This is a genomic window from Neisseria polysaccharea (genome assembly GCF_963392925.1).
GTDB classification, from domain to species: Bacteria; Pseudomonadota; Gammaproteobacteria; order Burkholderiales; family Neisseriaceae; genus Neisseria; species Neisseria polysaccharea.
The window spans coordinates 55,784-110,841 of the sequence record NZ_CAUJNZ010000007.1 but is presented as its reverse complement, the minus strand read 5'-3'; the positions used below and the strand labels follow the sequence as shown (position 1 = coordinate 110,841).

The following is a 55,058-nucleotide window of genomic DNA, read 5'->3' as shown; positions in this document are numbered from 1 at the left end:
GGATTTCAGCTTGAAAGCGGACGGACGGATCCATCGTCTGAAAGGCGAGGCGCGCCAAGTCCATGCCGGCGATGACGCCGTTTTCGCGGCTGACGAGGAAGAGTTTGGCGGTTTTGTCAGGCGCGATGACGGCGGCGGACGTAATGTCGCCGCGCCTGCCCAAATCTTCGCTCAAGGCTTGTTCGACCATGGGGCGCAACAGGGTGTCGGGCAGGGGGAAGAGGGTGTTTTCAGACGGCATGGGGTTTCCTTTGTTGAAAAATATTGGTGTTGCACCGATGGGGCAAAACTTCATTTTATAGTGGATTAACAAAAACCAGTACGGCGTTGCCTCGCCTTAGCTCAAAGAGAACAATTCTCTCCGGCGTCATCTGATTATTTTGAAATTGCCATTTCAATGACTTGCTCAACATAGTTGTTTTCCAAATCAATCAAGTCTCCTTTTTTTTGATTTGATTTTTTTAGTTCATTATATGCATAAAAAATGACGATTTTCTTCCCTTCACAAAATAAATGTCTGTCGGATTTATTCATCATATACATACTTTCATTCCTTACGATGCCTTCACCATCTATAAAACTAAAACTATTCGGTATATTTCTTCGTTCCATTCCCGCTTCATATATTGACGATATCACTCCGGAAACGCTTCTGGTGATAATCTGTCCGGAATCAATATTACTCCACCATTCCTCTGATGCAAATAAGCCTTTGTCTTTTTTGATGCCAAAGATACTTTCGTCATTTAATGATAATAATCTTGTCTTTTCAATAAATTCTTTTTCTCTTTTCATGACTTTTTTAAAATCATAGATTAAATACATATCATCATCCAAAATCAAATAACTCATTTTACGTCTCCAATTTTTTCAAAATAAATAATCTGTTTCTCAAAAGTTTCTTTACCGCCAGCCCTACCCAGTCCTGTATTGACTACCCCTTTCCCTTTATTCACATATGGCTTCCCTTGACCTTCAAGTTTAAATTGTACTTGTGTTTTTTCAATCCATCCCTTATTTGTGCGAGGTAAATCTGGAAAAAGTTTGCCTGTGGTGCCAATCTTTTTTAAAACTTCCATAGTTCCTGGTAAGGTGTTCAAGCACCAAGTGAATCGGTTCCGTACTATCTGTACTGTCTGCGGCTTCGTCGCCTTGTCCTGATTTTTGTTAATCCACTATAGGTCGTCTGAAAACGGGCTAACGGCTGCCCAGCGGCAGTCCGATGTCCGAAATCAGCCTGTCGGGCAGGACGTCGTCGCGGAAGCGGTAAAGCTGCGCGGGGCGGCCTTTGCTGCCCGATACGCCGGTATCCGACGGCTCGATGAGGTTTTGCTGCTGAATCTGGCGGCGGAAGTTTTGCTTGTGCAGCAATCTGCCGCTGATGGCTTCGACGCTGTTTTGCAGTTGCAGCAGCGTGAATTCGGGCGGCATCAGTTCGAAAATCACGGGGCGGTATTTGATTTTGGCACGCAGGCGGGACAGGGCGGTCGCCAACACGCGGCGGTGGTCGTGGCGCATGGGCTGCCCCGTGAGCGTGAAGTCGAAGTTTGCCTGCGGCTCGGCGGCTTCCGCTATCAAGCCGCTTTCATACAGCATTTCATAGCGTTGCAAAACGTATTCTTCCGACCAGTTTTCCGGTTCGACGCCCCAACACAAATGAATGCGCTTGAGCCGCTTTTGGCGGACTTCCTCCGTGTCCGCCGAGTTTGCCCAAATGCGCAGGCGGCTGACGACGGCATCGCGCTGTCCGCCATCGGTGCGCAAGTCTTCCCACGGGAAATAGCCGTAGCAGTCCTGCCATTTCGCGTCAGGATGCAGGATGCTGTCGGCTGCCTCGCGCACCAGCCCCAAATAGCTGACGTACAAGACGGGCATGCCGTGTTCGTTGCGGCGGTGGGTATCGACAAAGGTGTAAAGCTGTTCCACATAGCCCATAGGCTGCGAAGTCTGCTTGGCGACCCAAAGCTTTACGCCCGCCTGCAGGGAATTGCGCAGGGGGGAGAGCGGGCCGTTGGGCAGGAGCGTGCCTTGGGCGACGGTTAATACCCGCAGGCCGCCGTCGGTAACGGCAATCAATACGGAAACCAGCTCGACGATGCTTTGCGGCGGGGCTTCGGCTTCGGGGTAGGCGTCCATGCTCGGCTTTCTGCGGGTGGGAAAGGCTTTATTGTATAGTGAATTAACAAAAATCAGGACAAGGCGACGAAGCCGCAGACAGTACAGATAGTACGGAACCGATTCACTTGGTGCTTGAGCACCTTAGAGAATCGTTCTCTTTGAGCTAAGGCCGAGGCAACGCCGTACTGGTTTTTGTTAATCCACTATAAACCAAAGCGGCTTGTCGGGACAAGCAGGTCGGTTTTGCAGTATCGCAAACCTGTTTTCAGACGACCTTGCTTATTATACTCAAGTTGAGCATAATATAAAAACAGTTTGAAAAGCAGACGGCAAACCTTCATGCCGTCTGAAAACCAGCTACAAGGAAACATCATGCAAACCGCCGCCCGCCGCTCGTTCGACTACGATATGCCCCTCATCCAGACACCGACTTCCGCCTGCCAAATCCGTCAGGCGTGGGCGAAGGTTGCCGACACGCCCGACCGCGAGACGGCAGGTCGTCTGAAAGACGAAATCAAGACTTTGCTGAAGGAGAAAAACGCGGTCTTGGTAGCGCATTATTACGTTGATCCGCTGATTCAGGATTTGGCTTTGGAAACGGGCGGATGCGTGGGCGATTCGTTGGAGATGGCGCGCTTCGGTGCGGAACACGAAGCCGGTACGCTGGTAGTGGCGGGCGTGCGCTTTATGGGCGAGAGTGCGAAAATCCTCTGCCCTGAAAAAACAGTGCTGATGCCTGATTTGGAAGCGGAATGTTCTTTGGATTTGGGTTGTCCCGAAGAAGCGTTTTCGGCGTTTTGCGACCAACACCCCGACCACACGGTGGTGGTGTACGCCAACACTTCCGCCGCCGTGAAAGCGCGTGCCGACTGGGTGGTAACGTCTTCGGTGGCGTTGGAAATCGTGTCGTATCTGAAATCACGCGGTGAGAAGCTGATTTGGGGACCCGACCGCCACCTCGGCGACTACATCCGCCGCGAAACAGACGCGGATATGCTGTTGTGGCAGGGTTCGTGTATCGTCCATAACGAATTCAAGGGGCAGGAACTGGCGGCGTTGAAGGTGGAACACCCCGATGCGGTGGTGCTGGTTCATCCCGAATCACCGCAAAGCGTCATCGAACTGGGCGACGTGGTCGGCTCGACCAGCAAACTGCTTAAAGCCGCCGTATCGCGCCCTGAAAAAAAATTCATCGTGGCGACCGATTTAGGCATCCTGCACGAAATGCAAAAGCAGGCACCCGACAAAGAATTTATCGCCGCCCCGACGGCGGGCAACGGCGGAAGCTGCAAAAGCTGCGCGTTCTGCCCGTGGATGGCGATGAATTCGCTGGGCGGCATCAAATACGCCCTGACAAGCGGACGCAACGAAATCCTGTTGGACAGGAAGCTGGGCGAAGCCGCCAAACTGCCTTTGCAGCGTATGCTCGACTTCGCGGCAGGGCTGAAGAAAAAAGATGTGTTCAACGGCATGGGACCCGCCTAATTTGCCGTCAATATTGCCGTTTCAGACGGCCTCTCAAACAAGGACAACACCATGCAAACCGATTGCGACGTATTGATTGCCGGAAACGGGCTGGCAGCACTGACGCTCGCCCTGTCGCTGCCTGAATCGTTCTGCATCGTCATTTTGTGCAAAAACCGGCTGGACGACACCGCCAGCCGTCATGCGCAAGGCGGGATTGCGGCGGCGTGGTCGGGAGAGGACGACATCGAAAAACACGTCGCCGATACTTTGGAAGCGGGCGCGGGTTTATGCGACGAAGCCGCCGTCCGCGCCATCCTGTCGCAGGGCAAACCGGCAATCGAATGGCTGCTGGCGCAAGGCGTGGCGTTCGATCGGAATCCTGACGACCTGCACCTGACGCGCGAAGGCGGGCATACCTGCCGCCGAATCGCCCACGTCGCCGATTACACGGGCGAAGCCGTCATGCAGAGCCTGATTGCCCAAATACGCCGCCGCCCGAACATCCGCGTTTGCGAGCGGCAGATGGCGTTGGACATCCAAACCGAATCAGGCGCGGCGTGCGGGCTGACCGTCCTCAACCGCCAAACGCAAGAAACCTACCGCATCCGCGCCCGCCATACCGTACTCGCAGGCGGTGGCTTGGGACAGATTTACGCCGCCACCACCACGCCGCCCGAATGCACGGGCGACGCCATCGCTATGGCGATACGCGCAGGCTGCGCAGTCGAAAACCTCGAATTTATCCAATTCCACCCCACAGGCTTGGCAAGGCCGTCTGAAAACGGACGCACCTTCCTGATTTCCGAAGCCGTGCGCGGCGAAGGCGGCATTCTGACCAACCAATCGGGCGAACGGTTTATGCCGCATTACGACCGCCGCGCCGAACTCGCGCCGCGCGACATCGTTGCCCGCACCATCGCTGCCGAAATCGCCAAACAAACGCAAGACTTCGTCTCACTCAATATCAGCCGCCAACCCGCAGCGTTCGTCCGCCGGCATTTCCCGTCCATCCATCGGCACTGCCTGTCCCAATGCGGCTTGGACATCACGCGCCAAGCCATCCCCGTCCGCCCCGTGCAACACTACACCTGCGGCGGCATCCAAACCGACCCCAGCGGCAGAACCTCCCTGCCGCAGCTCTACGCCTTGGGCGAAACCGCCTGCACCGGCTTGCACGGAGCCAACCGCCTCGCCAGCAACTCCCTGCTCGAATGCGTCGTTACCGCCAGACTTGCCGCCCAAACCATCGCGGACGGACAAGCGTTTCAAACCGAACCATTCCAAAGGCCGTCTGAAAGCCCCTCCGCCGAAGCAGGCATCTTTTCAGACGGCATCCAAAACGCATTCAGCCGCCCCACCCTGCAAGCCTTCAACCAACACCATCTGGGCATCCTCCGCAACGATACCGGCCTGCGCCGCGCCATCGCCCAACTGCGGCTTTGGAAGCAAAACCAAGCCGAGCCGCACACCGCGCCCGAATACGAAAACCGCAACCTGCTTGAATGCAGCCTCGCCGTCGCCCAAGCCGCATACAGGCGGAGACAGAACATCGGTGCGCATTTTAATAGTGATTGTTAAGGTTGACAGGCCAGAGGAAATCGTTCAAATAAATTTGAATAGCATGGTTAAGAAATTGGCATTTAGTTTTTAGGGTTGCGTAAGTTGGGTTATCAATCTGTTCTAAAAGCAGAAAGGCCGTCTGAAACACTGTTCAGACGGCCTTTTACTTCCTTAACACTTTATCTGACGCGTTTTACCTGCCCGACTGTGCCCACACGTTTTGCAGGTAGGCGTAGGTCAGCTCGGCGGTATCGGACACCAGCGCGATGTCGCTACCCAAGTCTTCGGCTTTGCCCACGCCGATAGGCAAGGCGCCGGCGGCTTTGATGGCGGCTACTCCTGCTGCTGCGTCTTCGATGCCGATGCAGCGGCGGATGTCCGCACCCACGCCCTCGGCTGCGGCGAGGAAGATGTCGGGGGCGGGTTTGGAATGCGCGACGGCGGCAGGGTCGGCAATGGCGTCGAAGAAGTGGGTCAGCCCCATGCGTTCGAGCAGGAACGGGCCGTTTTTACTGGCAGATGCGAGGGCGATTTTTTTGCCGTTTGCCCTCAATGCTTCCAGCAGCGGCAAAATGCCGGGGTACACGTCTTCGGGTTTGACTGCCTGAATCATCTCGACGTAGTTGTCGTTTTTGCGGCGGGTCAGTTCGGCGAACTCGGCTTCGCCGACGGTTTTGCCGCCGTGTGCGAGGATGCGTTTGAGCGAATCGTCGCGCGACACGCCTTTGAGCTGCTCGTTAAACTTGCGGTCGATGCTGATGCCCAGTTCTTCGGCGAGCTTTTTCCATGCGCGGTAGTGGTATTCGGCGGTGTCGGTGATGACGCCGTCGAGGTCAAAGAGCACTGCGGTAAACGTCATTTTTCGCCCTCCTTATTTTTCCAACGCGACAGTGTGGCTGCCGTTGAGTGTGATGTCTTTGCCGTACACCTGCAAATCGAGCGGCTCGCCTTTGAGCAGGGTGAAGACGACGTTTTCTTTGCCGACTGCGACTTTAATCAGACGGCCTCGGTAGTTGATATGGAAGGCGTAGCCTGTCCATGCGCTCGGCAGGAACGGTGCGAAGCTGAGTGTGCCGCCCCAGGTTTTCATTTGGGCGAAACCTTGGACGATGGCGAGCCACGAGCCGGTCATGGAGGTGATGTGCAGGCCGTCTTCGGTGTCGTTGTTGTAGTTGTCCAAGTCTAGGCGGGCGGTGCGCTGGTACATTTCCACGGCTTTTTCTTCTTTGCCCAGTTCGGCGGCGAGAATAGAGTGGATACACGGCGACAACGAGCTTTCATGCACGGTCATCGGTTCGTAGAAGTCGAAGTTGCGGCGTTTTTCGTCGATATTGAAACGGTCGCCGAAGAAGTAGATGCCTTGCAATACGTCCGCCTGTTTGATGAAGGGCGAACGCAGGATTTTGTCCCACGACCATTTCTGGTTGAGCGGCAAATCGTCGGGCGAAAGCGCGGACACGGGGCAGATGTCTTTGTCGAGGAAGCCGTCGTGTTGTACGAATACGCCGAGTTCTTCGTCATACGGACGGTACATATTCGCGCTGATGTCCGCCCATTTTTCCAACTCGGCGGCACGCACGTTCAAATCCGGACGCGGGTATTTCGCCAAGGCTTCGCGGGTGTAGTCCAATACCCATGCGGCGAGGGTGTTGGTGTACCAGTTGTTGTTGATGTTGTTTTCGTATTCGTTCGGACCGGTTACGCCGTGAATCATGTATTTGCCGTTGCGTTTGGAGAAGTGGACGCGGTCCGCCCAGAAGCGGGACACTTCGACCAAGACTTCCAAGCCTTCTTTGGCAAGATAGCTTTCATTGCCGGTGTAGTTGGTGTAGTTGTAGATGGCATAAGGAATCGCGCCGTTGCGGTGGATTTCCTCGAAGGTGATTTCCCATTCGTTGTGGCACTCGACGCCTGTAAACGTTACCATCGGATAGAGTGCGCCCGCCAAGCCCTGTTCGCGCGCGTTGTGTTGCGCCTGTGGCAGTTGGTTGCGGCGGTATTGCAGCAGGTTGCGGGTAACTTCGGGTTCCGCCAGCGCGAGGTAGAGCGGCACTGCGTAGGCTTCGGTGTCCCAATAGGTCGCGCCGCCGTATTTTTCGCCGGTAAAGCCTTTCGGGCCGATGTTCAGACGCGCGTCTTCGCCGTAGTAGGTGGAGAACAGTTGGAACAGGTTGAAGCGGATGCCCTGCTGTGCTTCGTCGCTGCCTTCGATGACCACGTCGGCGATTTCCCAACGGTGCAGCCAGCCTGCTTTGTGCGCCTCCAGCAAGCTTTCAAATGCAACGCCTGCGACTTTTTCCGACAAGGCGCGGCCTGCGGCTTTCACTGCTTCCAAGCCTTGATAATCGCGGCTGGTGGTAACAATAACCCGTTTTTCAAAGGTTTCGGGGGTGCTGCCGACTTCGGCCTCGAAAGAATTGGAGACCTGCCAGTCGGTTTGGCTGCCGCCGAGGGCTTTGAAGCTGCCGGCGAAAGTTTGCTCGGCGTTGACGATGAATTGTTCCACGCCGAAAGGGTTGGCGACGGTTTGGGTGGCAATGTAGGAGAGGCCGTCTGAAACGCCTTTGTCCAATACCTGCCAGAATTTTTCTTCGTAGTTGGAGTCTTCGTTTTTCACGTCGGCATCGATGATGGAATCGATACGGACTTGGTGGGTTTTACCGTCAACGGATACGGCTTCCCAGCGGATAACCGCCAGCTCTTTTTGCGCGACGGACAGGAATTTGCACACATCGAAACGCACGCCGAATACGGTGAACGAGCGGCGCAACACGCCGTGCCGCATATCGAGTTCGACGGAGAAGCCGGCAACATCGTTTTTCGCCAAGTCCACCTCTTGCCCGTCGACAAAGATTTTGACTTTGCTGAAATTGAGTGCGTTGATGGCTTTGCCGAAATATTTGGGATAGCCGTTTTTCCACCAGCCGACGCGGGTTTTGTCGGGAAACCACACACCGGCGATGTAGGTACCCAAGTGGCTGTCGGCGGAGTAGGTTTCCTCAAAGCTGCCGCGCATACCCATATAGCCGTTGCCCAAGCTGGTCAGGCTCTCTTGCAGCCGTTTGTGTTCTTTTTCCAGCTTTGCCGAACGCAGCGTCCAAGGGCTGATTTCCATAATTCTTGTGTACATCGTAAAGCTCCTGTTTTGATGGTTTTATGGCAAACCGTTTGGAAATACGGTTTGCCTTATTGAATCGGATAAAGCGTCGGCAGAAGTTTCAGACGGCCTTTCTGCCGACAAATAAAAAGATTATGCGCCGTGCGTTTCTTTAATCAGGAACACGGAAAACGCGCCCAGCAGCAGGACGACGCCCCCTACCAAGAACATATTGGCCTGCAAACCGCCCATCATCGGGAAAAGCACGAAACTCAACAGCGAAGCGACGATTTGCGGCATACAGATAGAGCCGTTAAACAGGCCCAAGTAAGTGCCCATATGCTTGCCCGACAAGGCGTTGGTCACAATCGTCAGCGGATAAGTGATAATGCCCGCCCAAGCGATGCCGATTAAGGTGTAAGACAACACCAGCGCGTATTGGTTGCCGATGAAGAAAACGGAGAAAAAGCCGAGCGCGCCTAAAGCCAAACAGCCGAAATAACCCGCCTTATGGTATTTATTCGGCACTTTCGCCAATACAAACGAACAAATCACCGCCGCAACCGACTGCACCGCCGCCAAAACGCCGTACCAGTTGCCCGCCTCCTGATAACCTACGGAAGACGCATCGGTGGTGTGCCAGACGTTTTCCGCAATCGCGCCTGCCGAGTAAGTCCACATATATTGGAAAGCGAACCAGCAGAAGAATTGCACCAAAGTAACCGTCCAAAACGCCTTAGGCGCGGTTTTCAAGAGTTCGAACCAGTTGGCTTTTTCCTGATTCGCGGCGACATCGATGCCGTGGTAGCGGGCGTAGGTTTCCGGATCGTATTCTTTGACTTTGAAGATTGTGAACGCGCCGGTAATAATCAGCAACGCCGCGCCCACATAGAATGCTACGACCACGGTTTGTGGCACAACGCCTTTCTCGGCGGTGTTCGCCAAACCGATATACGCGAACACAAACGGCAGAATCGCCGCCACGACCGCGCCCGTATTCGCTAAGAAACTTTGAATCCCGTAGGCGTAGCTTTTCTGCTCCTCGTTGACCATATCGCCGACCATCATCTTAAACGGCTGCATCGCCATATTCGACGACACATCCAACAGCGCAATCATCAGCGCGCCGAACGACAAAGCCGCCAGCGACGCATAGCCGAAACCGAAGCTGCCCGAGTTCGGCATCAAAATCATCACGATAACCGCAATCAGTGTACCGTAAAGCAGATACGGCAGGCGGCGGCCGCCTAAGCGCGGCTTCCAAGTGCGGTCGGAGTAGTAGCCCACTATCGGCTGCACCAGCATCCCCGCCAGCGGCGGCAGGATAAAGAACCAGCCCAAATTGTGCGGGTCTGCGCCTAGCGTTTGAAAAATGCGGCTCATCTGCGAGCTTTGCAGGGTAAAGGCCGTCTGAACGCCGAGATAGCCGAAGCTCAACATCCAAATCGTGCTTTTTGCCAGCGCGGGCAAACCTTGTTTTACTGTTTGAGGCGTATATTCCGACATAAGGTAAATCCTTTTTTGATTTGAAAAGTATTTGCTTTGGAAAATCCGAAATGGTTGCCGGTGCGGCGATCCCCTATCATTATTATTATTTTTTTTGTTTGTATAATTTCAAAGGGATAGGCGGATTTTATGAATCCTGCCCGATTTTGGCAATACCGGTTCGCGGATAAACTGGCTTAAATCAAATTATCGGTTAAAATGTGCCGTCTGAAATTTGTCCGACCGAAACGAGAAAACTATGTCCCAACAATACGTCTATTCTATGCTGCGCGTAAGCAAGGTTGTGCCGCCGCAGAAAACCATCATTAAAGATATTTCCCTTTCATTTTTCCCCGGCGCGAAAATCGGCCTGCTCGGTTTGAACGGTGCGGGCAAGTCCACCGTGCTGCGGATTATGGCGGGCGTGGATAAGGAATTTGATGGCGAAGCCGTGCCGATGGGCGGCATCAAAATCGGCTACCTGCCGCAAGAGCCGGAACTTGATCCTGAGAAAACCGTACGCGAGGAAGTGGAAAGCGGTTTGGGCGAAGTGGCTGCCGCGCAGAAACGTTTGGAGGAAGTGTATGCCGAGTACGCCAATCCTGATGCGGATTTTGACGCGCTGGCTGAAGAACAAGGCCGTTTGGAAGCGATTATTGCAGCAGGTTCGTCCACGGGCGGCGGTGCGGAACACGAATTGGAAATCGCCGCCGATGCGCTGCGCCTGCCGGAATGGGATGCCAAAATCGGCAATCTTTCGGGCGGTGAAAAACGCCGTGTGGCTTTGTGCAAACTCTTGTTGAGCAAACCCGATATGCTTTTGCTGGACGAGCCGACCAACCACTTGGACGCGGAATCGGTCGAATGGCTGGAGCAATTTCTCGTGCGCTTCCCCGGTACAGTCGTTGCGGTAACACACGACCGCTACTTCCTCGACAACGCCGCCGAATGGATTTTGGAACTCGACCGCGGCCATGGTATTCCGTGGAAAGGCAATTACTCGTCTTGGCTGGAGCAGAAAGAAAAACGTTTGGAAAACGAGGCGAAATCCGAAGCCGCGCGCGTGAAGGCGATGAAGCAGGAATTGGAATGGGTGCGCCAAAATGCCAAAGGCCGCCAAGCCAAGTCCAAAGCGCGTTTGGCGCGTTTTGAAGAAATGAGCAACTATGAATACCAAAAACGCAATGAAACGCAGGAAATCTTCATTCCCGTTGCCGAGCGTTTGGGTAACGAAGTAATTGAATTTGTGAATGTTTCCAAATCGTTCGGCGATAAAGTGCTGATTGACGATTTGAGCTTCAAAGTGCCTGCTGGCGCGATTGTCGGCATCATCGGCCCGAACGGCGCGGGTAAATCGACGCTGTTCAAAATGATTTCGGGCAAAGAGCAGCCTGATTCCGGCGAAGTGAAAATCGGCCAAACCGTGAAAATGAGCTTGATTGACCAAAGCCGCGAAGGTTTGCAAAACGACAAAACCGTGTTCGACAACATCGCCGAAGGCCGCGACATTTTGCAGGTTGGTCAGTTTGAAATTCCCGCCCGCCAATATTTGGGTCGTTTCAACTTTAAAGGCAGCGACCAAAGCAAAATCGCAGGTCAATTGTCAGGCGGCGAACGCGGACGTTTGCACTTGGCGAAAACCTTGTTGAGCGGCGGCAATGTATTGCTGCTGGATGAACCGTCTAATGACCTCGACGTGGAAACCCTGCGCGCGCTGGAAGATGCATTGCTGGAATTTGCCGGCAGCGTGATGGTGATTTCGCACGACCGCTGGTTCCTCGACCGCATCGCCACGCATATCTTGGCTTGCGAAGGCGATTCGAAATGGGTGTTCTTCGATGGCAACTATCAGGAATACGAAGCCGACAAGAAACGCCGACTCGGCGAAGAAGGCGCGAAACCGAAACGGATTAAATATAAACCGGTAACACGTTAACCTCCGAAACAATGCCGTCTGAAAGGCTTTCAGACGGCATTTTTACAAGGCAGCACCGTTTAAAACAGCATTGCAATCCTCAAGACAATCAAGGTCATCACCGCAGCCGCCATATCGTCCGCCATAATGCCCAGCCCACCATGCAGATTTTTATCAAACCAGCCGACCGGAGGCGGTTTGAGCGCGTCAAACAGACGGAATAAGACGAACGCCGCCAGCCACCACGCCCACTTGAACGGCACAAACGCCAACACAAACAGCATGGCGACAATCTCGTCCCAAACAATCCCACCGTGGTCGCTGACACCCGTTTCACGTTCCGCATAAGCGCAAATGCGTATGCCCCACATAAACAGCACGATACACAAAAAAGCCAGCAGCAGCCCGTCTATGCCGAGCAAAATCAGCACAAATGCCAAAGGCAGTGCCGCCAAAGTGCCAAATGTACCCGGCGCGAACGGAGCCAGCCCGCTGCCGAAACCAAAAGCCAAAAAACACAACGGTCGTTTCAACAGCCACGCAAAGTCAGGTTTAAAATCAGCCAAAATGATCGAATCCTAAAGAATGTAGTTCCAATTCCCTGCCGCCGGCATCTAAAACCTTCAGACGGCATTCCCCATTGATTTTACCGATACGAGTTACCGGCACGCCGCATCGTTCCGCCGCATCAAGCACGCGGCTGCGGCAACTTTCCGATGCGGTAAAAACCAGCTCGTAATCGTCGCCGCCGGCCAAAGTATAAGACAGCCATTGAGAACGTGGCAAAATATCTTTCAATACGGATAAAGACGGCAATTTATCCGCAAAAATTTCCGCACCCACACCAGAAGCGGTCAAAATATGCCCTATATCCTGAGCCAGCCCATCGGAAACATCCTGTGCCGCATGGGCGACAGGCAATAAGGCAAGTCCCAGTTCAACCCTTGGTTCAGGACGGAGCAACTTCTGTTCGCACACGGCAAATACATCGTCAGGCAAAACACACCGTTTCAGACGGCAGTTCAAAGCCGCCGCCGCCATACCGACACGCCCCGACACCCAAATATCGTCGCCCGCAACCGCCGCATCACGCCGCAACGCCCTACCCTTCGGCAATTCGCCGATAATGGTTACATTGAACGCCATATCTCCCTTAGTCGTATCGCCGCCGATTAAGGTGATGCCAAACTTTTTTGCCAAACCGAAAAAGCTGCCGCAAAACCGTTCCAGCCATACTTCATCCAATTCGGGCAACGCCGCGCTCAGCAGCACCCAACGCGGTATCGCACCCATCGCCGCCATATCTGAAATATTGACGGCCAAAACCTTCCAAGCCAAGTCTTCAGGTTTGACATCTGCAAAAAAATGCCTGTCCCTCAGCAGCATATCCGCACTGAAACACAAATCAAAGCCTTCGCGCGGGCGGACAATCGCCGCATCGTCGCCTATGCCCAATACGACATCCTTATCCGCACCTGTTTGCAAATACCGTTTGATGAAGTCAAATTCTTTCATGTCGCAAAATATCCGAACGCACCGCCATGTTGATTTTTATTAATCTGCTGTATTTTACACAGTACCGCACATAAAACGCAGCACCGCGTACAGCACTGATTTGAGAGAGTTTGTTCCCTCACAAACAAATCCAAATTCTATCGCCTTCAAAACCGGAGTTTCAAGCACCAGGAAAATTTTGATGAAGCATAACCCCTACCCCATATTCTCACAATAACCGTTTCCGCAAGCACCCTAAAAACAAACCCCGCAAAAGCGGGGTTTGTTTTGTTTCATCAGAACCGATTAGAGTTTGATACGTAAACCTATTCTCTTATACAGAAGAGGAATCCAACCCTACCCATCGGCAAGATGCTTTTAAAGCTTATTGTTGGGTGTGAACATGAGCCGGAGCAACCTGACGGGTTACGATGCTGCGGATTTTCACGTCAACACGGCGGTCAGGTTCGATACATGCAATCAGAGCCTCACGTTTCTTGGCTTTAGAGGCTTTTGCACCCAGTTTGGCAACTTCAGCTTCACAAACTTGAGTCATTTGCGCTTGAGATTCGCCCAAGCCGACAGCAGAAGTTTTAGAGGCAGGCACACCGTTGCTGACCAGGTAGTTTGCCACTACGTTGGCGCGACGCTCGGACAGAGTCTGGTTGTATTTTTCAGAACCCATGAAGTCGGTATGACCTTCAACACGTACGGATTGTACGTTGGTTTGACCCAGGCGTTGGGCCAATACTTTCAGGTTGTCTTGGGCTTCGGCACGCAGTACGTCTTTGTCGAAACCGAACAGGGTTTTGGCAGACAGAGAAACGGTTTCGTCAACATATTGCGGAGCCTGCTCTACAACAGCAACAGGAGCCGGTTCAACTGCATCGCCACACTCTACACGACCTTGGGTTGCTTTGTCGAAGTAGGTGTTTTTCCAGCATTCGCCGTAGTTGTTGCGTACGACTTCTTGTGATTGGCCGCTCACGGTATAACCGTGGATATGGGCTTCGCTCGCCATAGCAGTGCCGGAAGCGAGCAATGCAACGAATAATGCGCTTAATTTCAGCTGTTTGGTCATTTTATTCCCTCATTAAATTTGTACAGCAGATACAGAAGCAACTGCTGAATTGCCAACATACAGGCCGCTGTAGAAACATGGCGGCAAATCGGATATTTCAGTCTCCACTATAAAGAAGCAGGGGGCGGACTGTCAATACTCAACGCCTGAAAACAACCGTAAAACAGCCTGTTTCCTGATAGTCTATCATGCCGAAAAATCAATTCCGTGTCATTACTTTAGGGGGATTTTTTCCATATCGCACGATTGCCGTTGCACAAAAACAACAAACACAACGGCAAAGCCCCATACCGTAACGGCAAGAAAATATGATAAATTATAAACAATGTTCAGCCACCCGACACAGACCCACACCGACCCGCCATGAAATTACAACAATTGAAATACGCCTTAGAAGTTTACCGGCACAACCTGAACGTTTCCGAAGCGGCCGAAGCCTTATTCACATCACAACCCGGCATCTCCAAACAAATCAAATTGCTGGAAGAAGAAATCGGCATTCAGATTTTTATCCGCAGCGGCAAGCGCGTGGTTTCGGTCTCGCAGCCGGGCAAGGTGGTTTTGGATATTGCAGAACGTATTTTGCGCGATGTTCAGAACATTAAAAATATCGGCAGCGAGTTTACCGGACACGACAGCGGCTCGCTGACGGTTGCTACGACGCATACTCAGGCGCGTTATGCCCTACCGTTGATTGTTGCCGATTTCGTGAAACGCTACCCGAAAGTCAATCTGACCATCAAACAGGGAAGCCCTGCCGCCATCGCACGTATGGTTACCTCAGGCGAGGCGGATTTGGCGATTGTTACGGAACGTATAGACGACCACCCCGAATTGGGAAGACTTTCCTGCTACGACTGGACACACGCGGTGATTGTGCCGAACGACCATCCGCTGCTCGAATGCAGGAATCCCCTCCGTATTGAAGATTTGGCGGGGTTTCCGCTGATTACTTATGAATTTGCATTCAATGCGGGCAGCAGCATCGCGCGAGCATTCGCCAAAGCCCGTTTGGAACGGCCGGATGTCGCATTGACGGCGGCGGATACGGACGTATTGAAGACTTATGTGCGCTTGGGTTTAGGCGTGGGACTGATGGCGAAAATGGCGTACAACCCGGATACGGACGGCGATTTGCAGCTTGTGGATGCGGCACACCTGTTCGAGCCGTCGCCGACGTGGATTGCTTTGCGCAGCGATACTTATTTGCGCGGATATGCCTACGACTTTATCCAAGCGTTTGCGCCGCACCTGACACGCGAGAAGGTGGATAGGATTCTGTACACGCCCATCAGCGAGGATTTTTCGATTTAGGCGGCTGCCGGTTTTCAGACGGCACTTTGCGGCAGATACAACAAACAGGACAGATGTTTTCGTCTGCCCTGTGTTTATTGAGAATGCCGTCTGAAATGTTCGTACGGGTTAATCAAATGGCGTGCGAACAACCGGATACCATCTTCTTCAGCACCTGCAGATTGAGGATCTTGATGTGTTTGTGTTCGACGGAAATCAATCCTTCCTGATGGAACTTGGATAATGTGCGGCTGACGGTTTCAAGTTTCAGCCCGAGATAACTGCCGATTTCTTCGCGGGACATTCTTAAGATGAAGTCGTTGGCAGCAAAACCTCGGGAATAAAGGCGTTGGGAAAGGTTCAGCAGGAAGGCGGCAATCCGCTCTTCGGCGCGCATATTGCCCAACAGCAGCATAACACCTTGGTCGCGCACGATTTCACGACTCATCATACGGAAGAAGTGTGTACGCAGGCTGGGGATATTCTGCCCCAGTTCTTCGATGTGGGTAAACGGCAGTTCGCACACTTCGCTGTCTTCCAAGGCGACCGCATCGCAACTGTGTACATGGGAACAGATGCCGTCCATGCCGATGAGTTCGCCCGACATAAAGAAACCCGTTACCTGATCGCGGCCGTCCTGACTGGCGACGGTTGTTTTGAAGAAGCCCGAACGGATGGCAAAGAGCGAAGTAAAGGCTTCGCCGGCACGGAACAGGTATTCGCCTTTTTTCAGGCGGCGGCTTTGGCGGATGACGGCATCGAGTTGGCTGAACTCGTTAGGCAGCAATCCGACAGGCAGGCAGAGTTCCCGCAAAGAACAGGAAGAACACAAGGTTTTCATCTGATGTGTAGTATTATGCGAAGCCATACCGTACCTTTTCGTGTGTTTTGCCCCATCCCGATTATGTGCTTGTTGACACATATCAAGACAGGTTTATCATACTGTGGCATTCTACCAAACTATCCAAAATTTGACTAACATCATAAAACCACACACACCATGAAAATCATTCAGATACAGAACAATCACAATGTAAACGATGACCGCCCCGAGTTTGACCGCGCACTGATTGCCAGCCTGCCCGCCAGCGGCCCGCGCTATACCTCCTACCCTACCGCCGACCGTTTCCACGACGGTTTCCGCGAAGGCGAATATATCAAAGCTTTACATTTGCGCGGTATGGGTGCGTTAAATAAACCGCTTTCCCTTTACATTCACATTCCGTTCTGCAACACCATCTGCTACTACTGCGGCTGTAATAAAATCATTACCAAAGACAAGAGCCGCGCCGATGCCTATATCGAATACCTTGAAAAAGAAATGGAGCTGCTTGCCCCGCATTTAAACGGAAAACACCAGCTTGCCCAACTCCACTTCGGCGGCGGTACGCCAACCTTCTTGAGCGACGACCAAATTGAACGTGTTTTCCGCATGATCCGCAAACATTTCGAGTTGATCCCCACCGGCGAATACTCCATCGAAATTGACCCGCGCAAAGTCAGCCGGGATACCGTCCTCATGCTTGGCAGACTCGGTTTCAACCGTATGAGTGTCGGCATTCAGGATTTCGACCCCAAAGTGCAGGCGGCGGTCAACCGCATCCAAAGCTACGAAGAAACCAAAGAAGTCATCGATGCCGCCCGTGAGGCAGGGTTCAAATCCGTCAGCGTCGATTTGATTTACGGCCTGCCGCACCAAACTTCGGAAAGCATCAAAACCACCATCGATACCGTTTTGTCGCTCGCCCCCGACCGCCTCGCCCTTTATCACTACGCCCACCTGCCGCACGTGTTCAAACCGCAACGCCGCATCGATACCGCCGCCGTCCCCGACAGCGAAGAGAAGCTCGATATGCTGCAATACTGCGTCCAAACCCTGACAGAACGCGGTTACGTCTTCATCGGCATGGACCATTTCGCCAAACCTGACGACGAACTCTCCATCGCCCTCGAAAAAGGATTGCTGCAACGCAATTTCCAAGGTTATTCGACCTATGCGGATTGCGACCTGGTTGCCATCGGCGTGTCGTCCATCGGTAAAATCGGCAATACCTACTCCCAAAACGAACGCGACATCGATGCCTACTATGCCGCTATCGACGAAGGCAGACTGCCCGTTATGCGCGGTTATCAGCTCAATCAGGACGATATCCTGCGCCGCAATATTATTCAGGATTTGATGTGCCGTTTCGCGCTCGACTACCGCGTTTACGAAGACATATCCGGCACTCCGTTCGACCGTTACTTCAAAGACGAACTCGCCGATTTGGAAAAACTTGCAGATTTGGGACTCGTCAGCCTGAACAAGCAGGGGCTGACCGTTACCCCGAAGGGTCGCTTCCTCATCCGCAACATCGCTATGGTGTTCGACTACCACTTGCGCCACAAGGAAACCAAGGCGAAATATTCGCAAACGGTGTGATTGCGGCTAACGTACAAATGTCGTCTGAAAGGCTTTTTCAGACGACATTTTGCTGCCGGCAGGATAAGTGTTTTCAAGAACAGGCGGCGGCATATCATAACGTTCCGCACCTTTGTATCCGACCGTTCCGAAACCAAGATACCAAACGGCATATCCCGACAGAACAGATTGTGCATAAGGCACAAGCCCGCACATTCCATCAACAAAATGCCGTCTGAACACGGGTTCAGACGGCATCAGTATTTCACAATCAGAATACCGCCTGCAAAACCAAATAACCGGCAACCGACAATACGGCGGCGGCGGGCAGGGTAATAACCCACGCCAGACCGATGGGCTTCATCAGTTTCCAGTTGGCATTGCGGTTGACCAAACCGATGCCGAGTACCGCGCCGACCAAGATGTGCGTACTGGACACGGGCAGCCCCATCAGCGACGCGCCCATCACGACGGAGGCGGCGGACAGTTCGGCAGTAAATCCCGAAGCAGGATGCATTTCCGCCAAACTCGTACCGACGGTTTTAATCACCTCTTTACCGACAAACCACAAACCGACAATCAGCGCGATGCCGAAAGTCAGCATCGCAATCGGAGGAACGGCGCTTTGCGCGGCAACGCTGTTCGTCCGCAAAACATCCATAATCGCGGCAAACGGGCCGATGGCGTTGGCAATATCGTTCGCCCCGTGGCTGAATGCGAAGCCGCAGGCGGTAAAGACCTGCATCCATGAAAACATCTGAAAGGTCGATTTGCCCAAATCTTTACGCTTGAGGCTTTTGGCAAAAACAAACGTCCCCATCCACACCGCCGCGCCTATCATAAAGATGGTCAGGAAGCTGTTGACGTTGCTCATCCCCAGATGCAGGTTTTTCAAGCCCTTGAAAATCAGCATAGCGGAAATCATCATCGCGCCGAACGAAGCGATAAAGGGAACCCAAGAGTGCAACGCCTTGTAAGAATCGACATTGTCTTTGCGGTTGTCGAACACATACAGCCCGCGATAATACTCGGATTGCAGCTCTTGCGGATCGAATTCCGGCTCGTCGTAAATTTGCGCGTCGTGCGCCATTTTGGTGGCGTATTCGACTTTTTCAGCCTCAGACAAACCCTCGAAAAACAGGCGGTGCTGTTCTTTATACGCCTTTTTTTCCTGCTTGATGCCTTTGAGCGTGCCTTCCGCCCAAGCATTGTAATCTAAGACATTTTTCTTGACGCGGGAAAACAGGAAATAGGAAACCGCGCCGCCCAAAACGGGCGACAACACCCAAGACATTCCGATTTCGCCCAGCTTGCCCCACCGTATCAACGCCACCCCGTCGGCATTATGCGTAAACGCCATACACAACGCACTGCCGACGATGCCGCCGATAATCGCGTGCGTCGTCGAAACCGGCAGGCCTTTGCGGGACGCGAACAGCAGCCACAACGCCGCCGCCAAAAGTGCGGACATCATAATAAACACAAACTGCATAGGCTCGAGATTCATACCGTTCAGATCGACGATGCCTTTGCGTATGGTATCGGTTACCTCGCCGCCCGCGATGACCGCGCCGCTGACCTCAAACACCGCCGCAATCAGCAAGGCCTGCGGGATGGTCAGCGTGCCGGAACCGACGCTGGTACCGAAAGAGTTGGCAATATCGTTGCCGCCGACATTAAACGCCATAAATACGCCGAACATCGTGGCAATGATGAAAAGCACGCTGTTCGTGTAGTGGGTGTAACCCAAACCCCAATAGATAAAATAGCCGACTATGCCTACCAGCATGGCGGCAAAGACGGCGTTAATCAGTTTCAAGTTCGCACTCATTTGAGTTTGAGCCATGGAAGATTCCTTAGTGGATACAGAAAGGGTTTTCGCGGATATTGTAACCTTTTGCAATCCGTCTTGAAACATTTATTTACACTGCGGCGGCAAATCGGTATACGAGCGTCAATACACGTTAAAATGGCGTTTTACACCGGTTCGGGAGTGATGATGGAAACACAGCTTTACATCGGCATCATGTCGGGAACAAGCATGGACGGGGCGGATGCCGTACTGATACGGATGGACGGCGGCAAATGGCTGGGCGCGGAAGGGCACGCCTTTACCCCCTACCCTGACCGGTTGCGCCGCAAATTGCTGGATTTGCAGGACACAGGCGCAGACGAACTGCACCGCAGCAGGATGTTGTCGCAAGAACTCAGCCGCCTGTACGCGCAAACCGTCGCCGAACTGCTGTGCAGTCAAAACCTCGCACCGTACGACATTACCGCCCTCGGCTGCCACGGGCAAACCGTCCGACACGCGCCGGAACACGGTTACAGCGTACAGCTTGCCGATTTGCCGCTGCTGGCGGAACTGACGCGGATTTTTACCGTCGGCGACTTCCGCAGCCGCGACCTTGCCGCCGGCGGACAAGGCGCGCCGCTCGTCCCCGCCTTTCACGAAGCCCTGTTCCGCGACGACAAAGAAACACGCGCGGTGCTGAACATCGGCGGGATTGCCAACATCAGCGTACTCCCGCCCGACGCACCCGCCTTCGGCTTCGACACAGGGCCTGGCAATATGCTGATGGACGCGTGGACGCAGGCGCACTGGCAGCTGCCTTACGACAAAAACGGTGAAAAAGCGGCACAAGGCAACATATTGCCGCAACTGCTCGACAGGCTGCTCGCCCACCCGTATTTCGCACGACCCCACCCCAAAAGCACGGGGCGCGAACTGTTTGCCCTAAATTGGCTCGAAACCTACCTTGACGGCGGAGAAAACCGATACGACGTATTGCGGACGCTTTCCCGTTTTACCGCGCAAACCGTTTTCGACGCCGTCTCACACGCAGCGGCAAATGCCCGTCAAATGTATATTTGCGGCGGCGGCATCCGCAATCCTGTTTTAATGGCGGATTTAGCAGAATGTTTCGGCACACGCGTTTCCCTGCACAGCACCGCCGAACTGAACCTCGATCCGCAATGGGTGGAGGCGACCGCATTTGCGTGGTTGGCGGCGTGTTGGATTAATCGCATTCCCGGTAGTCCGCACAAAGCAACCGGCGCATCCAAACCGTGTATTTTGGGCGCGGGATATTATTATTGAGCGCAAATGCCGTCTGAAAGCCCGTTCCGCCGTTCAGACGGCATTTTCGCCCCTTTTGTTTACAAAATCTTAAAATCCCCTTACACTCAAACCCGTTCAAAACAAAACAAACCCTGCCATGAAAATCCTGCTCCTCCTCATCCCCCTCGTCCTCACCGCCTGCGGCACACTGACCGGCATTCCCGCCCACGGCGGCGGCAAACGCTTTGCCGTCGAACAAGAACTCGTCGCCGCATCGTCCCGCGCCGCCGTCAAAGAAATGGATTTGTCCGCCCTGAAAGGACGCAAAGCCGCCCTTTACGTCTCCGTTATGGGCGACCAAGGTTCGGGCAACATAAGCGGCGGACGCTACTCTATCGACGCACTGATACGCGGCGGCTACCACAACAACCCCGAAAGTGCCACCCAATACAGCTACCCCACCTACGACACTACCGCCACCACCAAATCCGACGCGCTCTCCAGCGTTACCACTTCCACATCGGTCTTAAACGCCCCCGCCGCCGCCCTGACTAGAAACAGCGGACGCAAAGGCGAACGCTCCGCCGGACTGTCCGTCAACGGCACGGGCGACTACCGCAACGAAACCCTGCTCGCCAATCCCCGCGACGTTTCCTTCCTGACCAACCTCATCCAAACCGTCTTCTACCTGCGCGGCATCGAAGTCGTACCGCCCGAATACGCCGACACCGACGTATTCGTAACCGTCGACGTATTCGGCACCGTCCGCAGCCGTACCGAACTGCACCTCTACAACGCCGAAACCCTTAAAGCTCAAACCAAGCTCGAATATTTCGCCGTCGACCGCGACAGCCGGAAACTGCTGATTGCCCCTAAAACCGCCGCCTACGAATCCCAATACCAAGAACAATACGCCCTCTGGATGGGACCTTACAGCGTCGGCAAAACCGTCAAAGCCTCAGACCGCCTGATGGTCGATTTCTCCGACATCACCCCCTACGGCGACACGACCGCCCAAAACCGTCCCGACTTCAAACAAAACAACGGCAAAAACCCCGATGTCGGCAACGAAGTCATCCGCCGCCGCAAAGGAGGATAAACCGTGAAACCGCTGCGAAGACTGACAAACCTCCTTGCCGTCTGCGCCGTAGCGGCGGCTGCCTTCGGGCAGCCCACCCTCGCGGCGGACTTGGCGCAAGACCCGTTCATTACCGATAACGCCCAACGGCAGCACTACGAACCCGGCGGCAAATACCACCTCTTCGGCGACCCGCGCGGCAGCGTCTCCGACCGCACCGGTCAAATCAACGTCATCCAAGACTATACCCACCAGATGGGCAATCTGCTCATCCAGCAGGCAAATATCAACGGCACAATCGGCTACCACACCCGCTTTTCCGGACACGGACACGAAGAACACGCCCCCTTCGACAACCACGCCGCCGACAGCGCAAGCAAAGAACAAGGCAACGTTGACGAAGGCTTTACCGTATACCGGCTCAACTGGGAAGGACACGAACATCATCCCGCCGATGCCTACGACGGCCCGAAGGGCGGCAATTACCCCAAACCTACGGGCGCACGCGACGAATACACCTATCACGTCAACGGCACAGCCCGCAGCATCAAACTCAATCCGACCGACACCCGCAGCATCCGGCAACGCCTGTCCGACAACTACAACAATCTCGGCAGCAATTTCTCCGACCGCGCCGATGAAGCCAACAGAAAAATGTTCGAGCACAATGCCAAGCTCGACCGCTGGGGCAACAGCATGGAGTTTATCAACGGCATTGCCGCCGGAGCACTCAACCCTTTTATCAGCGCGGGCGAAGCCTTGGGCATAGGCGACATACTGTACGGAACGGGTTATGCCATAGACAAAGCCGCAATGCGCAACATCGCCCCCTTACCCGCCGAGGGCAAATTCGCCGTCATCGGCGGCTTTGGCAGCGTGGCGGGCTTTGAAAAGAATACGCGCGAAGCCGTTGACCGGTGGATACAGGAAAACCCCAATGCCGCCGAAACCGTCGAAGCCCTGGCCAACATCCTGCCGTTTGCCAAAGTCAAAGGATTGGTGAAGGCGGCGAAACTGGGGAGGGCGGCAAAACCGGGGAGGGCGGCAAAACTAGGGAAGGCAAAGGTTAGCGAGGATTTTGCTGTTGCCACACAAGCCAAATACAAGCAATATGGGGATGCGCATTCTGCCAATGCCCAATCGGCATTAGCTAAGAAATTGTCAGGTTTGGAAGATGCTCAAAATAGTGCGTCTAGGACGAAAACTTTACCTGATGGGAGAATCAGGTATTATGAAGCTGAGCGATTTGCTAGAACTGAGGGAAGAACGAGGGGTAATAGCTTTGTTACAGAATATAATCCTAAAACAGGTAGTACCCGACAATGGACAGAAAATTATGACCATAGCGGGAACGTAACTATGGTTCATCCTAAATCAATTAACGGACAAAGTGTAACCTCTCAGCATTATCCACCAACAAAACAGGAATTAGATTCATGGAAAAAATAACTCAACAATACGCATATTCTGAACTGCTCAGATTGTTCAATCAAAACGCTTCGGATGAAAAAATTGCGAATCTTGCTTTTGATTTTCTGTATGCTTGGTCAAAAGATAATTCTCCAGAATCGCGTAATATAATATATGATTTAGCACTTATCGGTGAACCGGGTATGGAACTGACCCGTAATGACATAAAAGAATTGATTGACAGTTTAGTTGAATAAGCATAGGTTGGGCTGAAAATCCCACAATCAAAAGGTTGTCTGAAACCGTTTTTGATTTTCAGGTGACCTTCCCCTCATTTGAAACAGGATATTGAGAACTAAGTTCTTCAAAAATCCTACACCTGCTCCTTCCACGACAGCACCTTGGTCAAAACGGCAGACGGCTACAAAGCCATTGCCCATATTCAAGCCGGAGACCGCGTCCTTTCCAAGGACGAGGCAAGCGGAAAAACGGGATACAAACCCGTTACCGCCCGATACGGCAATCCGTACCAAGAAACCGTTTACATTAAAGTTTCAGACGGCATCGGTAACAGCCAAACCCTGATTTCCAACCGCATCCATCCGTTTTATTCGGACGGCAAATGGATTAAGGCGGAAGATTTAAAAGCGGGAAGCAGGCTGTATTCCGAAAGCGGCAAAACCCAAACAGTCCGCAACACCGTTGTCAAACCAAAACCGCTCAAAGCCTACAATCTGACCGTTGCCGATTGGCATACTTACTTTGTCAAGGGCAATCGGGCGGAAACGGAAGGGGTTTGGGTTCATAATGATTGCTCGTCAAGAAAAACACCATCTACCCCCGTATATCAGAATGATTCAGAAGCATATGCAGCAGCAAAGGAATTGGGATATAGAAAAATAAAAGAAAGAACAAAAAATAATGCTGCTATTTTTAAAAAAGGAAAGAGTTATATATCACGCGATGTAGATTCACATAATGGAGGGGTTTGGAAAGAGGCATCTTCACCCAAAAAACTGAACAGAAAAGAAACAAGAAACGGTACATTTGATAAAAACCTAAATCGTATTGGAGATTAATTATTATGTGTGAGTTCAAGGATTTTAGAAGAAACATCCCTTGTTTTGAAGAGTATGACGAAAATTCATTTATTGGCAAATGGTATGATGACGGGGTGTGGGATGATGAAGAATATTGGAAATTGGAGAATGCTTTAATCGAGGTTAGGAGAAAATATCCTTATCCGATGGATATACCAAGGGATATCGTGATTGGAATCGGTACCATTATTGAGTTTTTAATGGTTCCAAATTGGAAACTTTTTACAATTAAATCTTCCCCTTGGTTGCCTAAAAGTGTCAAAATTGATGAGCGTTATGAAAGGTTCAGAGTAATGCTCCGTTATATTTTTACCGAGATAGACATAGTCAACGTGCGATTTGATTATTACAACAAAAAATAGCAAAACCCGGCAATCAAAATGCCGTCTGAAACCGTGTTTAATTTTCAGACGGCATTTCCTTCATTTGAAATAGGATATTAAGAACTGAGTTCTTCAAAAATCCTACACCTGCTCCTTTCACGGCAGCACCTTGGTCAAAACGGCAGACGGCTACAAAGCCATCGCACATATCCAAACTGGAAAGCACGTCTTTGCCAAAGATGAAACCAGTGGAAAAACGGGATACAAACCCGTTACCACCCGATACGGCAATCCGTATCGGGAAACCGTTTACATTGAAGTTTCAGACGGCATCGGCAACAGCCAAACCCTGATTTCCAACCGAATCCACCCGTTTTATTCGGACGGCAAATGGATTAAGGCGGAAGACTTAAAGGCGGGAAGCAGGCTGTTATCCGAAAGCGGCAGAACCCAAACTGTCCGCAACATCATTGTCAAACCAACACCGCTCAAAGCCTACAATCTGACCGTTGCCGACTGGCATACTTACTTCGTCAAGGGCAATCAGGCGGAGACGGAAGGGGTTTGGGTTCATAATTCTTGTCCGCCTAAAAGAACAGGAAGCTCCAAGAATGAAAAACATGGAGACGGCGGTCGAAGTCAAATATCAGCGGAATCAAGAATTGCTGAATTAAAAAATAAAATTATTCCCGGAATGCACAAAAATGAACGCTTAAAGATTGAGAAAACAATCAGAAATATTGCAAAAAATGCCAATCGAAAAACAAAAGGAGAAGAGCATGGTCGACGCGGTCGTTAAAACTCCCGAATTTTTACCTTTTACTTCTGTAGGAATATTCCGTTTTGGTGCGGATATAACACAGTACAAAAACATACTGGAAACTTTTATGTATGAACCTCCTGATGAGTTTAGAACAGAATATTATGAATCTCCCGACTCAAATTTACTCATTTCCGTCAAAAAAAACAAAATTATTTCGATATTTTGTTATCAGGAGCTATATTTTATGGGCGTTAATATAATAGGTCTGAATTTTGAAGATTTTAAACAGCTTTTCCATCACCCTAAATCATACGGTGTTGATAAATATTATTTATCAAATGAATCTTATCCGACATATGTCTATGAGTTTGATGAAATAGGAGTACAAGCTTGGGAAGCAAAAGGGAAAATTGTTACTATCATTACCGGGGGCAAAGACAATTATTCGACAGAACCTTACTACGATGAATAACATTAATGGCAGGCATAGGTTGGGTTGAAAACTCAACAACAAAAGGTCGTCTGAAACCGTAATCGATTTTTCAGACGACCTTTCTGTCAATCCAAACAGATTGTCGAATCTTAATCCAACCTGTGCTTGCTGCACGGAACAGGCACGGTGTTCATTCACAAGTTAAGTCATATATTGAATCAAAAGGCGGCATTGTTAAAACAGGTTTAGGAGATTAAACATGGCATCATATGTTTCCATCAAAGGATGGATTGAATGCTCTGACGATGATATAAAAATCATCCAAGAAAACATTAATAATTTTTGGAATAATTGCCCCTTCAATATCGAAGAAAAAGAATCTGCAAAAATATATAAAAGCGGGTGGGTTTTCCCGACAAATAGTTTTAATTGGAGCAGCTATATTTTTTTTGGCGCATGCGTAAAATCTTATTTCATTATTTATTTTGAAAAATGTATTAAAACAATAATGGAATTGGATATTGAAATATCAGGTTTTTTTGAATTAGATTATTATGAAGATAGTTATAAAGTAAATTGGAAAATAAATAATGGCAATTTAATACAAACAACTGATTAAATGGACAAATATAAGTTAGATTGGACATCCAAACCTAAAAACTGTCTGAAACTCAATTTGGTTTTCAGACAACCTTTCCTCATATCGGCGGATTATGAATTTACAGCTATCGGGAAATTGAGTTATCTCTCTGATAGAGAAAATTCCATACGCGAAGCCGTTGACCAGTGGATACGGGAAAACCCCAATGCCGCCGCCTCCGCCAAAGCCGCGAAGTTGGCAAAAATGGTAAAACCGGGGAGATAAAAGCCGATGGCAGACCTGCTTTAGAAATCCGGCAGGGCAATAAGAAAACAAAAATTAGATATGGAAAACGATGATGAAGATTAAACCATTACAATTTTCTAACAATAATCGCAGATTTTACGTAGACAAAATTTGTGTTACCGAACAAGATGTGAACATTTTGGCATCCGACCGAAATCATGAATTAAATATTGAAATATTTATTGACAATATAATTCACTTTCAAATAACAGATGAATCTTACAAAGTGAAATTTTCAGAATATTTGTTTGAAAATAAAGAAGAAAATAACTGGGATAGAAATCCTGCTATAAATTATTTTTTCGAGATAATAGACGACGGTTATATGGACTGGTTGAAAGAAGAAAGTTTTGATTTTTTTGAAAAGAAATATTATAAGGCTTATATTTTCTTTTTTAGCGATTCTGTAATAGAGGTTATCAGCTCGACAGAACCTGTATTTTATTCAAAATAACAAATTATCAAACAAAGCTCTGATTAAAAACCCAACAATCAAAATGCCGTCTGAAGCGGTATTCGGCTTTCAGACGGCATTTTCTCCGATTAGTACAGGATGCAGGGGCTTGCCGGCTTGATTTTGCCGAAGTTGTTGGCACGCAATTTGGAGGGGGCGACAACCTATGAAAAATAAATCGTTAAGGATATTTTTAGTTTTACCCAATTTGTTTCCGAAAAAGTACGGCAGCAACCGTAGATTAGATTAAAAATCAAACAATTAAAGCTCGTCTGATATAATCGATATATCCTGTTAAACGGAAAATAAATATGTTTAAAAAATTCAAACCGGTATTGTTGTCATTTTTTGCACTTGTATTTGCCTTTTGGCTGGGGAAGGGTATTGCCTATGAGATTAATCCGCGTTGGTTTTTGAGCGATACGGCAACTGAAATACCTGAAAATCCGAATGCTTTTGTGGCGAAACTTGCCCGCCTGTTCCGAAATGCCGACAGGGCGGTCGTCATCGTGAAGGAATCGATGAGGACGGAGGAAAGTCTTGCCGAAACTGTGGATGACGGTCCGTTGCAGTCGGAGAAGGATTATCTCGCGCTCGCTATCCGGCTCAGTCGTTTGAAAGAAAAGGCGAAATGGTTTCACGTAACGGAGCAGGAACATGGGGAAGAGGTTTGGCTGGATTACTATATCGGCGAGGGCGGTTTGGTTGCGGTTTCGCTTTTGCAACGCTCGCCGGAAGCGTTTGTTAATGCCGAATATCTGTATCGGAACGATCGTCCGTTTTCTGTAAATGTGTACGGCGGAACGGTTCACGGGGAAAATTATGAAACGACAGGAGAATATCGGGTTATTTGGCAACCGGACGGTTCGGTATTTGATGCGTCGGGGCGCGGGAAAATCGGGGAAGATGTTTATGAGCATTGCCTCGGGTGTTATCAGATGGCCCAGGTATATTTGGCGAAATACCGGGATGTCGCGAATGACGAGCAGAAGGTTTGGGGCTTCCGCGAAGAGAGCAACCGGATTGCGTCGGACTCGCGCGATTATGTGTTTTATCAGAATATGCGGGAATTGATGCCACGGGGGATGAAGGCAAACAGTCTTGTGGTCGGCTATGATGCGGACGGTCTGCCGCAAAAAGTCTATTGGAGTTTCGACAATGGGAAAAAACGCCAGAGTTTCGAATATTATTTGAAAAACGGAAATCTTTTTATTGCACAATCTTCGACGGTAGCATTGAAAGCGGATGGAGTAACGGCGGATATACAGACCTATCATGCGCAACAGACGTGGTATTTGGATGGTGGGCGGATTATCCGCGAAGAGAAACAGGGAGACAGACTGCCTGATTTTCCTTTGAACTTGGAAGACTTGGAAAAAGAGGTGAGCCGTTATGCAGAGGCTGCGGCGAGACGTTCGGGCGGCAGGCGCGACCTTTCTCACTGAACGCAAATGCCGTCTGAAACCGGTTTTCAGACGGCATTGGAGAGTTAAACGCTTTTTGCAATGCCGTATATTCCAAATCCAATTCGCTACAAATTGAAAACCACAATCCAAAAAACAGAAATACACATTAAACGGATTTTTTTACCGACCGTATCATCCCATAGGTTTTCCACACCTTTTTTCATCCATAAATTCAAACCATTTAAGTTTGCATCCTTACCGACAATTGCAGCAGCATTATCCGCATAACGGTCACCCAAATTAGCCAAATAACGCCAACCGTCATAGGTATCGCCACGGGAAGCATAACCACGCAAGGTTTGGATTTGTTCTGGTGTTAAAACAACTTCACCCTCATTCATAATAAGATCCTTTAAATTATTTTTTACTTGAATTGTTTACGAAACTCTGTACCAATTGCTCTACTTGTTGGTGATAACCTACCAACTCCTGCTGTGTGAGCTGCTGCTTTTCCCGAATAAACGGGTAATACCGTACCGTGAAACCGTTAATACAGGAACCTACGCTAGTGCTATAATTATCTTCTTCAGCCTGGTTTACTCGATTATTCCAATGAGTAATAATCGCCGGATTTTCTCCTTTTTTAATATAGTAAAATTCATGAAAATATGGATTTTCAGGAATATGTCTTTTATCTTCATAAGCTTCATATTCAGGATAGGCAGATGGCATTTTTTTAACCCCGTAAGTAAGCAATCTTTCTCCCATAGTCGTGCTTAAACTACACGCATCTTTTCGGATAACAATATCGTCCACGCTATCCAAACCATCGCGTAGAAATTGGATAAAGTGCGCTTTGTTCTGCTGGTTGTATGGCTCAAGAACCCAGCCTTGGTCGGTTTTTTTGTAATAGACACTAATCTCTATCAAATTAATGGAGTAAGCATCCTGCCCTGGCGTGTCGGAAAGCCATTTTGTGGCATTGTTTTGCGTATACCGTGCAAGATAGCCATAGGGGATAACCATTTTGGTGCCCTGAAAATCAAATGTAACCGTATGTTCAAATCCTGTCATTGGCTCGGGATTGTTGAAACTGGTTTGTTCATTAACAGGTTCACATGAGGTCATAGTAAAAACACTCCCAATAAACAAAATAAAAAGTTGATAAATAGTAGTAGCATATGGTCTCATAATTTCAAGCTTAGAAATTAGTTAAAGAATATATTCATGGTAGATACTAACTCTTTAAGTTGACATATTGTGCGATATCGAGGGCTGTACCATATTTTCCCATCGGGTCTTCCCCGTTCTTTATATGAGCGGCAGGCATCCTCATAAAAGAAGGGATACCGATAAGGAAAAATACCTCGGCATAAAAAATATACTGATTAATCAATACAAATCCAACAAACAGTTCATCGTATTCTTTTCTGTTGGCGTATAAAAAATACTGATATATGCCTTCACTTTCATAGGGCGACGCTTTATGTGCCGTCCTGTGTGTTGAAACATCGGTTTTCCTTTTTCAAAACTCCGTAAAAAAAGCGGTATCCGCCGCAAAACGCCCCGTTTTTCCAAACAAAGGGCAATAAAAATGCCGTCTGAAACCAAGTTCAGACGGTATCAAGCCATCAAATCAAACCCTGCCTCCTCATCATCCGATAAGCCTCATCCACATCATCGGTTTGCAGATAAATACCGACAACCCGCTTCAACTGCTCTTCATCATAATCATACGGCTGCATATCATCCCGAAACTCCACAGGACAATAACTGTCGACAGCCAAACTCAAAGACTGTTCGATATAGGGAACAGGCACACGCACGTCATCCGGCTTGCTACTGTTGGCAATCCAATCGTCCATAAACCGGTTGTAAAACGTTTCGGCATCCGTTTTCCCGTCGAAGAAATCTTGCGCCATCTTGGAAAAAACCGTTCTTTTCATTGCAGATAATCCGTATTCAAATAATGCTCGCGCTGTTTTCCACTTATCTTCATTGCCGTTACAAACCTATTGTCTTTATCAAAAACGACAGCGTCGCCTGCCCTGCTTTGTCCTGATTGTTGCCAACTGCTGTAACCATGCCGTCCGAACCTGAACCGTCAGGTTTCAGACGGCATTTTTTCTGCCTGTTCCCACAATTTCCGTTTTTGTGCGGCGGTCAGTTTTTTGACGGCGATTTCTTGTTTGAGCGCAGTGCCTTTATCCATCCCGCCTGCAACGATACGCATCGCTACCGGTTTGAATACGCGGGTATATTTCGCGCCTTTACCGGTTGTGTGGGCGGCAAGCCGCTGTTGCGGATTCGTGCTGATGCCGCAATAGAACGCGCTGTTTTCACACAATATCAGGTAAACGCTCCAGTTTGACGCGTTCATCTGCCTGCATCCTGAGTTTTTTCCCCGTTCCAAGGCGCAACTTTCAGCAACAGCAGCATACCCGGCAGGGCAAGTATGAAACACAGCTGGAAAAACGGCACATAACCGAGCCATTCGATCAGATAACCGGCAAAGGAATTGATGACCGTACGGGGAACAGCGGACAGGCTGGTAAACAGCGCAAGCTGCGTTGCGGTAAATGCGGGATTGGTCTCGCGCGCCATATACGATACGAACGCCGCCGTCCCCAACCCCACGCCGACCGCTTCCGCGCCAATAACCGCCGCCAGCATCAGCCTCTCGCCTGTGCCGACCGTGTCGAAATGTCCGAACCCTGCCAGCCATACAAACCCCAAAACGGTTACAGCCTGCACCGCGCCGAATATCCACAAGGCTTTGTTTACGCCGATTTTCAGCATCCACACGCCGCCCAAGATACCTGCCGCCACTGCCGGCCACAGTCCTGCATTTTTCGCAATCAAACCGATGTCGGTCTTGCTGAAACCCATATCCAGATAAAACGGCGTTGCCAACGCGGTTGCCATACTGTCGCCGAGTTTGTAAAGGAAGATAAACAGCAGCACGCACACCGCCGAAGCGATGCCCTTGCGCGTAAAAAATTCTTTAAACGGCTCTACCACGGTCTGCTTCAACGTTTTAGGAACGGCAGGCGGCAACACGGGTTCGCGCGCGAGAAACAGCGTCATCAGAAGGCCGGGCAGCATAAATAATGAAGTGATAACAAATACTTCCAGCCACGGCATTCTGTCTGCCAGCACCAAACTCAATGAACCTGGAACCAAAGCGGCAATCCGGTAGGCGTTCACATGAACCGAGTTGCCCAAACCCAATTCTTCGTCCGACAAAATCTCGCGCCTGAACGCATCCAACACAATGTCCTGACTGGCGGCAAAAAACGCGACAAGCACCGACAAGCCGGCAATCAGCGGCAAATGATTCCGGGGGTTTAAAAAGGCATATGCCGCCAAAGCCGCCAGCAACCCTGCCTGCGTCAGCAGCATCCACCCGCGCCGCCGCCCCAAAATGGGAACCCTGACCGCATCCATCAGCGGCGACCACAAAAATTTCCAAGTAAACGGCAGACCGATTAACGCCATCAGCCCGATGCTCTTCAAATCCACCTGCTCGCTGCGCAACCATGCCGGAATCAGGTTAATCAGAAAGTACAGCGGCAGCCCCGAGGTAAACCCCGTAAAAATACAGACAAGCATATTTCGGGAAAAGATTTGCCCGATAAAACCTGATTTCGATACAGTCATGGTTCAAACAGCCAAGAAATAAAAGCCTATTGTAGCAAATATCGCCCAACCGCTGAAAAACACCGCCCCTGCTCCGCCGTTTTGCCGTTCAAATGCAAAATGCCGTCTGAAACTTTGTTCAGACGGCATTTCTACTGAAACCTGAGAGTTTACAGGCTGTAATACATTTCAAATTCCAGCGGATGCGGTGCCATACGGATACGGCGGACATCTTCCTCTTTGAAGGCGATGTAGCTGTCGATCCAGTCTTTGCTGAACACGCCGCCGCGCAGGAGGAATTCGTGGTCGGCTTTGAGGGCGGCGAGAGCTTCTTCCAAAGAAGCGCAGACGGTCGGCACCAATGCATCTTCTTCCGGCGGCAGGTCGTACAGGTTTTTATCGGCTGGGTCGCCCGGATGGATTTTGTTTTGAATACCGTCCAAACCGGCCATCAACAAAGCGGCAAATGCCAAGTATGGGTTGGCGGTCGGATCGGGGAAACGCGCTTCGATACGGCGCGCCTTGCTGCTGTTCACAGACGGAATACGGATGGAAGCGGAACGGTTTTTGGCGGAATATGCCAGTTTGGTCGGCGCTTCAAAGTGCGGCACAAGGCGTTTGTAGGAGTTGGTGGACGGATTGGTAATCGCGTTCAGGGCTTTGGCGTGTTTGATGATGCCGCCGATGTAATAAAGAGCGGTATCGGACAAACCGGCATAGCCGTCGCCTGAAAACAGGTTTTGACCGTCTTTCCAGATGGATTGGTGGACGTGCATGCCGCTGCCGTTGTCGCCCATGATGGGTTTGGGCATGAAAGTGGCGGTTTTGCCGAAGTTGTGGGCAACGTTTTGAATCACGTATTTCATGTCTTGGGTTTGGTCAGCGCGTTTAACCAAAGTGGCAAAACGCGTGCCGATTTCCATTTGGCTGCCGGTACCGACTTCACTGTGGTGCACTTCCACTTCGATGCCAAGTTCTTCCAAAATATTGACCATGGCAGAACGCAGGTCTTGGCCGCAATCAATCGGCGCAACTGGTGCATAACCGCCTTTGACGGCCGGGCGGTGGCCGGTGTTTTGACCGTCTAAATGCAGGCCACTTGACCATGCGCCGCTTTCGGAAGTGATTTCGTAACGGGTTTTGTGCATGTCGGTTTCAAATTCTACGCCGTCAAAAACGAAGAATTCAGGCTCAGGACCGAAGTAGGCGGTGTCGCCGATACCGGAAGATTTCAAATAGGCTTCGGCGCGGCGGGCGATAGAGCGCGGGTCGCGGTCGTAGCCTTGACCGTCGGCAGGATCGATGACGTCGCAGGTAAAGACAACGGTGGTATCGTCGTAGAAAGGATCGACGAAGGCTGTAGATGCATCGGGACGCAGCTGCATATCGGAAGCCTGAATGCCTTTCCAGCCGCCGATAGACGAACCGTCAAACGCCTGACCGTTTTCAAACCACTCTTCGGGGTCTTCCAACACGATGCGTGCAGGCACGGTAAAGTGGTGCTGCTTGCCTTTGGTATCGGTAAAGCGCAAATCGACAAAGCGGGCTTCGCTTTCTTCAATCAATTTTACGACGTTTTTAATAGACATTTTTCAGCTCCTGGAAAAGGGAAATAGCAAAATATGCGGAACGCGGCGGCTTGACGCAAAGTCGGCACGATTCTACCACGTCCATGCCGTCTGAAACTCGCCCTGCGTCAAATTTCAAGCTGAAAAATATAGTTTCAGACGGCAAGATTGTCAACAATATGGATAAAATTGCATATCATGTCCGGATTTCTCCCCAGCTTATACAGGGAAAAACCGTACCGCCTGACAACCGTTTCAGACGGCATCGTTTCCATCTGTACGCCGCCGTTATAAAATAGCCTTCCCGTCTTTTGGAACACGACCATGACCGCCCTCCCCCGCTACGCCGTTTTCGGCAATCCCGTCGCACACAGCAAGTCGCCGCAGATTCATCAGCAATTTACCCTTCAGGAAGGCGTTGACATCGAATACGGACGCATTTGCGCCGACATCGACGGTTTTGCACAGGCGGTTTCGACATTTTTTGAAACAGGCGGCTGCGGTGCAAACGTAACCGTGCCGTTCAAACAAGAAGCTTTTGCGCTGGCGGACGAGCATTCCGACCGCGCTTTGGCAGCAGGTGCGGTCAATACGCTGATTCTGTTGAAAAACGGCAAGCTGCGTGGCGACAACACCGACGGTATCGGTTTGGTCAACGACATCACGCAGGTCAAAAACATTGCCATTGAGGGCAAAACCATTTTGCTTTTGGGCGCGGGCGGCGCGGTGCGCGGCGTGATTCCGGTATTGAAAGAACACCGCCCTGCCCGTATCGTCATTGCCAACCGTACCCACGCCAAAGCCGAGGAATTGGCGCGGCTTTTCGGCATTGAAGCCGTCCCGATGGCAGATTTGAACGGCGGTTTCGATATCATCATCAACGGCACGTCCGGCGGCTTGAGTGGTCAGCTTCCTGCCGTCAATCCTGAAATTTTCCGCAGCTGCCGCCTTGCCTACGATATGGTTTACGGCGACGCAGCGCAGACGTTTTTAAACTTTGCCCAAAGCAACGGTGCTGCCGAAGTTTCAGACGGCCTGGGCATGCTGGTCGGTCAGGCTGCCGCCTCCTACCATATTTGGCGCGGGTTTACGCCTGATATCCGCCCCGTCATCGAATACATGAAAGCCCTGTAACCATGTTCCGCATCATCAAATGGCTGATTGCCCTGCCCATCGGCATCTTTATCTTTTTCAATGCCTATGTGTACGGCAACATCATCACCTACCGCGCCGTCGCGCCGCATCAAACCGCCTTTATGTCGATGCGGATGAAGCAATTTGAACAAGAAGGACGCAATGTCGCCCTGGATTACCGCTGGGTTCCCTACGACCGCATTTCCACCAACCTGAAAAAAGCCCTGATTGCTTCCGAAGATGCCCATTTTGCCGGACACGGCGGCTTCGATTGGGGCGGCATTCAAAACGCCATCAGGCGCAACCGGAACAGCGGCGAAGTGAAGGCGGGCGGATCGACCATCAGCCAGCAGCTTGCCAAAAACCTGTTTTTAAACGAAAGCCGCAGCTATATCCGCAAAGGCGAAGAAGCGGCGATTACCGCGATGATGGAAGCTGTTACCGACAAAGACAGGATTTTCGAACTGTATCTGAATTCAATCGAGTGGCACTACGGGGTGTTTGGCGCGGAAGCCGCGTCCCGATATTTTTATAAAAAACCGGCCGCAGACCTGACCAAACAGCAGGCGGCGAAACTGACTGCCCGCGTCCCCGCCCCGCTCTACTACGCCGACCATCCGAAAAGCAAACGGCTGCGCAACAAAACCAATATCGTGCTCAAACGCATGGGTTCGGCAGAATTGCCTGAAGACGACACGGACTGAGTGCCGCCGCAATATAAAATGCCGTCTGAAATATCATTCAGACGGCATATGCTTTCTGCCTTTACCCTACCCTCTTCTCCAAAACGCAACGGGGCGGTCATTATCGCTTTTGTCCTTCTACATAATGGTCAGACACAAAACGTGTCCGACACGGACAACTTCCCAAAAACGGCAGGCAAAAAAATAACCGCTTATCAGCGGTTTTTTGGTGGCCAGAGGCGGAATCGAACCGCCGACACACGGATTTTCAATCCGTTGCTCTACCAACTGAGCTATCTGGCCTTTGTCTGTCTCGTTAAGAGATGCGTATTAAACCAAACTTCGGGACGACACGCAAGCGGATTTGTCGATATTTTTTACCCAACCGACTAAGTCGATGTTTTAAGTTTAAATTAATTTCACAGAAAAATAGTGCAAATCGGTTTTTTGCCGTTTGTTCGGCGATGTTCTGCTTTTCAGACGGCAAAACGCTTCAATATTTGAAGTTCTCACCCAGATAAACAGAACGAACCTGTTCGTTTCCGACCAAATCATCAGGTTTTCCCGATGCCAACACCGTGCCGTCTGAAATAATGTAGGCCCGATCGCAGATGCTGAGGGTTTCGCGTACATTGTGGTCGGTAATCAATACGCCGATACCGCGCGACTTGAGAAATCCGATGATTTTCTGGATGTCGATGACAGCGATAGGATCGACGCCGGCAAAAGGCTCGTCCAACAAAATAAAATGCGGTTTCATGGCGAGTACGCGGGCGATTTCGACGCGTCGGCGTTCGCCGCCCGACAAAGATGGGGCAGGATTATTGCGCAAACGCTCGATATTCAGGTCGGCAAGCAGTTTTTCGACTTCGCCGTCAATGCGGCTTTTGTCTTTGGTACTGATTTCTAAAATGGCGCGGATGTTTTGTTCGACGGTCATTTTGCGGAAAATCGAGGCTTCCTGCGGCAGGTAGCCGACACCCAGGCGGGCGCGTTCGTGTATAGGTAGGTGGCGCAATTCCTGCCCGTCCAGCATCACGCTGCCCGCATCGGCGGCAATGAGTCCGACTATCATGTAGAAGCTGGTGGTTTTACCCGCGCCGTTGGGCCCGAGCAGGCCGACGACTTCACCGCTTTCGATTTCGAGGGAGAAACTTTTAACGACTTGGCGTTTTTTAAAACTTTTTTGTAGGTTTTGAACAACAAGGCGGCTGACGTTTGCGCTCATAAATATCTCTTCAATATCTTCGGTCGGCATATGCCGTCCGAACCGGGTTTATGTTTCAGACGGCATTTTGGGATTATTCGGATTTTTGCGTACTCGAAGGCTGGATGATGACGCTGACCCTGCCGGATTTGGAAGCGGATTTTGCGCCAGATTTTGTGCTGCCGCTGATGGTATAGACTTCGGTTTTGGTGTTGTAGGTAATCACCGCGCCTTCGGCGACATCGCCGCCGCGCTGTACTTTGGCATTACCGGTTAAGACTACGGTGCTGCCTGCAGACGAATAAGCAACGTTGTTTGCCTGACCGCGCACCGTCCCTTTGCCCCCGTCCAACGTTTGGCTGAAGCGTACGGGCGAGCCGTCGGCCTTCATAAACTGTTCGCCTTTGTCATTACGCGTTACGTTGACGCGGGCGGCGGAAATATTGAGCGTACCTTGCCTGATGACGACATTGCCGCTGAATGTGGTGCTTTGGTTGGCTTGATCGAGTGAACCTTGGTCGGCCTCAATCTGAATAGGCTGCCTGCTGTCGCTCTGAAGGGCAAAAGCGGGAGATGCCGAAAAAAATGCTATTAAAACAAAAATTTTACATATTTTTTGTATCATAAATCGTGGCTTTCACTTTAGATGAGAAATTCAACAGGCCTGTTTTGTGGTCGTAAGTCATGCCGCCCGCCTGCCCGTGCGACGCGCCGTATTGAAAGCTGACAGGCGTATCGGTTTGGGCATATTGAGATTCGGTATCAACGTGCAGCTTTTCGGTTTCAACTTTACCCGCCTGCCGTTTGCCGTCGGCAGTTTTGGTCAGCACAACGTTGTTTTTAAAAAGAACCTGTTTGTTTTCGGTATGGTAAACGGCTTCATCGCTGCCAACTTCGTACAACAACCTGCCTTCTTGGAAGAACACGAGATGCGGCGAATCAAAATGGATGTCGCTGCTTTCGGGAAACTGTTTCGCACCTTTCGCGCTCAAATGTTCTTTCAAGTATCCCTGTTCGTCAAACCGCCTGCCGTCCAAGCCGTCCATTGTGTATTGGGGTTCGTTGGGATTGAGCCTGACTTCCTCGATTTCGACTTCGCTGATACGACCCAACCATGCCGACAGACCGCCCAAGGCAACCGCCAATATCAATGGGAATGCGATTCCGTACCGCCATCTTACTTTCATTTGATGTACTCGTTCAAAGCCGCGCCCAGCGTACCTTTCGCGCGCATAATCAGGTCGCACACTTCGCGCACCGCGCCCGCACCGCCGGGGCGTTTGGCAATATAGGCGGCGTGTTGCAGCGTAAACCAATGCGCATCGGGCACGGCAACCGGCAATCCGCAGCGCACCATCACCGGCAAATCGACCACGTCGTCGCCGACAAAGGCGCACTCGGCTTCTTCCACGCCTGCCTGCACGCGCAGCTCTTCATACGCGGCGCGTTTGTCCGAAATGCCTTTGAAGTAGTAATTTATGCCCAACTGTTTGACGCGGATGCCGACGGAGGGCGCGTCCCGACCTGTGATAATCGCAGTCTGCACGCCACTTGCCTGAAGCATTTTCAGACCGTGTCCATCCAGTGTGTGAAACGATTTGATTTCTTCGCCGTTATCGCGGATAAAGATGCGCCCATCGGTCAAAACACCGTCCACATCCAGGATCAGCAGTTTGATTTTGGCGGCGCGCGCCTGTAATTCGGGAGAAATTGCCTGCATGGGATTTCCTTGTTTTCAGACGGCACATCTTACCACAAATGCCGTCTGAAACGGCTGCAACGCCTTATACAATCCGTGCCGCCAACAGGTCGTGCATATTCAGCGCACCTGTCAGCACGCCGTCTGCATCGGTAACCAGAAGCCCGTTCACATGGTTTGCCTGCATGACTTTCAGGGCTTCGGTGGCGAGGCGTTCGGCGGAGATGGTTTTGGGCTGCGTATGCATGACTTCGTCTATCGAAAGACCGGTAAAATTGTCGCATTCTTGAAACAGGCGGCGCAAATCGCCGTCGGTGAATACGCCTTTCAGACGGCATTGCCCGTCCGTTACCGCCAACATGCCCAAACCTTTCTCGCTCATGCTGACGATGGCTTCTTTCAAGGGCGTGCCGAGTCGGACGGCAGGTAGGCCGCCGCCTTTGTGCATAATGTCGGCAACGCGTAAAAGCAGGCGTTTGCCGAGGCTGCCGGCAGGATGGCTCAAGGCGAAATCGTCGGGCGTGAACGCGCGTGCGCGCAGCAGGACGACCGCCAACGCGTCGCCCAAAGCCATCACAGCGGTGGTGCTGCTGGTCGGGGCAAGCCCCAGCGGGCAGGCTTCTTGAGAAACCGATGCAGTGATGTGGATGTCGGCATAACGCGCCATCGTCGAACCGGGGCGGGCGGTGATGCAGACAAGCGTGATGTTTTTGCGTTTGAGCGCGGGGATGATGGCGGCGATTTCGTCGCTTTCGCCGGAATTGGAAATGGCGACGACTACGTCGTTGTCCACAATCATCCCCAAGTCGCCGTGCGCCGCTTCCGCAGGGTGGACGAAAAACGCGGGTGTGCCGGTTGAAGCCATGGTCGCCGCTATTTTGCGCCCGACGTGTCCCGACTTGCCCATGCCCGTGATGACGACCCTGCCCTTGCAGTGCAACAACGCGTCTGCCGCAAGGACGAAGTTTTTGTCCAATTCCGCTGCAATTTCGCGCAAGCCTTCCGCTTCGGCGTGCAACACTTCGCGTGCCCAGTCGAGATATTTTCCGTTTTCTGCCATTGCCATCCGCCTTTGCTGTAACAAAACTACCCAAAATTTCCGAATCGGGGTAGCATAAGCCTTCAAACCCCGCCCATCCATCCAAAGGAATCAGAAATGACTATTTTATCGGACGTTAAAGCATTAGGACAACAAATCTGGCTGGACAACCTTTCCCGTTCGCTCGTACAAAGCGGTGAATTGGCGCAAATGCTGAAACAAGGCGTGTGCGGCGTAACTTCCAATCCCGCCATCTTCCAAAAAGCCTTCGCCGGCGACGCGCTTTACGCCGATGAAATCGCCGCCCTCAAGCAGCAAAACCTCAGCCCCAAACAACGCTACGAAACTATGGCGGTTGCCGATGTGCGTGCCGCCTGCGACGTTTGCCTTGCCGAACACGAATCCACCGGCGGTAAAACCGGTTTCGTCAGCCTCGAAGTTTCTCCCGAACTTGCCAAAGACGCTCAAGGCACGGTAAAGGAAGCCCGCCGCCTCCATGCCGCCATCGCGCGTAAAAACGCCATGATTAAAATTCCTGCCACCGACGCAGGCATCGATGCGCTCGAAACCCTCGTTTCAGACGGCATCAGCGTGAACCTGACCCTGCTGTTCTCACGCGCCCAAACCCTCAAAGCCTACGCCGCCTACGCGCGCGGCATTGCCAAACGCTTGGCAGCCAGACAAAGCGTTGCCCATATCCACGTCGTCGCCAGCTTCTTCATCTCCCGTGTGGACGGCGCGCTGGACACAACACTGCCCGACCACCTCAAAGGCAAAATCGCCATCGCCCTTGCCAAAGCCGCCTATCAAGATTGGGAACAATATTTCACCGCCCCCGAATTTGCCGCACTGGAAGCCCAAGGCGCAAACCGCGTGCAGCTTTTATGGGCATCTACCGGCGTGAAAAACCCGGCCTATCCCGACACGCTCTACGTTGACAGCCTGATCGGCGCGCACACCGTCAACACCGTTCCCGATGCCACCCTCAAAGCCTTTATCGACCACGGCACAGCCAAAGCCACGCTGACCGAAGGCGCGGAAGAAGCACGGGCGCGGCTCGCCGAAATTGCCGCGCTCGGCATCGATGTCGAAACCTTGGCGGCGCGTTTGCAGGAAGATGGTTTGAAACAATTTGAAGAAGCGTTTGAAAAACTGCTCGCACCGTTGGTTTAAACTTTTCATCCCCGATGCCGTCTGAAAGGCTTTCAGACGGCATCGCCCGTTTGACCGGACACAGTGCGGCATATCAAGGATTCACCCTAAAAATATTAATCAACAAGAAGTTAATGCACGACATTACCCACCAACACAAAAGGAAATAGAATCATGGCAAAAGCACTCGAAATCATTTCACCCAATGAAATTTATTCAGATCTGATTTTTAAGGATCCGGTATCTCCCCATACTATTGAATATAAAATGATTAACCTAGAATTGAAAGCCATCAATCTTTACGATTGTGCCTTTGAAGATTTCGTTCCCGAAATCAAAGACAATTTTTGTGTGGGAATTGATTTAGACATAGGAACTGATGATAGTGATGCTGCAGATATATTTTCTGTTCGCATATGCTCTCCTAAATGGATTTTGCATAATTGTTTCCAAAATCAAAGGGTTAAATGGGGAGCGGGTATGATGATTATGAATGAATTTAATCATTCTGTTATTAAATCGGAAATTGAGAAAATTCTTAAAGAATGTTCAAAAGAAACTTGGGAAAAGTCATTGACTTATTTACTTCGTTTTTTTTCGTGGGAATTTGAAGATTATCAGTGCTAATTAAATCAAAAACAGCGAAACCAAAACTTTTTCGCTGTTTTATTTTTCCATAAACTTTTCAAAATATACAGAATTGACGAAACTGGTTAGTAGAAATGCAAGTAAGTGAGAGAATTGCAGATAGAGCCTTCGATTTTTTCTCGTCCGGCCTTATGGATGATTCGGCTACCGAAGAGCAATATAATGCCCTATATGATTTAACCTTGCTTGAAGAGCCCGGGATGGAACTGAATAAAGATGAGATAATGGCTTTGATTCATAGTCTTAAATAAAGGGGCTGTACCGGATATGTACACAGGACGTTTCGCCCCCAGCCCGACCGGGCTGCTCCACATCGGCTCGCTGCTGACCGCCGTCGCTTCCTATGCCGATGCACGCTCAAACGGCGGCAAATGGCTGGTCCGCATGGAAGACCTCGATCCGCCGCGCGAAATGCCGGGGGCGGCAAGCCATATCCTGCACACGCTTGAGGCATTCGGATTCGAGTGGGACGGAGAAGTCGCCTATCAGAGCCGCCGTTACGCCCTGTATGAAGAAACCCTATGCCGTCTGAAAACCGCCGGACTGGTCTATCCCTGCCATTGCAGCCGCAAAGACTGGCAGGCTGCGGCAGTCCACGGCGCAGACGGATTCGTCTATAACGGACGTTGCCGCAATCCGCAACAACGCCCTGCACTGCAAGGCAAACAGCCGGCGTGGCGCATCCGCGTCCCCGACCGCGACATCGGCTTTTCAGACGGCATCGTCGGCGGTTACGCCCAAAACCTCGCCCGCGACATCGGCGATTTCGTCCTGCTTCGTGCAGACGGTTACTGGGCATACCAGCTCGCCGTCGTTGCCGACGATGCCGAACAGGGCGTTACCCACATCGTCCGCGGGCAAGACCTGCTCGTTTCCACGCCGCGCCAAATCTATTTGCAGCAGTGTTTGGGCGTTCCGACACCGCAATATGCCCACCTGCCGCTGCTGACCAACGCGCAAGGGCAGAAATGGTCGAAGCAGACGCTCGCCCCCGCATTGGATTTAAACCGCCGCGAACAACTCCTCCGCCAAGTGTTCCGTTACCTCAAGCTGCCCGATGCGCCGGAAACCGACCGCCCTGCCGAACTGCTCGACTGGGCTGTGGCACACTGGGATATGGACAAAGTGCCGAAACACGCCGTTACCGCCCCCTGAACACCGCCCGACAAACGCACAAATGCCGTCTGAAGCCTTCAGACGGCATTTCACACATACAGCCCCGCCCTATTCGCGCGTATTTGCCCGTTCGACTTCTTTCCACGCTTCGAGAATCAGGCCGCCGTCGTTGCCTTTCAACAACGCCGCGTCGGAAAGCATACGCCGCCAAGTGCGGGCGTTTTTCAGACCGTGCATCAGCCCGAGGCTGTGACGGACGATGTGGCGCAGGATTGTGCCGCGTCCGGCTTGGATTTGGGCTTGACTGTATGTGTAGAGACGCTGCACCAAATCGGCGTATTCAATCGGGCTGCGGGTATCGCCGTAAAACAGCCTGTCCCATTCGCGCATCACCATCGGATTGTGGTACGCCTCGCGCCCGACCATTACGCCGTCAACGTGTTGCAGGTGTCCGGCGATTGCTTCGTTGGTGGTAATGCCGCCGTTGATGATGATTTCCAGCTCGGGAAACTCCTGCTTCAGGCGGTAAACATAATCGTATTTCAAGGGCGGAACGTCGCGGTTTTCTTTGGGGGAAAGACCGTCCAGCCAGGCGTTGCGGGCGTGGACGATAAAGGTTTTGCAGGCGGTTTTGTCGCGCAGCGTGCCGACGAAATCGGCAACGGTTTGATATTCGGTCTGCCTGTCCACGCCGATGCGGTGTTTGACGGTAACGGGGATGCCGACCGCGTCCTGCATGGCGTTAAGGCAGTCGGCAACCAACCCGACTTCGTTCATCAGGCACGCGCCGAACGCGCCTTTCTGCACGCGCGGACTGGGGCAGCCGCAGTTGAGGTTGACCTCGTTGTAACCGTATTCTTCGGCAGCTTTGGCGGCTTTCGCCAAATCGGACGGGTCGCTGCCGCCCAGTTGCAGGGCGACGGGCTGCTCGCCTTCGTTAAACATCAAAAAGCGGTCTTTGTCGCCGTAAACAATCGCGCCGGCGTTGACCATTTCGCTATACAGCCAAGTATTGCGGGTAATCTGGCGCGCCATATAACGGTAGTGCCTGTCCGTCCAGTCGAGCATCGGGGCGACGGAAAGGCGGCGCGGGGGAAGGGTGTGTGTATTGTCGTTCATTGTCGATATTTCATCATTGCGGATTCAATTTCAATCCGGAACAACCTTCATTTTTGGGGAAATCCGCGTCATGAAAGAGTCCAGCAATATGGTTACCGGCCCGTCGTTGCAGAGCGACACCTGCATATGCGTGCGGAAACGCCCTGTTTCGACATGAATTCCGTGTCCGCGCAACAGTTCCGCCGTTCGCAGGTAAAGCTGCTGCGCCTGTTCTGCAGGTGCGGCTTGGGAAAACGAAGGCCGCCGCCCGCTTGCCGCATCGGCATAAAGCGTAAACTGCGACACCAACAGCACCGCGCCGCCGACATCTTTCAAAGACAGGTTCAACTTGCCCGCTTCGTCTTCAAACACGCGTAAATGGGCGATTTTGTCGGCGATATAGCGTGCGTCTTTTTCTGTGTCGCTATGCGTTACACCGAGCAGCACGACGAATCCGCCGTCGATTTTGCCGCAGGTTTCCGTGCCGTTTTCAGACACGACATCTACCTTCGCGCCCGTCGTTTTCTGTATCACCGCACGCATAAGCCGTCCTCCTTGTCTAAAAGCGGATAATGCCGTCTGAAAAGGATTCAGACGGCATCGGTATCGGAAATGCCATTACGGTTTGACACCGTTTTCTTCCAAAAGAGCATCGATTTTCAAGCGGACTTTTTCTTGTTTCAAACCCTGCTCCAATTGGTTTCTGACCAACTCGAAAGGTTGCGCGTCGGGGTTTTTCCCGACCTCGCTGAGTTTGAACAGATAATAGCGTTCGCCCAATTTGACCGGATTGCGGGTAACGTCGCCCCGATTCATGTCGGCCAATCGGGAAGACAGCGGCTCAGGAAGCTGCTGCGCCATAATGAAATCATCGAACGCCTGTTCGTCGTTCGGATAACGCTTCATCAGCCCCTCAAAAGACAGCCCTTTGAGCAGGAGCTGCTGCGCCTGACGTGCCTCCCCTTCGGTTGCAAAGCTGACCTGCTGCAATTTGATCATACGGATTTGCTGTTCGTAAAACTTGTGCAGCTCGTCTTCGGAAACCGTTTCCGAACGCTCCAGAAAACGGACGTACTCCTCGGCATAAAAAGACGCTTCGGCGATTTTAAAGCGGTTTTGGACATCCTTATCTTTATCCAAACCTTCCTTCAACGCCCTGTTTTTCAAAACTTCCAAAGTTTGCAGCCGGCGGACGGCATCGTTTCGGACAGCCTGTCCGTCCGGTTTTTGGGTCTGCTCCGTATGTCGGTCTGCCTGCTGCATAATCTGCGCCACCAGCGTATCCACCAAAGCCGGGTCGATTTCGGGTGCTTTGGCTGCCGCAAAACCTGCCAATATTGCAGCAATAACTGCGGCAGCGGTTTTTTTCTGTTTCATGGTATTCCCTGTCCTGTGCGGCGGCAAAACGCTTGTCTGAACGTCTTGCCGCCGTATCCCGTTTTCAGATTATTTTGCAGGTTTGATGTCTGCCTTGCCCAACAGCGCGCCGACGGCACGGTCGATTTGTTCCGCCTGCAAATCGCCGGCAATCTGTCCTTTCATTTCGTCAAAAGAAGGCACTTTCACCTCGCGGCGGTCGTTGACATAATAAACGCCGTAGAAATCGCCGTTTTTCAGCGGCGTTGCCGTAAATTCGCCTTTTTTCAAGTCCTTAATTGCTTGATAAAGCGGCGGAACACCCTGTTCCAAATCTTTCAGCGGCACATATCCGTCCGGCGCGCCGGTCTGTTTGGTGCGGTCGTTGAGGGAATATTGTTTCAAAACGGCATCAAAACCTTTTTTCGCCTTCAGATCGGCAACGGCTTTTTTCGCATTTTCTTCCTTGTCGGTCAGGATTTCGCCTAACTGGACTTCCTGCGTACCTTTATAAAAACCGCTGATATTGTCGTAAACGGCTTTTACTTCCTGCTCGGAAACCGGTTGGGTTTTGGCGATATGCAGCGCGTATGCCCTGCCGTTCAATTCATATTCCACTGCTGACCAGACGGTTTTAAAAGACGGTTTTTTATCATCGCCCGACTTCTTCGCCTCGGCACGCAATTTGGCCAACGTGTCTTTAAACTCTGCCGACTGGTCGAGTTTCAGGCGTTTGACTTCCTGCGCGACCACGGTGTTGACCACTTCGTTTTCCAGCAGGGATTGGCGCAGTTGCGGCGTGTCTTCGGCACGGCTGTTTTCCGCACGGAATGCGGCAACCTGCGCATCGATGACGGAACTGTCGATTTTTTGACCGTTGACGGTTGCCAGTGTTTGGGCAAACAGGCTGCCTGAACAGGCAAGCAGTGCAACGGAAGTCAGGATTTTTGCTTTCATAATCTTCTCTCTTTAAATTTTAAATTGAAATGTTCGGGCAGACTTCATTCAGTCCGCCGTATGGAAATACTCGTCAGGGGCAGCCGCCCGGATGCCGAGCGCGTGGATGATGCCGTCTGAAAACAAATCTTTGAGCAGCGATTTGACCGTTTTCTGACGGTTCAGGCGGCTTACGCCTTCAAAACGGCCGCTGACGACCAAAACAGCATAATGTCCGCCGCCGGTATTGCCCGCGTGTCCTTTGTGCAGATGACTCTCATCGCCGATTTCCAACACCAGAGGATCGAGCGTCTGCAGGCGTTCGCGGATCAAATCGACGGCCGGCATTATTTGAACACCGCTTTAAACGGTTTAATCAGCACTTCGCTATACACGCCGGCGTGAACATAGGGATCGTCTTCCGCCCAAGCCTGCGCCGCATCCAAAGACTCGAACTGCGCCACAATCAAACTACCCGAAACGCGGTTCGGATCCTCCGGCAAAGGATTCGGACCTGCGGTCAGCAACCGCCCTTCCGATTTCAGCACCTCCAAGCGTTTGAGGTGTTCGGGACGTGCCGCCATACGCGCTTCATGCACATTCTCCCCGTCTGTTGCCAGCAACATAAAATATTCCACAGTCAATCCTCCTTTTTCAGATAGGTACTCAGATAAATACCCTGAATAATAAAGAAAACAAGCATCAGCGCAGTCGAACCGAACATCTTATAGTTAACCCATTGCGCTTCAAACCTAGTAAACACAAACCAGTTGGCAATACCCATAAAAATCAGAAAACCGACCCACATATAAGTCAATTTCGCCCATACGGCATCCGGAAGCTGAATCTCCCTGCCGATACTCGCCTTTAAACCGTTTTTACCCGCAAGGTGGCTGCCCAGCAGGAATAAGGCCCCGCACCAGAACAATACTGTCGGCTTCCACATGATGAAGCGGCTGTCGCCCAAAACAATGGTTGCGCCGCCGAATACGACAATCAGCACCAGTCCGACCCACTGCATCGTATCCAGCTTTTTATATTTCCAATACAGAAAAGTCGCCTGAACCACACCGGCAACCAAGGCAACCGCCGTTGCGGTAATCATGTTTTTGGTAACGGTATAAGTGGCGAAAAACAGGATGACGGATAAAAGGTCGCTGACAAATTTCATATCCAAATGAGAAAGCAAATCAAATAAACGCTAATCATACAGGCAGAACCCTATTTTTGCACCTGCAAAGCCAACAAATTTTGTTTTGATTAATGAAAATATGCACAGATGTTTTTGAAAAAAGATGGAGATATGTCATAATTTGTAAAATTGGCTTTAAAATACAGCTTCGGCTGGGACCTCTGCCTATCCGCACCCTATCGTCCGTATTGCCGATGCCTGATGACGAAATTTACAGACTGTACGCGGTCAAACCGTATTCAGCCGCCAACCCACAGGGGATACATCTTGAAAAACAACAGACAAATCAAACTGATTGCCGCCTCCGTCGCACTTGCCGCATCCTTTCAAGCACATGCGGGACTGGGCGGGCTGAATATCCAGTCCAACCTTGACGAACCCTTTTCCGGCAGCATTACCGTAACCGGCGAAGAAGCCAAAGCCCTGCTAGGCGGCGGCAGCGTTACCGTTTCCGAAAAAGGCCTGACCGCCAAAGTCCACAAGTTGGGCGACAAAGCCGTCATTGCCGTTTCTTCCGCGCAGGCAGTCCGCGATCCCGTCCTGGTGTTCCGCATCGGTGCAGGCGCGCAGGTACGCGAATACACCGCCATCCTCGATCCTGTCGGCTACTCGCCCAAAACCAAATCTGCACTTTCAGACGGCAAGACACACCGCAAAACCGCTCCGACAGCAGAGTCCCAAGAAAATCAAAACGCCAAAGCCCTCCGCAAAACCGATAAAAAAGACAGCGCGAACGCAGCCGTCAAACCGGCGCATAACGGCAAAACCCATACCGTCCGCAAAGGCGAAACGCTCAAACAGATTGCCGCCGCCATCCGTCCGAAACACCTGACGCTCGAACAGGTTGCCGATGCGCTACTGAAGGCAAACCCAAATGTTTCCGCACACGGCAGACTGCGTGCGGGCAGCGTGCTTCACATTCCGAATCTGAACAGAATCAAAGCGGCAGCACCCAAAAAAATCAAAGCGGAACAACCCAAACCGCAAACGGCGAAACCCAAAGCCGAAACCGTATCCATGCCATCTGAACCGTCCAAACAGGCAACGGTAGAGAAACCGATAGAGAAACCTGTCGAAAAACCGGTTGAAAAACCTGAAGCAAAAGTTGCCGCGCTCGAAGCAAAAGCGGAAAAACCGGCCGTTCGACCCGAACCCAAACCCGCAGTGTCAGAAACTCCGGCTTCGGCGACAGAACACCAACCCGAACCTGTACCCGCTGCAAATACTGCCGCATCGGAAACTGCTGCCGAATCCGCCCCTCAAGAAGCCGCCGCTTCTGCCATCGACACGCCGACCGACGAAATCGGCAACGCCGTTTCCGAACCTATTGCGGAAACAGCCAGTGAAGTTGCCGCCGAACCCGTTGCCGAACCTGTCGAACAGGTTCCTGCCGAAGAAGAAACCGAAAGCGGACTGTTTGACGGTCTGTTCGACGGTTCGTACACCTTGCTGCTTGCCGGCGGAGGCGCGGCATTGATTGCCCTGCTGCTGCTTTTGCGCCTTGCCCAATCCAAACGCGCGCGCCGTACCGAAGAATCCGTCCCTGAAGAAGAGCTTGACCTTGACGACGCGGCAGACGACGGCATAGAAATCACCTTTGCCGAAGTCGAAACTCCGGCAACGCCCGAACCCGCTCCGAAAAACGATGTAAACGACACACTTGCCTTAGGTGGGGAATCTGAAGAAGAGTTATCGGCAAAACAAACGTTCGATGTCGAAACCGATACGCCTTCCAACCGCATCGACTTGGATTTCGACAGCCTGGCAGCCGCGCAAAACGGCATTTTGTCCGGCGCACTTACGCAGGATGAAGAAACCCAAAAACGCGCGGATGCCGATTGGAACAAAATCGAATCCACAGACAGCGTGTACGAGCCCGAGACCTTCAACCCGTACAACCCTGTCAAAATCGTCATCGACACGCCCAAACCGGAATCTGTCGCCCAAACTGCCGAAAACAAACCGGAAACCGTCGATACCGATTTCTACAACAACCTGTTCTCAAACAACCATATCGGCACAGAAGAAACAGCTTCCGCAAAACCTGCCGCACCCTCCGGACTGGCAGGCTTCCTGAAGGCTTCCTCGCCCGAAACCATCTTGGAAAAAACAGTTGCCGAAGTCCAAACACCGGAAGAGTTGCACGATTTCCTGAAAGTGTACGAAACCGATGCCGTCGCGGAAACTGCGCCTGAAACGCCCGATTTCAACGCCACCGCAGACGATTTGTCCGCACTGCTGCAACCTGCTGAAGCACCGGCTGTTGAGGAAAATGTAACGGAAACCGTTGCCGAAACGCCCGATTTCAACGCCACCGCAGACGATTTGTCCGCATTACTTCAACCTACCGAAGCACCAGTCGTTGAGGAAAAAGCGGCGGAAACCGTTGCCGAAACGTCCGACTTCCATACCGTTGCAGACGATTTGTCCGCATTGCTTCAGCCTGCTGAAGCACCGGCTGTTGAGGAAAATGTAACGGAAACCGTTGCCGATGATTTGTCCGCGCTGCTGCAACCGTTTGAAACGCCTGACGTTGGGGAAACCGCAGCAGAAACCGTTGCCGAAATAGCTGATTTCAACGCCACCGCAGACGATTTGTCCGCGCTGCTGCAACCTTTTGAAACACCTGCCGTTGAGAAATTTGAAGCACCGGCTGTTGAGGAAAAAGCAGAGGAAACCGTTGATAAAACGCCCGACTTCCACACCGTTGCTGACGATTTGTCCGCACTGCTGCAACCTGCTGAAGCACCGGCCGTTGAGGAAAATGCAGCGGAAATCACTTTGGAAACGCCTGATTCCAACACCTCTGAGGCAGACGCTTTGCCCGACTTCCTGAAAGACGGCGAGAAGGAAACGGTAGATTGGAGCATCTCCCTCTCGGAAGAAAATATCCCAAATAATGCAGATACCGGTTTCACTTCGGAATCTGTGGGTTCTGACGCACCGTCCGAAGCGAAATACGACCTTGCCAAAATGTATCTCGAAATCGGCGACCGCGATGCCGCTGCCGAGACAGTGCAGGAATTGCTGGAAGAAGCGGAAGGCGACGTACTCAAACGTGCCCAAGCATTGGCGCAGGAATTGGGTATTTGATTCCCAACTGCCCTTTCGCAAATCAAGGATGCCGTTTCAGACGGCATCTTTTTTTGCCTTATCGGTGTAACGGATAAAGTTTGAACCGGCACAGGCTCAAACAGCAGGCCGCCGGCAACAAAATGCCGTCTGAACCCCCTAAAGGCTTCAGACGGCATTGGCGGCGGCGGTATCAGGCAGTTTGATAGGCAACCGAATCGTCGCCGCTTTTCTTTTGAATGAACTCGATTTTGTATCCGTCGGGGTCTTCGACGAAGGCTATCACAGTTGTGCCGTGTTTCATCGGACCGGCTTCGCGGACGACGTTTCCGCCCTGCCGCTTCACACGTTCGCAGGCTTCGTAGGCATCGTCCACTTCAATCGCGATGTGTCCGTAGGCGTTGCCCAAGTCGTATCGTTCCGTATCCCAGTTGTGCGTCAGTTCCAAAACCGTGCTGTCGGTTTCGTCGCCGTAACCGACGAAGGCAAGGGTAAATCTGCCTTCAGGATAGTCTTTTCGGCGGAGCAATTTCATGCCCAAAACGTTTTGGTAGAAATCGAGGGATTTTTCGAGATTGCCCACGCGGAGCATAGTATGGAGTAAGCGCATTTTTGTGTTCCTCTCAGTAGTGGTTAAACCTCGATTTTGTTTGGCGTAAACGTCTGCCATTTATTGCAGGCAGGACAGTGCCAGAAAAAGACTTGTGATTTGAAGTGGCAGTTTCGGCACCGGTACATCACGCTTCGCTGTAGCTGCCGTCCGATAACCGAACGCATCATATCGGCATCGGCTTTCCAAGTCGGATCCATATCGCTGATTCTTAAACCGAGCAGGCGGTAAACACCGTTCAAGTCCGGTTTGCGCCGAACAAGCTCGATAGCAGTTTGTGCAGCCTCTTTCTCCCCCCTGAGCAATAAGGATTTCTCGTACACGACGTTAATCAAATCAAGTTCCGGGAAGGTCTGCATATACCCTATCAGGCGATTTAATCCTTCTTCAGGCTTTCCTTGCTCCGCATAAGCGTCATAAAGTTTCTCTCCGACCATGCTCAAATAGGCATGATTTTGCTGCTCGATGGCGGCATACGCTTCAACCGATGCAGGAAAATTGCCCTGCCTGTATTCAATGTCGCCTAAAATCATATTGGCACGGGTACATCTTTTGTTGGCCTCAAGGGCTTTACCGACATTAAAACGTGCAACATCAAAATTGGACTTAAACAATGAAGCCTGTGCAAGTTCGCAATAAAACTGTGCGATTTCAAACTGATATGTCTGTTCGTCGTGACTGAGAAGTTGGGCGGTTTCAATCGCTTTTTCCCAATCCCTGTCCTGCTGGTAGATATTGAGCAGGTGCTGTCTGGCTTCACGCGCCATTTCACCGTCTTGCAGACTGAGGAAAATCTGTTCGGCACGGTCAACCAACCCCGCACTTTGATAGTTTTGCGCCAATTCAAACAATACGCGCGCACGCTTGGCTCCGGTTGTATCGGGAGAGTCAAGCAATGTTTGGTGCATATTGATGGCTTTGTCGTTTTCGCCACGCTGACGGTAAAGCTTGCCTAGGGTGAGGTTCAGGTCGTATGACTGAGGCTGCTGATCGATGACCTCTGCCAATTCCCTGGCGGCACGTCCACTGTTGCGGTCAACCAAGGCATCCAGACTTTTATAAAATCCCGACGGTATGCTTTTTGCCTGCTTTAATACAGTCTTCATATCCACGCGGGCGGCAAACCAGCCCATCGCGAAGAAAACGGGCAAAAGGATAATCGGCAGCAGGATAATCCACAATTCATTGTCCATATCGGCTTTCTCAAGGCTGTTTGGCAGATTCGGCAGCATTTTGTGCCGGCGGTGCAGTCAATTCCTGTCCGCTCAAGCGCGCACTTTTCTTCACTTCGGCACGCAGGCGGCTGTTTTCGCCGCGCAAGGACAGCAGCCGCCCGAACAGGGCAAACATTCCGCACACGATGCCGACGACAAACGCGCCGAACAAGACGACAATCAGCGGCAAATCGACACTCTGCCCCGGCAGGTAGGAAAAGGTAACGGCATCCGTATTAATGACGGCAAGCAGCAGGAAGAACAGCAGGATGATGATTTTGACGACGGTATAAATAAGTTTCATATGCGTTCCGCAGGTAAGACAGACGGGCGGCGCGCCCAAACGGTGCGGCAGCCGGATTGTGCAAGTTTAAACGATTTGGACGTTTCCGGATAGGGAAGCCGCTGACACGGGCAGTCCGCAATGCTAAAATATGCAAAGACAAACTCCTCGCGCCGATACCAAAATGCCAAGCAACCAATCAATCAATCAATCAATCGACAAAATTGTAGGCTTTGCCCGAACCTGCCGCAAGCCTGACGAAGTATTTGATTTTCTCACGCGCCACGCCGTCCCCTTCTCCCCCATCGGGGGGATGACCAACCAAAATATCCTGCTGGATCTGCCCGGCGGGAAATTCGTCCTGCGCCTGCCTCATTCTGCCCGCGCCGCCTTAATCGACCGGGGGCACGAGGCGTTCAACAATGATGTGGCGTACCGCGCCGGTTTGAATGTGGAAACGCCTGTTTTGGATGTGCAAAGCGGTGTGAAGCTGACGCGTTATCTGGAAAACTCCGCGCCCTTAAATCAAACGCAACTGCAAGACGAACGCTGCCTGCGCCTGGTTGCGGGCAACCTGCGCCGGCTGCACGGCGGAAACTTTGCCTTCCGCAACACATTCAATGCCTTTGACGCATTCCGCCGGTATTTTTCCTTATTGCAGGACAAGGATTTGTTCCTGAAGGCGGACGCGCGTATAGACAGGCTTGCGGATGCTTTTTGGCGGCTGGAAGGCGTATGCCGGAAACTGCCCCTGCGCCCGTGCCACAATGATTTGGTACCGGAAAATATGCTGTTGCAGGGGGAGGGGCTGTTTTTTATCGATTGGGAGTATTCGGGTATGAACGACCCCTTGTTCGACCTTGCCGCCGTTATCGAGGAGGGGCGGATGCCGTCTGAAGCGGCAGACTGCCTGCTGGAAGCCTATTTTGCCGGCGGGGCTTCAGACGGCATTTCGGCGCGGGACGCGGCGGCGCGCCTGAACATCCACCGGTTCTGCCAAAACGTGCTGTGGTTTTTGTGGACGAAGGTTAAAGAGGAACAGGGCGAAGATTTCGGCGGTTATGCGGCACGGCGGCTGGCGGCGGCGTTTGAACTGTCGGAGGTGCTGCCGTGATGCGCGGCTATCTGTTCGGAGCGGCTTCGGCGGTATTTTGGGCGGCTTCCGGCCTGTTGTTTGACCGTTTGCCGTTTGCGCGCGGCGCGGCATTCGGACAGATGGTTTTTTTGCTGTTTTTGATTGATTTGTGTTCTTTGTCGGCAGTGTGGGCGGGCTTGGGGAGCGGCGGGCGGCCGGGGTTTCGCGGCGTTTTTTGGCGGCCCGTGTTGTCGGGGCTGCTCGGCGGGCCGGTCGGTATGTCGGCATACCTTTTGGGCATCCATTACCTGACGGTATATTACGCCGCGCCTTTATCGTCCCTGTTCCCCGTATTGGCGGCGGCTTTGTCGGCTTGGTTTTTAAAGGAACGCACAGGGACGGCGGCGCGTGCCGGTTTCGCGCTGGCGGTACTCTCTTCGGCGGGCTTGGCTGCGGATGCGGGCGGACGGGGCGGACTGAACGCCTTGGGGTTGGTTTGTATCGCGGTGTGCGTTTCGGGCTGGTCGCTCGAGGTTGTTTTGTCTGCCCGGACGATGCGTACGCTCTCCGGCCTTCAGGTTTATTGTTTGCGCCTGTGCGGATCGGTATGCGGCTACCTGCTGATCCTTGTCTGCCTGTCTGCCCGGGGGTTTTCTTTAAACCCCTCCGATTTGTACGACGTGCGCATCATCGGCATCATTGCCTTCGGCGCGTTGTCTTATGCCTGTTATTATCAGGCGATTTATCTGTTGAAACCCCTCAAGGCGATGGCTTTGAACATCACTTACCCTGTTTGGGCTATGGTTTTGGGGTTTTTCGTTTACCGCCACCCGGTTCCGCCGTCCGCCATAATGTGGGCGGTTTTGTTGGGAACCGGCGCGGCATTGAGCCTGTGCGGGCGGAAAGGTGAAATATGAATGCCATTATTTTGGCGGCGGGGCTGGGCAGCCGCTTTAAAGAAATGACGCAAACCGTCCACAAAGCCCTTTTGGACATCTGCGGCACACCCAACCTCGAAAGGACGCTGTCCTTCCTGCGCGAAGCCGGCATAAGCAATATCGCCGTCGTGACTGGCCATTTGCACCGGCAATTCGATTATCTTCAAGAAAAATACGGCTGTATTTTGATTCACAACGAAAAATATCGGGAATACAACAGCATCTATTCCTTTTCGCTGGCGCGTGATTTTTTCAACGGCTGCTACGTCATCGATGCCGACGTGGTGCTCGGACGCAATATTTTTTTAAACCGTCCGCGGCACAGCACCTATTTCACCGTCGTCCGCGCCCGCACGCACAACGAATGGCTGCCCGTTTCAGACGACATCGGACGGGTCGTCCGCATCGACATCGGTTCCCAATCCCGCCCCAGCCTGTCGGGCGTGTCTTACTGGACGGCGGAAGACTGCCGCACCGTCTTAAACCTGCTCGGGGCATACGCCGGCGCGGAACGCTTGGAAAACCCCAAACTCTATTGGGACAACATCCCGATGGAACACCTCGGCAAACTGGA

General features: G+C 51.7%; 62 protein-coding genes, 1 tRNA gene and 2 pseudogenes (2 of these 65 running past the window's edge). 29 read left to right on the top strand and 36 right to left on the bottom strand.

Annotated features, from left to right (window positions below):
• The 4 genes from nadC to RDY34_RS06110 form a co-directional block, all read right to left on the bottom strand.
• A protein-coding gene (gene nadC / locus RDY34_RS06125; protein ID WP_308073274.1) for a carboxylating nicotinate-nucleotide diphosphorylase crosses the window boundary here: on the bottom strand, window positions 1-241 show its 5' portion. It extends 641 nt beyond the left edge of the window; only the first 241 of its 882 coding nucleotides appear in the window; it begins with the start codon at window positions 239-241; its stop codon lies off the left edge, out of view.
• 134 nt (window positions 242-375) lie between these two features.
• Entirely contained in the window at window positions 376-852 is a 477-nt protein-coding gene (locus RDY34_RS06120) for an immunity protein RhsI2 family protein (protein ID WP_304674349.1), read from the bottom strand.
• The gene (locus RDY34_RS06115) at window positions 849-1,100 is read right to left on the bottom strand and encodes a hypothetical protein (RefSeq protein ID WP_504928540.1); all 252 of its coding nucleotides are present in this window, start codon (window positions 1,098-1,100) and stop codon (window positions 849-851) included. Before RDY34_RS06115 ends, RDY34_RS06120 begins: the two co-directional genes overlap by 4 nt.
• A gap of 97 nt (window positions 1,101-1,197) precedes the next feature.
• Window positions 1,198-2,136, bottom strand: coding sequence for an NUDIX hydrolase (locus tag RDY34_RS06110; RefSeq protein WP_003749727.1), 939 nt, complete (start codon window positions 2,134-2,136; stop codon window positions 1,198-1,200).
• Window positions 2,137-2,490: 354 nt separating this feature from the next.
• Between RDY34_RS06110 and nadA the strand changes: the two genes are divergently transcribed.
• Together nadA and nadB are read left to right on the top strand one after the other, a co-directional pair.
• The gene (nadA, locus tag RDY34_RS06105; RefSeq protein ID WP_308073309.1) at window positions 2,491-3,603 is read left to right on the top strand and encodes a quinolinate synthase NadA; all 1,113 of its coding nucleotides are present in this window, start codon (window positions 2,491-2,493) and stop codon (window positions 3,601-3,603) included.
• Between the two features lie 51 nt (window positions 3,604-3,654).
• A complete protein-coding gene (gene nadB, locus RDY34_RS06100; RefSeq protein WP_308073272.1) occupies window positions 3,655-5,163 on the top strand; it encodes an L-aspartate oxidase in 1,509 nt (502 codons plus the stop codon).
• A gap of 175 nt (window positions 5,164-5,338) precedes the next feature.
• Here the strand turns inward: nadB and pgmB are convergent, their stop codons facing one another.
• The 3 genes from pgmB to RDY34_RS06085 all read right to left on the bottom strand — a co-directional run bounded on the left by pgmB (window position 5,339) and on the right by RDY34_RS06085 (window position 9,748).
• A complete protein-coding gene (gene pgmB / locus RDY34_RS06095) occupies window positions 5,339-6,004 on the bottom strand; it encodes a beta-phosphoglucomutase (protein ID WP_003749719.1) in 666 nt (221 codons plus the stop codon).
• 12 nt (window positions 6,005-6,016) lie between these two features.
• Window positions 6,017-8,275 (bottom strand): glycoside hydrolase family 65 protein, encoded by a 2,259-nt coding sequence (locus RDY34_RS06090; protein WP_308074523.1) that lies wholly within the window; start codon window positions 8,273-8,275, stop codon window positions 6,017-6,019.
• A 120-nt stretch (window positions 8,276-8,395) separates the two neighbouring features.
• Window positions 8,396-9,748, bottom strand: coding sequence for an SLC45 family MFS transporter (locus RDY34_RS06085; RefSeq protein ID WP_308073269.1), 1,353 nt, complete (start codon window positions 9,746-9,748; stop codon window positions 8,396-8,398).
• Between the two features lie 238 nt (window positions 9,749-9,986).
• Here RDY34_RS06085 and ettA point away from each other — a divergent pair, with 238 nt between their 5' ends.
• A complete protein-coding gene (ettA, locus tag RDY34_RS06080; protein ID WP_003749711.1) occupies window positions 9,987-11,663 on the top strand; it encodes an energy-dependent translational throttle protein EttA in 1,677 nt (558 codons plus the stop codon).
• 59 nt (window positions 11,664-11,722) lie between these two features.
• Here ettA and RDY34_RS06075 read toward each other — a convergent pair whose 3' ends face one another.
• The 3 genes from RDY34_RS06075 to RDY34_RS06065 all read right to left on the bottom strand — a co-directional run bounded on the left by RDY34_RS06075 (window position 11,723) and on the right by RDY34_RS06065 (window position 14,217).
• A complete protein-coding gene (locus tag RDY34_RS06075; RefSeq protein ID WP_003749709.1) occupies window positions 11,723-12,208 on the bottom strand; it encodes a phosphatidylglycerophosphatase A family protein in 486 nt (161 codons plus the stop codon).
• Window positions 12,201-13,157 (bottom strand): thiamine-phosphate kinase, encoded by a 957-nt coding sequence (gene thiL / locus RDY34_RS06070; protein WP_003749707.1) that lies wholly within the window; start codon window positions 13,155-13,157, stop codon window positions 12,201-12,203. Before thiL ends, RDY34_RS06075 begins: the two co-directional genes overlap by 8 nt.
• A gap of 364 nt (window positions 13,158-13,521) precedes the next feature.
• A complete protein-coding gene (locus tag RDY34_RS06065; RefSeq protein ID WP_003749706.1) occupies window positions 13,522-14,217 on the bottom strand; it encodes an OmpA family protein in 696 nt (231 codons plus the stop codon).
• A 363-nt stretch (window positions 14,218-14,580) separates the two neighbouring features.
• On the opposite strand from RDY34_RS06065, the gene RDY34_RS06060 reads away from it, so the two are divergent.
• Window positions 14,581-15,531: a CysB family HTH-type transcriptional regulator gene (locus RDY34_RS06060; protein ID WP_003749701.1), complete on the top strand. Its 951-nt coding sequence runs from the start codon at window positions 14,581-14,583 to the stop codon at window positions 15,529-15,531.
• Window positions 15,532-15,643: 112 nt separating this feature from the next.
• Here the strand turns inward: RDY34_RS06060 and fnr are convergent, their stop codons facing one another.
• Entirely contained in the window at window positions 15,644-16,378 is a 735-nt protein-coding gene (fnr, locus tag RDY34_RS06055) for a fumarate/nitrate reduction transcriptional regulator Fnr (protein WP_025456583.1), read from the bottom strand.
• A gap of 132 nt (window positions 16,379-16,510) precedes the next feature.
• On the opposite strand from fnr, the gene hemN reads away from it, so the two are divergent.
• Window positions 16,511-17,932: an oxygen-independent coproporphyrinogen III oxidase gene (gene hemN / locus RDY34_RS06050; protein ID WP_308074524.1), complete on the top strand. Its 1,422-nt coding sequence runs from the start codon at window positions 16,511-16,513 to the stop codon at window positions 17,930-17,932.
• Window positions 17,933-17,938: 6 nt separating this feature from the next.
• On the opposite strand, the gene RDY34_RS06045 is transcribed toward hemN, so the two are convergent.
• On the bottom strand, window positions 17,939-18,169 hold the full coding sequence (locus RDY34_RS06045) for a hypothetical protein (protein WP_308074525.1): 231 nt from the start codon (window positions 18,167-18,169) through the stop codon (window positions 17,939-17,941).
• 13 nt (window positions 18,170-18,182) lie between these two features.
• On the bottom strand, window positions 18,183-19,757 hold the full coding sequence (locus RDY34_RS06040) for an inorganic phosphate transporter (protein WP_114935750.1): 1,575 nt from the start codon (window positions 19,755-19,757) through the stop codon (window positions 18,183-18,185).
• A gap of 153 nt (window positions 19,758-19,910) precedes the next feature.
• Here RDY34_RS06040 and RDY34_RS06035 point away from each other — a divergent pair, with 153 nt between their 5' ends.
• The 13 genes and pseudogenes from RDY34_RS06035 to RDY34_RS05980 all read left to right on the top strand — a co-directional run bounded on the left by RDY34_RS06035 (window position 19,911) and on the right by RDY34_RS05980 (window position 28,864).
• The gene (locus RDY34_RS06035; RefSeq protein WP_308074609.1) at window positions 19,911-21,011 is read left to right on the top strand and encodes an anhydro-N-acetylmuramic acid kinase; all 1,101 of its coding nucleotides are present in this window, start codon (window positions 19,911-19,913) and stop codon (window positions 21,009-21,011) included.
• A gap of 118 nt (window positions 21,012-21,129) precedes the next feature.
• Entirely contained in the window at window positions 21,130-22,071 is a 942-nt protein-coding gene (mafA, locus tag RDY34_RS06030) for an adhesin MafA (protein ID WP_304670311.1), read from the top strand.
• Window positions 22,072-22,074: 3 nt separating this feature from the next.
• Complete coding sequence (locus RDY34_RS06025) at window positions 22,075-23,499, top strand: MafB family polymorphic toxin (protein WP_308074526.1); 1,425 nt, start codon at window positions 22,075-22,077, stop codon at window positions 23,497-23,499.
• Window positions 23,487-23,717 carry a hypothetical protein gene (locus RDY34_RS06020; RefSeq protein ID WP_002259487.1) on the top strand — a complete coding sequence of 77 codons (231 nt, stop codon included), beginning with the start codon at window positions 23,487-23,489 and terminating at the stop codon, window positions 23,715-23,717. Before RDY34_RS06025 ends, RDY34_RS06020 begins: the two co-directional genes overlap by 13 nt.
• A gap of 144 nt (window positions 23,718-23,861) precedes the next feature.
• A complete protein-coding gene (locus tag RDY34_RS06015) occupies window positions 23,862-24,539 on the top strand; it encodes a polymorphic toxin-type HINT domain-containing protein (protein WP_308074527.1) in 678 nt (225 codons plus the stop codon).
• Between the two features lie 5 nt (window positions 24,540-24,544).
• Window positions 24,545-24,922 carry an immunity 41 family protein gene (locus tag RDY34_RS06010; protein ID WP_002224313.1) on the top strand — a complete coding sequence of 126 codons (378 nt, stop codon included), beginning with the start codon at window positions 24,545-24,547 and terminating at the stop codon, window positions 24,920-24,922.
• Window positions 24,923-25,052: 130 nt separating this feature from the next.
• Window positions 25,053-25,682 (top strand): HINT domain-containing protein, encoded by a 630-nt coding sequence (locus tag RDY34_RS06005; protein WP_308073264.1) that lies wholly within the window; start codon window positions 25,053-25,055, stop codon window positions 25,680-25,682.
• The gene (locus RDY34_RS06000; protein ID WP_308075176.1) at window positions 25,663-26,118 is read left to right on the top strand and encodes a hypothetical protein; all 456 of its coding nucleotides are present in this window, start codon (window positions 25,663-25,665) and stop codon (window positions 26,116-26,118) included. The genes RDY34_RS06005 and RDY34_RS06000 overlap by 20 nt, the downstream gene beginning before the upstream one ends.
• Before the next feature lie 140 nt (window positions 26,119-26,258).
• Window positions 26,259-26,336: pseudogene (locus RDY34_RS10650) on the top strand (restriction endonuclease fold toxin); the annotation flags it as partial.
• Window positions 26,337-26,338: 2 nt separating this feature from the next.
• Window positions 26,339-26,698, top strand: coding sequence for a hypothetical protein (locus RDY34_RS05995; RefSeq protein ID WP_003693721.1), 360 nt, complete (start codon window positions 26,339-26,341; stop codon window positions 26,696-26,698).
• Window positions 26,699-26,944 carry a hypothetical protein gene (locus RDY34_RS05990; RefSeq protein ID WP_308073263.1) on the top strand — a complete coding sequence of 82 codons (246 nt, stop codon included), beginning with the start codon at window positions 26,699-26,701 and terminating at the stop codon, window positions 26,942-26,944. It begins immediately after the preceding gene.
• Window positions 26,945-27,017: 73 nt separating this feature from the next.
• A complete protein-coding gene (locus RDY34_RS05985) occupies window positions 27,018-27,419 on the top strand; it encodes a hypothetical protein (protein ID WP_308073308.1) in 402 nt (133 codons plus the stop codon).
• A gap of 311 nt (window positions 27,420-27,730) precedes the next feature.
• On the top strand, window positions 27,731-28,864 hold the full coding sequence (locus RDY34_RS05980) for a hypothetical protein (protein ID WP_308073262.1): 1,134 nt from the start codon (window positions 27,731-27,733) through the stop codon (window positions 28,862-28,864).
• An 86-nt stretch (window positions 28,865-28,950) separates the two neighbouring features.
• Here RDY34_RS05980 and RDY34_RS05975 read toward each other — a convergent pair whose 3' ends face one another.
• The 7 genes from RDY34_RS05975 to glnA all read right to left on the bottom strand — a co-directional run bounded on the left by RDY34_RS05975 (window position 28,951) and on the right by glnA (window position 34,053).
• Entirely contained in the window at window positions 28,951-29,226 is a 276-nt protein-coding gene (locus RDY34_RS05975; RefSeq protein WP_308073261.1) for a hypothetical protein, read from the bottom strand.
• A 16-nt stretch (window positions 29,227-29,242) separates the two neighbouring features.
• Window positions 29,243-30,016 (bottom strand): RTX iron-regulated FrpC family protein, encoded by a 774-nt coding sequence (locus RDY34_RS05970; protein ID WP_308073259.1) that lies wholly within the window; start codon window positions 30,014-30,016, stop codon window positions 29,243-29,245.
• 440 nt (window positions 30,017-30,456) lie between these two features.
• Entirely contained in the window at window positions 30,457-30,771 is a 315-nt protein-coding gene (locus RDY34_RS05965) for a colicin immunity domain-containing protein (protein ID WP_096109205.1), read from the bottom strand.
• Between the two features lie 158 nt (window positions 30,772-30,929).
• Complete coding sequence (locus tag RDY34_RS05960; protein ID WP_308073257.1) at window positions 30,930-31,205, bottom strand: GIY-YIG nuclease family protein; 276 nt, start codon at window positions 31,203-31,205, stop codon at window positions 30,930-30,932.
• Window positions 31,202-32,485, bottom strand: coding sequence for an MFS transporter (locus RDY34_RS05955; RefSeq protein WP_308073255.1), 1,284 nt, complete (start codon window positions 32,483-32,485; stop codon window positions 31,202-31,204). Before RDY34_RS05955 ends, RDY34_RS05960 begins: the two co-directional genes overlap by 4 nt.
• A 3-nt stretch (window positions 32,486-32,488) precedes the next feature.
• Window positions 32,489-32,614 (bottom strand): hypothetical protein, encoded by a 126-nt coding sequence (locus RDY34_RS05950; protein ID WP_003751531.1) that lies wholly within the window; start codon window positions 32,612-32,614, stop codon window positions 32,489-32,491.
• Between the two features lie 20 nt (window positions 32,615-32,634).
• Window positions 32,635-34,053 carry a type I glutamate--ammonia ligase gene (gene glnA / locus RDY34_RS05945; RefSeq protein ID WP_308184489.1) on the bottom strand — a complete coding sequence of 473 codons (1,419 nt, stop codon included), beginning with the start codon at window positions 34,051-34,053 and terminating at the stop codon, window positions 32,635-32,637.
• Window positions 34,054-34,356: 303 nt separating this feature from the next.
• Here glnA and aroE point away from each other — a divergent pair, with 303 nt between their 5' ends.
• Complete coding sequence (gene aroE, locus RDY34_RS05940; RefSeq protein ID WP_003751536.1) at window positions 34,357-35,166, top strand: shikimate dehydrogenase; 810 nt, start codon at window positions 34,357-34,359, stop codon at window positions 35,164-35,166.
• A 2-nt stretch (window positions 35,167-35,168) separates the two neighbouring features.
• Window positions 35,169-35,870, top strand: a complete 702-nt coding sequence (mtgA, locus tag RDY34_RS05935; RefSeq protein ID WP_308075178.1) for a monofunctional biosynthetic peptidoglycan transglycosylase — start codon at window positions 35,169-35,171, stop codon at window positions 35,868-35,870.
• Between the two features lie 206 nt (window positions 35,871-36,076).
• On the opposite strand, the gene RDY34_RS05930 is transcribed toward mtgA, so the two are convergent.
• From RDY34_RS05930 to RDY34_RS05905, 6 genes are all read right to left on the bottom strand, one after another.
• Window positions 36,077-36,152, bottom strand: a tRNA-Phe gene (locus RDY34_RS05930).
• Between the two features lie 190 nt (window positions 36,153-36,342).
• A complete protein-coding gene (gene lptB / locus RDY34_RS05925; RefSeq protein WP_002261126.1) occupies window positions 36,343-37,077 on the bottom strand; it encodes an LPS export ABC transporter ATP-binding protein in 735 nt (244 codons plus the stop codon).
• A 73-nt stretch (window positions 37,078-37,150) separates the two neighbouring features.
• A complete protein-coding gene (gene lptA, locus RDY34_RS05920; protein ID WP_003750289.1) occupies window positions 37,151-37,681 on the bottom strand; it encodes a lipopolysaccharide transport periplasmic protein LptA in 531 nt (176 codons plus the stop codon).
• Window positions 37,662-38,243 carry an LPS export ABC transporter periplasmic protein LptC gene (gene lptC, locus RDY34_RS05915; RefSeq protein ID WP_003750290.1) on the bottom strand — a complete coding sequence of 194 codons (582 nt, stop codon included), beginning with the start codon at window positions 38,241-38,243 and terminating at the stop codon, window positions 37,662-37,664. Before lptC ends, lptA begins: the two co-directional genes overlap by 20 nt.
• Window positions 38,240-38,776 (bottom strand): KdsC family phosphatase, encoded by a 537-nt coding sequence (locus RDY34_RS05910; RefSeq protein WP_003676541.1) that lies wholly within the window; start codon window positions 38,774-38,776, stop codon window positions 38,240-38,242. The genes lptC and RDY34_RS05910 overlap by 4 nt, the downstream gene beginning before the upstream one ends.
• A gap of 64 nt (window positions 38,777-38,840) precedes the next feature.
• A complete protein-coding gene (locus tag RDY34_RS05905) occupies window positions 38,841-39,815 on the bottom strand; it encodes a KpsF/GutQ family sugar-phosphate isomerase (RefSeq protein WP_025456634.1) in 975 nt (324 codons plus the stop codon).
• Window positions 39,816-39,911: 96 nt separating this feature from the next.
• Between RDY34_RS05905 and tal the strand changes: the two genes are divergently transcribed.
• The 5 genes and pseudogenes from tal (at window position 39,912) to gluQRS (ending at window position 42,749) form a co-directional block, all read left to right on the top strand.
• Window positions 39,912-40,967, top strand: coding sequence for a transaldolase (gene tal / locus RDY34_RS05900; protein ID WP_308184488.1), 1,056 nt, complete (start codon window positions 39,912-39,914; stop codon window positions 40,965-40,967).
• 14 nt (window positions 40,968-40,981) lie between these two features.
• On the top strand, window positions 40,982-41,116 hold the full coding sequence (locus RDY34_RS05895) for a hypothetical protein (protein WP_257391924.1): 135 nt from the start codon (window positions 40,982-40,984) through the stop codon (window positions 41,114-41,116).
• A gap of 97 nt (window positions 41,117-41,213) precedes the next feature.
• Window positions 41,214-41,573 carry an immunity 8 family protein gene (locus RDY34_RS05890; RefSeq protein ID WP_002221979.1) on the top strand — a complete coding sequence of 120 codons (360 nt, stop codon included), beginning with the start codon at window positions 41,214-41,216 and terminating at the stop codon, window positions 41,571-41,573.
• Between the two features lie 64 nt (window positions 41,574-41,637).
• Window positions 41,638-41,845: pseudogene (locus tag RDY34_RS05885) on the top strand (hypothetical protein); the annotation flags it as partial.
• 16 nt (window positions 41,846-41,861) lie between these two features.
• On the top strand, window positions 41,862-42,749 hold the full coding sequence (gene gluQRS, locus RDY34_RS05880; protein WP_308184487.1) for a tRNA glutamyl-Q(34) synthetase GluQRS: 888 nt from the start codon (window positions 41,862-41,864) through the stop codon (window positions 42,747-42,749).
• 69 nt (window positions 42,750-42,818) lie between these two features.
• Here the strand turns inward: gluQRS and dusA are convergent, their stop codons facing one another.
• The 7 genes from dusA to RDY34_RS05845 form a co-directional block, all read right to left on the bottom strand.
• On the bottom strand, window positions 42,819-43,829 hold the full coding sequence (gene dusA / locus RDY34_RS05875; protein ID WP_308184486.1) for a tRNA dihydrouridine(20/20a) synthase DusA: 1,011 nt from the start codon (window positions 43,827-43,829) through the stop codon (window positions 42,819-42,821).
• A gap of 30 nt (window positions 43,830-43,859) precedes the next feature.
• Complete coding sequence (gene dtd / locus RDY34_RS05870; RefSeq protein ID WP_096109251.1) at window positions 43,860-44,351, bottom strand: D-aminoacyl-tRNA deacylase; 492 nt, start codon at window positions 44,349-44,351, stop codon at window positions 43,860-43,862.
• Window positions 44,352-44,426: 75 nt separating this feature from the next.
• Window positions 44,427-45,185: a peptidylprolyl isomerase gene (locus RDY34_RS05865; RefSeq protein WP_308184485.1), complete on the bottom strand. Its 759-nt coding sequence runs from the start codon at window positions 45,183-45,185 to the stop codon at window positions 44,427-44,429.
• 69 nt (window positions 45,186-45,254) lie between these two features.
• Window positions 45,255-46,121: a peptidyl-prolyl cis-trans isomerase gene (locus RDY34_RS05860; protein ID WP_250314380.1), complete on the bottom strand. Its 867-nt coding sequence runs from the start codon at window positions 46,119-46,121 to the stop codon at window positions 45,255-45,257.
• Window positions 46,122-46,169: 48 nt separating this feature from the next.
• Window positions 46,170-46,448, bottom strand: coding sequence for a BolA family protein (locus RDY34_RS05855; RefSeq protein WP_002212349.1), 279 nt, complete (start codon window positions 46,446-46,448; stop codon window positions 46,170-46,172).
• Window positions 46,448-46,738, bottom strand: a complete 291-nt coding sequence (locus tag RDY34_RS05850; protein ID WP_192879973.1) for a YciI family protein — start codon at window positions 46,736-46,738, stop codon at window positions 46,448-46,450. Before RDY34_RS05850 ends, RDY34_RS05855 begins: the two co-directional genes overlap by 1 nt.
• Window positions 46,739-46,740: 2 nt before the next feature.
• Window positions 46,741-47,271 (bottom strand): septation protein A, encoded by a 531-nt coding sequence (locus RDY34_RS05845; protein ID WP_118802056.1) that lies wholly within the window; start codon window positions 47,269-47,271, stop codon window positions 46,741-46,743.
• A gap of 288 nt (window positions 47,272-47,559) precedes the next feature.
• Here RDY34_RS05845 and tspA point away from each other — a divergent pair, with 288 nt between their 5' ends.
• Window positions 47,560-50,385, top strand: a complete 2,826-nt coding sequence (gene tspA, locus RDY34_RS05840) for a FimV/HubP family polar landmark-like protein TspA (RefSeq protein ID WP_308074603.1) — start codon at window positions 47,560-47,562, stop codon at window positions 50,383-50,385.
• A 172-nt stretch (window positions 50,386-50,557) separates the two neighbouring features.
• Here tspA and gloA read toward each other — a convergent pair whose 3' ends face one another.
• The 3 genes from gloA to RDY34_RS05825 are packed head-to-tail and all read right to left on the bottom strand — an operon-like array spanning window position 50,558 to window position 52,492.
• A complete protein-coding gene (gene gloA, locus RDY34_RS05835; protein ID WP_002241072.1) occupies window positions 50,558-50,974 on the bottom strand; it encodes a lactoylglutathione lyase in 417 nt (138 codons plus the stop codon).
• A 23-nt stretch (window positions 50,975-50,997) separates the two neighbouring features.
• The gene (lapB, locus tag RDY34_RS05830) at window positions 50,998-52,167 is read right to left on the bottom strand and encodes a lipopolysaccharide assembly protein LapB (RefSeq protein WP_308074613.1); all 1,170 of its coding nucleotides are present in this window, start codon (window positions 52,165-52,167) and stop codon (window positions 50,998-51,000) included.
• A gap of 10 nt (window positions 52,168-52,177) precedes the next feature.
• Window positions 52,178-52,492 carry a LapA family protein gene (locus RDY34_RS05825; RefSeq protein ID WP_003682072.1) on the bottom strand — a complete coding sequence of 105 codons (315 nt, stop codon included), beginning with the start codon at window positions 52,490-52,492 and terminating at the stop codon, window positions 52,178-52,180.
• 130 nt (window positions 52,493-52,622) lie between these two features.
• Here RDY34_RS05825 and RDY34_RS05820 point away from each other — a divergent pair, with 130 nt between their 5' ends.
• The 3 genes in view from RDY34_RS05820 to RDY34_RS05810 are tightly spaced (each overlapping or abutting the next) and all read left to right on the top strand, a layout consistent with a single transcriptional unit that may run on beyond the window.
• Window positions 52,623-53,585: a phosphotransferase gene (locus RDY34_RS05820; RefSeq protein WP_308074604.1), complete on the top strand. Its 963-nt coding sequence runs from the start codon at window positions 52,623-52,625 to the stop codon at window positions 53,583-53,585.
• On the top strand, window positions 53,585-54,463 hold the full coding sequence (locus RDY34_RS05815; protein ID WP_304677632.1) for a DMT family transporter: 879 nt from the start codon (window positions 53,585-53,587) through the stop codon (window positions 54,461-54,463). Before RDY34_RS05820 ends, RDY34_RS05815 begins: the two co-directional genes overlap by 1 nt.
• On the top strand, window positions 54,460-55,058 hold the 5' portion of the coding sequence (locus RDY34_RS05810; protein ID WP_308074605.1) for an NTP transferase domain-containing protein. It continues 94 nt past the right edge of the window; 599 of the gene's 693 nt are visible here — the first part of the coding sequence; the start codon lies at window positions 54,460-54,462; its stop codon lies off the right edge, out of view. Before RDY34_RS05815 ends, RDY34_RS05810 begins: the two co-directional genes overlap by 4 nt.

Bases quoted from the DNA above. Each gene is read 5' to 3' on its own strand.
- RDY34_RS06120 (WP_304674349.1), bottom strand. From the start codon at position 852: ATGAGTTATTTGATTTTGGATGATGATATGTATTTAATCTATGATTTT.
- RDY34_RS06110 (WP_003749727.1), bottom strand. From the start codon at position 2,136: ATGGACGCCTACCCCGAAGCCGAAGCCCCGCCGCAAAGCATCGTCGAG.
- nadA (WP_308073309.1), top strand. From the start codon at position 2,491: ATGCAAACCGCCGCCCGCCGCTCGTTCGACTACGATATGCCCCTCATC.
- nadB (WP_308073272.1), top strand. From the start codon at position 3,655: ATGCAAACCGATTGCGACGTATTGATTGCCGGAAACGGGCTGGCAGCA.
- pgmB (WP_003749719.1), bottom strand. From the start codon at position 6,004: ATGACGTTTACCGCAGTGCTCTTTGACCTCGACGGCGTCATCACCGAC.
- RDY34_RS06090 (WP_308074523.1), bottom strand. From the start codon at position 8,275: ATGTACACAAGAATTATGGAAATCAGCCCTTGGACGCTGCGTTCGGCA.
- RDY34_RS06085 (WP_308073269.1), bottom strand. From the start codon at position 9,748: ATGTCGGAATATACGCCTCAAACAGTAAAACAAGGTTTGCCCGCGCTG.
- ettA (WP_003749711.1), top strand. From the start codon at position 9,987: ATGTCCCAACAATACGTCTATTCTATGCTGCGCGTAAGCAAGGTTGTG.
- thiL (WP_003749707.1), bottom strand. From the start codon at position 13,157: ATGAAAGAATTTGACTTCATCAAACGGTATTTGCAAACAGGTGCGGAT.
- RDY34_RS06065 (WP_003749706.1), bottom strand. From the start codon at position 14,217: ATGACCAAACAGCTGAAATTAAGCGCATTATTCGTTGCATTGCTCGCT.
- RDY34_RS06060 (WP_003749701.1), top strand. From the start codon at position 14,581: ATGAAATTACAACAATTGAAATACGCCTTAGAAGTTTACCGGCACAAC.
- fnr (WP_025456583.1), bottom strand. From the start codon at position 16,378: ATGGCTTCGCATAATACTACACATCAGATGAAAACCTTGTGTTCTTCC.
- hemN (WP_308074524.1), top strand. From the start codon at position 16,511: ATGAAAATCATTCAGATACAGAACAATCACAATGTAAACGATGACCGC.
- RDY34_RS06045 (WP_308074525.1), bottom strand. From the start codon at position 18,169: ATGCCGTCTGAACCCGTGTTCAGACGGCATTTTGTTGATGGAATGTGC.
- RDY34_RS06040 (WP_114935750.1), bottom strand. From the start codon at position 19,757: ATGGCTCAAACTCAAATGAGTGCGAACTTGAAACTGATTAACGCCGTC.
- RDY34_RS06035 (WP_308074609.1), top strand. From the start codon at position 19,911: ATGGAAACACAGCTTTACATCGGCATCATGTCGGGAACAAGCATGGAC.
- mafA (WP_304670311.1), top strand. From the start codon at position 21,130: ATGAAAATCCTGCTCCTCCTCATCCCCCTCGTCCTCACCGCCTGCGGC.
- RDY34_RS06020 (WP_002259487.1), top strand. From the start codon at position 23,487: ATGGAAAAAATAACTCAACAATACGCATATTCTGAACTGCTCAGATTG.
- RDY34_RS06010 (WP_002224313.1), top strand. From the start codon at position 24,545: ATGTGTGAGTTCAAGGATTTTAGAAGAAACATCCCTTGTTTTGAAGAG.
- RDY34_RS06000 (WP_308075176.1), top strand. From the start codon at position 25,663: ATGGTCGACGCGGTCGTTAAAACTCCCGAATTTTTACCTTTTACTTCT.
- RDY34_RS05995 (WP_003693721.1), top strand. From the start codon at position 26,339: ATGGCATCATATGTTTCCATCAAAGGATGGATTGAATGCTCTGACGAT.
- RDY34_RS05990 (WP_308073263.1), top strand. From the start codon at position 26,699: ATGGACAAATATAAGTTAGATTGGACATCCAAACCTAAAAACTGTCTG.
- RDY34_RS05985 (WP_308073308.1), top strand. From the start codon at position 27,018: ATGAAGATTAAACCATTACAATTTTCTAACAATAATCGCAGATTTTAC.
- RDY34_RS05980 (WP_308073262.1), top strand. From the start codon at position 27,731: ATGTTTAAAAAATTCAAACCGGTATTGTTGTCATTTTTTGCACTTGTA.
- RDY34_RS05975 (WP_308073261.1), bottom strand. From the start codon at position 29,226: ATGAATGAGGGTGAAGTTGTTTTAACACCAGAACAAATCCAAACCTTG.
- RDY34_RS05970 (WP_308073259.1), bottom strand. From the start codon at position 30,016: ATGAGACCATATGCTACTACTATTTATCAACTTTTTATTTTGTTTATT.
- RDY34_RS05965 (WP_096109205.1), bottom strand. From the start codon at position 30,771: ATGAAAAGAACGGTTTTTTCCAAGATGGCGCAAGATTTCTTCGACGGG.
- RDY34_RS05960 (WP_308073257.1), bottom strand. From the start codon at position 31,205: ATGAACGCGTCAAACTGGAGCGTTTACCTGATATTGTGTGAAAACAGC.
- RDY34_RS05955 (WP_308073255.1), bottom strand. From the start codon at position 32,485: ATGACTGTATCGAAATCAGGTTTTATCGGGCAAATCTTTTCCCGAAAT.
- RDY34_RS05950 (WP_003751531.1), bottom strand. From the start codon at position 32,614: ATGCCGTCTGAACAAAGTTTCAGACGGCATTTTGCATTTGAACGGCAA.
- glnA (WP_308184489.1), bottom strand. From the start codon at position 34,053: ATGTCTATTAAAAACGTCGTAAAATTGATTGAAGAAAGCGAAGCCCGC.
- aroE (WP_003751536.1), top strand. From the start codon at position 34,357: ATGACCGCCCTCCCCCGCTACGCCGTTTTCGGCAATCCCGTCGCACAC.
- mtgA (WP_308075178.1), top strand. From the start codon at position 35,169: ATGTTCCGCATCATCAAATGGCTGATTGCCCTGCCCATCGGCATCTTT.
- lptB (WP_002261126.1), bottom strand. From the start codon at position 37,077: ATGAGCGCAAACGTCAGCCGCCTTGTTGTTCAAAACCTACAAAAAAGT.
- lptA (WP_003750289.1), bottom strand. From the start codon at position 37,681: ATGATACAAAAAATATGTAAAATTTTTGTTTTAATAGCATTTTTTTCG.
- lptC (WP_003750290.1), bottom strand. From the start codon at position 38,243: ATGAAAGTAAGATGGCGGTACGGAATCGCATTCCCATTGATATTGGCG.
- RDY34_RS05910 (WP_003676541.1), bottom strand. From the start codon at position 38,776: ATGCAGGCAATTTCTCCCGAATTACAGGCGCGCGCCGCCAAAATCAAA.
- RDY34_RS05905 (WP_025456634.1), bottom strand. From the start codon at position 39,815: ATGGCAGAAAACGGAAAATATCTCGACTGGGCACGCGAAGTGTTGCAC.
- tal (WP_308184488.1), top strand. From the start codon at position 39,912: ATGACTATTTTATCGGACGTTAAAGCATTAGGACAACAAATCTGGCTG.
- RDY34_RS05895 (WP_257391924.1), top strand. From the start codon at position 40,982: ATGCCGTCTGAAAGGCTTTCAGACGGCATCGCCCGTTTGACCGGACAC.
- RDY34_RS05890 (WP_002221979.1), top strand. From the start codon at position 41,214: ATGATTAACCTAGAATTGAAAGCCATCAATCTTTACGATTGTGCCTTT.
- gluQRS (WP_308184487.1), top strand. From the start codon at position 41,862: ATGTACACAGGACGTTTCGCCCCCAGCCCGACCGGGCTGCTCCACATC.
- dusA (WP_308184486.1), bottom strand. From the start codon at position 43,829: ATGAACGACAATACACACACCCTTCCCCCGCGCCGCCTTTCCGTCGCC.
- dtd (WP_096109251.1), bottom strand. From the start codon at position 44,351: ATGCGTGCGGTGATACAGAAAACGACGGGCGCGAAGGTAGATGTCGTG.
- RDY34_RS05865 (WP_308184485.1), bottom strand. From the start codon at position 45,185: ATGAAACAGAAAAAAACCGCTGCCGCAGTTATTGCTGCAATATTGGCA.
- RDY34_RS05860 (WP_250314380.1), bottom strand. From the start codon at position 46,121: ATGAAAGCAAAAATCCTGACTTCCGTTGCACTGCTTGCCTGTTCAGGC.
- RDY34_RS05855 (WP_002212349.1), bottom strand. From the start codon at position 46,448: ATGCCGGCCGTCGATTTGATCCGCGAACGCCTGCAGACGCTCGATCCT.
- RDY34_RS05845 (WP_118802056.1), bottom strand. From the start codon at position 47,271: ATGAAATTTGTCAGCGACCTTTTATCCGTCATCCTGTTTTTCGCCACT.
- gloA (WP_002241072.1), bottom strand. From the start codon at position 50,974: ATGCGCTTACTCCATACTATGCTCCGCGTGGGCAATCTCGAAAAATCC.
- lapB (WP_308074613.1), bottom strand. From the start codon at position 52,167: ATGGACAATGAATTGTGGATTATCCTGCTGCCGATTATCCTTTTGCCC.
- RDY34_RS05825 (WP_003682072.1), bottom strand. From the start codon at position 52,492: ATGAAACTTATTTATACCGTCGTCAAAATCATCATCCTGCTGTTCTTC.
- RDY34_RS05820 (WP_308074604.1), top strand. From the start codon at position 52,623: ATGCAAAGACAAACTCCTCGCGCCGATACCAAAATGCCAAGCAACCAA.
- RDY34_RS05815 (WP_304677632.1), top strand. From the start codon at position 53,585: ATGCGCGGCTATCTGTTCGGAGCGGCTTCGGCGGTATTTTGGGCGGCT.